Genomic DNA, 56,003 nt, shown 5'->3' on the forward strand with positions numbered 1-56,003 from the left:
CGTGAGCAACGACCAGGATGCGGTGCGGGCGTTACTGGCTTCATACCGGGAAATCGAGCTCGCGTTGTCCAGCGGCGGTACGGAGATCGAGGCGAGGACCGCGCGGGAGTGGCTGGCCAGAGGCGATCCCAGCGCACGTGTCGCGGCACGTAGGGATGCGGTGGTCGCTCGTGGTCGCGCGCAGTACGAAGGGCAGTCCTTGCCGGAAAAGTAGCTCTGGTATTCCAAAAAGGACTTGACATCTACGTCATATATGGCAGGCTGAGCTCGTCGATCCGGAAGCGCCTTCCTGGTGCCGGATTCATTCGATCGTTCCGCGCAGCTCAGGGTGAGCGCCAGATAGCTAGTCGCGTCCTGTTGTCGCTTTCCGTAGAAAGGGTCGCAGCATGAAGAGGTGGGTAGCTACATCGCTTCTTGGGGTGATCGTGTTCGCTGGTACCGCCTGCACGCCACCGGAGTCGCCGAGTGAGCCACCCGCCGAACTGGCTCGCAATCCCGAGTTGCGTGGCGATCCGGTGGTTGTCGGGGTGCAGAGCCCGCACGACGGCCCCGCCGCCTATCCACAATCGACCTATGGAGCCGAAGCCGCCGCGTGGTACATCAACCACGAACTAGGCGGAATCGACGGTAGGCCGGTCGAGATGGATATCTGTCGTGGCGATGGCAGCCCAGAGACCGCGATCAACTGCGCAAACGAGTTTGTCCGAGCCGACGTTCCCGTGGTGTTCGACGCCTACGACGGGGAAAGTGTCGGGCCGATGGTACCGGTGATGCGGTCGGCTGGCATCCCGATCGTCGGGTTGCTTGCGGGTCAGGGGGTAGCAGAGGCCAATCCGCTGCCCACCTCCTTCTATTTCTCCGGTCCACTTGAGACAAGCGCGCTGGGCATGGTTACCGTGCTGGACAGGTTGAACCTGCGGGATTCGGCGTTGGCCGTAGACGACAAGCCGGCCTCACATTCTTATGTGGATGATCTGGTACGTCCGATGGGGCAGGAACTCAATGTCCGTGTGAATCCGGTGTACACCGACGTCACGGATATGAACTTCACCGAAATGGCCGCGCTCGAGTTGGTCAACGACCCTGATGTCGCGGGGATCATCTCGCTGCCGGAAGACGGCTGTACTGGGCTGGTGCAGGCGATCCGGCAACAGGGTTACGACAACGCGATCTTCGCCGGATCCTGCTCGCAGTTCATCGACGAGCTGGATGCCGAAGACGCACAGGGTGCGATTATCCAGCCGCGCTTGTGGATTCCGGAATCCAAGAAGCACGCTCCGCCGGAGGTACGGCAGGAACTCGAGGACTTCGAGAAGGCGATGAGCACCGTCGGCTATGGGGATGAGCTGTCCGCGCGGTCATTGTACTCGTTCGCCGGCCTGGTGAACCTGGCGAGGATTCTCGGTTCGGTCGAGCAGGACATCAGCGGCACGACCGTCGCAACCGCGATGCGTGGGCTACGAGATTTCGACACGTTCGCCGGACCCGAGGTGACCTGCGACGGCAGACAGTGGCCGGGTCGGCCAGGCGCGTGCAGCCATCAGGCGATCTTTTTCGAGGTGCAGGAGGACGGCAGCGTCAAGCCGATCGACGATGCCGGTTTCATCGAGCTTGACCCGAATGTCACGGCGAGTCGCTGATGCGATCCGCTGAGGTGGGATGTGGCGCGTGACAACATTCATCCAGTTTGCCGTGCTGGGGCTCGGCCTTGGCGCTGTCTACGTTGGTCTGGCTACCGGTCTGCTACTTGTGCACAGGGCTACCGGCATCATCAATTTCGCGCAGGGCGCGATGGGCATGTGGGGTGCCTATGTGTTCGCCCAACTACAGGTCGACGGGACACTGGTGTTCCCCGTAGGGCAGCTGTATCTGCCAGAACCGCCGGGAGTGGTGCTGTCGCTATTCATCGCGCTGCTGATGGGGCTACTGCTCGGCATCCTGGCGCACTATCTGGTCTTCCGGCCGGTGCGACATGCGCCGGTGCTGGCGCAGGTCGTCGTGTCCATCGGCCTGATGGTCGCCATCCAGGCGCTGGTAGTGATCCGGTTCGGCCCGAACAACATCGCCGTGGACGAGGTGGTGCCAAGGGTGGACATCGCACTTGTCGGTGTGGCGGTATCCGGTCGCGAGCTGGTGATGGCCGTGCTCATGGTGGGACTTGCCGCGCTCGTGTGGGTATACCTGCAGTTCACCAGGGCCGGGTCGGCGACTAGGGCGGCGGCGGAGAACGAACGCGGCGCCGCCCTGATGGGATTCTCGCCGGACCGGCTGGCTGGTTTCGCCATCATGCTTTCCACTGTCATAAGCACGGCAGCGGTCATTCTGGGTAGCTCGATCACGGGGCTGAATCCGGAGAACTACACGCTGATCGTGGTACCGGCGCTCGCGGTGCTGTTGCTGGCGAGGCTCGAATCAATCGCACTGGTGTGCGTTGGTGGGCTCGCCCTCGGTGTGCTGCAGTCCGAGCTGAATCTGGTTTCTACCAGTGAGTGGTGGCCAACCTGGGCAAAGTCGGGTCTTGACCAGGTCGTGCCGTTCCTGATCGTGATGGTCATCCTGTTCGCGTTCGGTAAGCGGTTGCCGTCGAGAGGAAGCCTGCAAACCGTGCGGTTGCCGGATGTCACGCTACCTCGCATACGTCTGCTACCGGCGGTACTTCTGATTGGCGGCGCGGCGCTGGCGGTGAGCCTCACTAGCGGCCAGATCCGGTTTGGGATCACCAGCTCGATGATCATGATGCTCCTTGCTCTGTCCTATGTGGTCATTACTGGCTACCTCGGTCAGATATCGCTGGCGCAGTTGGCTTTCGCGGGCGCAGCCGGATTCACGCTGTCGAAGATCGCTACGGCATGGGGGCTGCCCTTCCCACTTGCCGTTCTCCTGTCGTCGGTAGTGGCCATCCTGCTCGGCATGCTGGTCGCGCTGCCGGCTTTTCGTATTCGTGGAGCCCAGCTCGCCATCACGACGATGGCGGCGGCGCTGGCCATAGAACGCTTCGTGTTCGGAAACTACAGCCTCACCCCACCAGAGGGAAATCCGATCGCCGAGCCGATGATCGGCGGTGTGAACTTCGCGGTGCGCGAGGGTAGGGACCTCGCCAGGCTGGAATTCTCCGTACTGGTGCTCGTCGTCGCGGCACTGGCCGTACTGTTGTTCATCCGCCTTGCCTCCGGCGATACCGGACGAGCTTTCCTCGCGGTCCGCTCGAACGAGCGCGCCGCGGCGTCCGCGGGTATCAACGTGCGGATGACGAAACTCATCGGGTTCGGGCTGTCCGCGTTCATCGCGGGACTGGCCGGCTGTCTGATCGGTTACAGCCACGGGCAGCTGTCCGCGGAGTCCTTTGAGGTGTTCGTCGGGTTGCAGATCCTCGCGGTTGCCTATGTTGGCGGTATTACCTCCTTCGGCGGAGCGCTCGTTGCCGGACTGATCGCGCCGCTCGGCATCCTCTATGTCGTCCTGCACCAGCTTTTCGAGATGGGCAACTACTACGCCCTGATCACCGGAATCGGCTTGATGATCACCGCGATCCTGCATCCGTCGGGGATCGCAGGGGAGGTGCACCGCGCTATCGCGGCGCTGCGCCGAAAGCAGCGGGGTGGCCCGGCTGGTGCGGGAACGGCGGACGCGGCGGCGGAACCGGGTGATGACCCCAGTCGGAAGGATCCGAGTCATGCCAGTTGAGGCCGAGGCGGGATTGCACGCCAGTGATATCACCGTGTCCTACGGTGGCGTCCTGGCAAACGACCGCGTCACGCTGGACGTGACACCCGGTCAGGTGGTCGGGCTGATCGGTCCAAACGGCGCGGGTAAGACAACGTTCGTGGACGCGGTCACCGGCTTCACCGCCGCCGAAGGGCAGGTGTGGTTGGCTGGGACGCGTCTCGATGAGTTGGCGCCTCACCACCGACGTGCGGCTGGGCTGTCCCGGACCTGGCAATCCGGTGAGCTCTTCAGCAACCTCACGGTCGCCGAGAACATCATGGTCGCCGCCCGGCCAGGCGGCCTGCGCCGGGTCTGGCACGACATCTTCGGTCGGCGGGACCGCGCTTCGGATCTCGTGGCCAACGTGTTGCGGACCGTCGGACTGGCGGATGCCGAGGAGACGATCGCCCGCGATCTGACGCTCGGCCAACAGAAGTTGGTGGGTGTCGCGCGCGCGATGGCAGGCCGGTGTGGATTGCTGTTATTGGACGAACCAGCTGCCGGATTGGACAGCGCGGAAAGCGCGGCGTTCGCCGAGCGGTTACGTGCGATTGCCGCCGACGGGCCCGGTGTCTTGTTGATCGACCATGACATGTCGCTGGTGCTCGGCGTATGCGACCGGGTGTACGTGATGGAGTTCGGAAAGGTCATCTTCGCTGGGACACCCGCGCAGGCACGACGCGATCCGGCCGTCGTGGCGGCATACCTGGGAGTGCCGATGGAGGCCAGCCATGACTGAGGAGTTGTTACGTGCCGAGCGGACGACGGTGGGTTACCACGGTGTGCCCGCGTTGCGGGACTTCTCGTTGTCCTTGTCCGCTGGCGAGATGCTCACCCTGCTCGGGCCGAACGGCGCCGGCAAGACCAGCGCGCTGCTGTCCCTGGTAGGACTACTGCCGCTGATGGACGGCCAGGTAACCGCGCTCGGCAAGCCGGTAGGCAAGCGGTTCCCGCCATACGCGCTTGCCAGGGCAGGGGTGTCGCTGGTTCCCGACGATCGTGGACTGTTCCCCGGGCTGACCGTGCGGGAGCATCTGCGGCTGGCGCGCCGGCGGCCGAGCAAGGCGCGGGAAGAGGCGGTTTTCGAGCGATTCGCGGCGCTGCGATCGCTGCGAAACCGACAGGTTGGTTTGCTTTCCGGCGGCGAGCAGCAGATGCTCGCGATCGCCAAAGCGCTGCTCGCCGAACCGAAAGTGCTCATGGTCGACGAGATGAGTCTCGGGCTGGCGCCGAAGGTGGTGCAGGAGATGTTGCCCGCGATTCGCGCCATGGCAAGGGATGAGCAGATCGGCGTACTACTGGTGGAACAGCATGTCGAACTCGCGCTGTCGGTGGCTGATCGGGGAATCATCCTCAATCATGGTCGAACGGTCCTCGCCGGACCGGCAGCCACTTTGCTTGACCGCCGGTCCGAGGTGGAGTCGGCCTATTTCAGCTCGGCTGAGTCCGTGGAGCCGCACGGTCGATAGCCGCCAACCCCGCTCTGCTCAGTGTCCTGGCGCGTTCGCCGCGCTGACCGTGCCGGTGGATCGACGGACGAACAGCGAGGTGAGTACGGCTAGTAGGCCGATGCATCCCGCGACAATGAACGCGAGGTGCAGGCCATCCGCGTCCGGACCAGGACCCGTCGTGCTACTGCCGAGGGACGCGACGGTGACGAACACGGCGGTTCCGAACGCGCCGGCGACCTGCTGCAGGGTGGCCAGCACCGCGCTGCCGTGCGAATGGAGATGGTCGGACAGTGAACCAAGCGCCAGCGTCATGAGTGGCGTCATCATCAACGCGAGCCCGGTCATCAGCACCATGTGGTAGGCGACAACGGTCCCCATCGAGGAATCCGGGCTCAGCGTGGTGAACAGCCACAGCCCGCCTGCCATCGCCGCCGCGCCGGGTATCACCAGCGGGCGCGGTCCGACCCGGTCGAACAGTGCACCGACCGGCCGGCCGAGTAAGCCGAGCAGGAGACCGCCCGGCAACACGGCGAGCCCGCTTTCGAAGGTGCTCCGGTCCAACACCGTCTGGAGGTACAGCGGCAGCAGGATCGAGGCGACCCCGAGCAGGCACATGAACAGCAGGCTGACCAGCAGCAGCGCCACGGTGAAGTTGTGGCTCGTGAACACCTTCAGATTCAGCAGCGGTCGATCCTCGCGCTCCAGCCGGATCTGTCGCCAGGCGAAAACCGCCAGCGCGGCGAGACCGACGACGATCGGTAGCCACGGTGGCACGAGGTGTTCGCCCGCGCCGGATTCGCCGATCGAGGCCAAACCATAGAGCACCCCACCGAAACCGATAGCGGAGAGCAACACGGAGAGCACATCCAGTGGCACCGAACGGGTTTCGCTGTCCAGCCGCAACCAGCGCGCGCCGATGACGAACGCGATGATCGCCAACGGCAGTACGATCCAGAACATCCAGCGCCAGCCGAGCGAGGAGAGCACCGCGCCGCCGATGGTCGGGCCAAGGGCGGGTGCCACCGCGATGACAATCGAGATCGTGCCCATGGTGGCGCCACGCCGTTCCGCGGGCACCAGACGCATGATCGAGGTCATCAGCAGCGGGACCATCACCGCGGTACCGCAGGCCTGCACGATCCGACCGCTGAGCAGCACGGGAAAACCGGGCGCGAGCGCGGAGAGCAGGGTGCCCGCGCTGAACAAGCCCAGCGAGGCCAGGTAAATCTGCCGATGGGAGAACCGTTCGAGCAGGAACCCGGTAATCGGGATGACCACGGCCATGGTGAGCAGGAACCCACTGGTCAACCATTGGGCCGTGGTGGCGGATACCTGAAGGTCGACGGTCAGGTCGCGGAGCGCGACGCTCAGGATCGTCTCGTTGAGGATCATGACGAAGGCGGAAGCAACCAGTACGCCAATAAGTAGTCCGGCTTTCGGGTGGCCCGTACTCCGATCTGTTCCCGCTTCCTGGACGCGGGACGTGTCGACCATGGTTACCTTTCGGAGGAATTCGATCTGCTACGGATTTCGATCTGCTTGGGCCGCGCGGCATGGGAAGCCCACGATCCAGATTGACACAAAGTGAACGTTTCTCGCGACGGAATTACTCCCGAGGTGATCGGGGTGACACCGAGCCAGCTCGTCAGTTGATCCACTGTAGACAGTCAATGTGTTCTGGATAACAATCAAACGTATCGACGTATGTTAGATTGTTCGCATGCGGGACGATCACTGCGACTTGTTGTGCATTGACTTCGACCATGCCGAAGGGCTGCGTGCCGAGCTGCCCTCGGACGAGGTGCTTGCTGGTCGGGTGGCCAGGTTGCGGGCACTGTCGGATACGACTCGACTGCGCATCGGCTACGCCCTTGGTGCGGGCGGCGAACTGTGTGTCTGCGACCTGGCGTGGATCGTGGGTTCCTCCCAGGGGCTGGTCTCGCATCACCTGCGCCAGCTGCGTTCGGCCGGCCTTGTCGAATCACGCCGAGACGGCAAACTCGTCATGTACCGGCTCAGCGCCGCCGGCGGGCACCTGTTGCGCGTCGTGTCAGTGGGCGCGGCGGAGACCGACCCAGTATGAGGACCGACCCAGTATGAGCCCGAGATGAGCGCCGACTGCTGTGCTGACGAGGCTGCCGACGAGCCGCGCCGGTTGTGGCGGACACCGGGTCTGATCCTGGCCGTTGCTGCTGGGTTACTGCTCGGTGCGGGATTGCTCGCCGGCTGGTTCGGTGCCGTACTCGCCGAGTCGCCGTTACTGGGACTGGCCACGGTCGCCGGCGGTCTGGCCTTCGTCCCCGGCGCCCTTCGGGCACTGTGGCACCGCCAGCTTGGTGTCGGCACGCTGATGACCATAGCGCTGGTTGGCGCACTGCTGCTGGGTCAGCTGACCGAGGCGGCGATGCTGGCCTTCCTGTTCTCCATCAGCGAAGCACTGGAAAAGTACTCGCTCGCGCGGACCAGGCGTGGGCTGCGCTCCTTGCTGGCGCTGGTGCCCGAACGAGCGCGGGTAGTACGGGACGGTCGAGATGTCGTGATCCCGCCGAGCGAGCTGCGGGTCGGCGACCAGCTGCTGGTCCGCGCCGGCGAACGAGTTGCCAGCGACGGCGTGGTGCGCGCCGGTCGGTCCAGCGTGGACACCGCGGCGATCACCGGCGAGTCCATGCCGGTCGAGGTCGGCAAGGGCGATGACGTGTTCGCCGGATCGATCAACGCGCACGGCGTGCTGACCATCGAGGTGACCACGACGGTCGCGGACAATTCGCTGGCGAAGATCGTGCGCGTCGTGCGGGACGCCCAGCGGCGCAAGGGGAACCGGCAACGGCTCGCCGATCGGCTCGCTCGTCCGCTCGTGCCCGCGATCATGGTGCTCGCCGCGCTGGTTGCCGGGCTTGGTGCCGCGTTGGGCGATCCAGCTACCTGGGCCGAACGCGCACTGGTCGTCCTGGTCGCCGCGGCGCCCTGCGCACTGGCGATCTCGGTGCCGGTCACGGTCATCGCGGCGGTCGGCGCGGCCTCCCGGATCGGCTTGCTGGTCAAGGGCGGAGCGGCGTTGGAAACCCTGGGCGCGGTGCGAACCGTAGCGCTGGACAAGACCGGCACGCTGACCAGCAACAACCCGACGGTCACCGAGGTCGTGCCGGCGGAAGGTGTCTGCGCCGAGCGGGTGCTCGCGGTGGCGGCCGCGCTCGAGGCGCGTAGCGAACATCCGTTGGCCAGCGCGATACTCGCGTCGACCACCGAGCCAGTCGCCGCGGACGAGGTGACCAGCGTGCCGGGGGCCGGGCTGTGCGGCACGGTAGCGGGCACACCCGCGCGGCTCGGGAAACCGGGCTGGATCGACACCGATCTCTTCGCGGCGGAGGTGTCCCGCCTGCAGGACGCGGGTGCCACGGTTGCCGGCGTGGAACACGACGGCGTCGTACTCGGTGTGCTTGGTATTCGGGACAATCTTCGTCCAGAGGCAGCCGAAACGGTGCGGGCGCTGCACGGCGCGGGGCTGCGACTCGCGATGCTAACCGGGGACAACCAGCGCACCGCCAAGGCGCTGGCCAGGCAAACTGGTATCGACGACGTCCACGCCGGACTCTTGCCCGCGGACAAGGCGGCGATCGTGGAGCGCCTTGCCGGGCCAACCGCGATGGTGGGTGACGGCGTCAACGACGCGCCGGCACTGGCCACCGCCGATGTCGGGATCGCCGTTGGCGCGATGGGGACCGATGTGGCGATCGAAACGGCGGATGTCGCGCTGTTGGGTACCGATCTACGGCACCTGCCGCAAGCGCTGTGGCACGCGCGCCGCGCACGCGCGATCATGCTGCAGAACATCGCCCTGTCCGCGGCCATTGTGCTGACCCTGGTACCGCTCGCCGCCGTGGGCATACTCGGGCTGGCCACCGTGGTGCTCATCCACGAACTCGCGGAGGTCCTGGTGATCGCCAATGGCCTGCGCGCAGGCCGGCTGCGCCCGCTGGTTCGTCGTGCGCGAATCGCCAATGGTGCGGTGCCGCGGTGACAAAATTGAGTCGCACTACCCACTCCTGTCCATCTAGCGTGCGCCCATGCTTGACCACGGACAGATACAGGAGTTCGTCGAACGCGGCTTCGTCGTGATTCCTCAAGCAGTATCGGCGGATCTGGTGAGCAGGGCTTCGGTCCAGATCGACGATCTGATCGCAGAGCACCCACCCGGCGAAGCCGTGTGTGGCCCACATTTCTACTTTCCCGACTCGACCGCGGTCCCCGAGTTGCTCGCATTGATGACACAGACCGGGGCATGGTCGTTGATGGAGTCGTTGACCGGCGAAGGTAGCTTGGAAATACCGGCGCAAGTCCAGGTGGCGCTGAACATTCCACCATTTTCGCACCGGCCGGGTGGACACCACATCGATGGCTTCCCGCCCGAGCCCGACGGTCGGCCAGGAACGTTCACGATGCTGGCCGGTGTCTTGATGTCTGACCAGCTCGCTGACGACGCTGGCAACTTGTGGGTATGGCCGGGCACCCATACCACCCACGCCGAGTATTTCCGCGAACATGGACCCGACGCCTTCTTCCGAGCGGGAGGCTATCCGCCAATCCAACTTCCTGAGGCAGAACAGATCCGTGGCAAGGCCGGAGACCTCGTGCTCGCGCACTACTTGCTGGGACACAACATTGGTGGCAACACCGCCGCGGGTACGCGCCGCGCCGCGTACTTCAGAATGAAGTGCTCAGGCCACGACGCACACTGGCGTGAGTTTTTGCAGGACCTCTGGTTCGACTACCCGCCCGTCAGGACGCTGCTGTCCACATGACGGCGCGTCAGCTAGCGAGGATCGTCGGCTGACTCGGTCGGCTCGGTGCCAGATAACTCCGTAGTCAGTGGGGTCCACGCATCGCCGAGCTCATGCATCCGTTTCAGTTCAGCGAAACCGGCGAACCAGCCGGCTTCGTGCTGGGCGGCGCTGTCGCGCTCTTCATCGGTGTAGCCGCTCTGCACGAACGTCAGGTACGTCTTGCCTTCGGCGCCGGCCAACTCCCAGTGCACCACCGCGCCCTCGTCGTCCCGATAGGACAGTCGGGAGCCCGGTTCGAACGCGAAGATCTTCCCGTCGACGCCTACCGTCATTCGGCCGCCGATACGCGGCTCGACCTCGGCTTCCCAACCGAACCAGCGGGCGATCCGCGCGGGGTCGATCAGCGAGGCGAACACCTCCGCCGGGGTGGCATTGACAGCGAACTGGGCACGGATCTCTGGAGAGCGTCGTGGACCGAAATCCGCCCGCGGGGTGAGTTCCCGACCTTCGGCGTATTCGGCCAGGTTCGCCAGCGCCAGCCCCCAGAACGTGTGCATGGCGTGCCGCCCGTCCCGCCGCCCGCGTGGTGCCATCAGCTCGGCCAGGGTTGGCAGGTTGTCCTGGCGCAGGGTGAGGATGGTGTGGCCGTCGTCGGCAGCGCGGAGCCGGAGGTCGACGTTCGTTGACTGGCCGTCCAGCTCCCAGCTGAAGCTCAGCCGGCTGTCCCGTTCGACTGCCCGGAGCCACTGTCGTGGCTGATCTCCCTGTGGGGTGTATCGCCCCCAGAAGCCGAACCTGTCGTGTTCGACCGCCACGTCCACGTCGGCGGCGAACCAGGCGCGCAATTCGTCGGCTGTGGTCAGCGCGCGATACACCGCACTGGGCGGCGCGGCCAGCCGTGCCTGAATCGCCAGTACGTCACTCATGATCATGCTCCTTCGGATAGCAGGCCACGGCCAGCCGGAAGCGGTCGCCAGTGGCGCCACCGTGCCTGCGGAACAGGTCCTGCAGCGTGCCGCGCAGGTCGTCCAGGAACTCCTGGCGATTGCCGGCGGGTAAGTGGATCTCCCCGGATATCCCCAGGGTCGGGAGCTCGTCCGCTCGCTGGTCCAGCTCGACCAGGTCGCTCTGCACGTCCTCGAGCAGGTTGAGTAGGTAACCGAGGCTCAGCTCGTCCCGCGCCTTGCGGACTCCGATGGTGCCGACCAGCCGCGGCGACAACCAGTAGGACTGAGCGCTCGCCTGGTAGATGCCCTCGTGGATACCGCGCACTTTGCGTTCGGATACCTGCGTGACCAGCTCGGCCGCCAGCAGCTTCTTGACGTGGTAGTACACCCGCTGGGGAGTTTGGTCCAGTGCCGCGCCGATCTCCGTGCAGGAGCGGGGCTGGGCCAGCTGGCGCAATACCTCGACCCGTTGCGGCTTGAACAGGGCCTCGGCCTGCTCGAAGCGGTCAATGTACAAGAGTTCTTTCATGGCGAATCAAGTTTTTATGTAAAACACCTCTTTGTCAATAAGTCCAGCGCGGATACCCGGCGCGGGTGGTGTCGACGAAACTGGGGACAATGACAGTTGCCACCGGGGATAATCGGTTCCACGACCATCGAGCTATGGGAGAACGTCGTGCCGCCCGGGGCGCGGCAGTGATCAGGTGACACCGAAGGAGATCCGTTGAGTACGCAAGTCGAGACACGGGAGTTTCAGGCCGAGGCTCGTCAGTTGCTGCAGCTGATGGTGCACTCGATCTACTCCGACAAGGACGTGTTCCTTCGTGAGTTGATCTCGAACGCCTCGGACGCGCTGGACAAGCTGCGGTTGGAGTCGTTCGCGGACAAGGATCTCGACGTCGACCTGAGCGACCTGCACATCGAGCTGGTCGCCGACCCGCAAGAGCGCACGCTGACGATCCGGGACAACGGCATCGGCATGTCCAGGGATGAGGTGGTCAACCTCATCGGCACGATCGCCAAGTCGGGCACCGCCGAGCTGCTCGGCAAACTGCGCGAGGCCAAGGAGTCGACCGACGCGGCAGGCGTTCAGGAACTGATCGGTCAGTTCGGCATCGGCTTCTACTCGGCGTTCATGGTTGCTGACACGGTGACGGTGTTGACCCGCAAGGCTGGCGAGACCACGGCCACCCGCTGGGAGTCCTCCGGTGAGGGCAGCTACACGATCGCCACCGAGGACACCGCGCCGCAGGGCACGGCGGTAACGCTGCACCTCAAGCCCGCTGACGCCGAGGACCGGCTGTTCGACTACACCCAGGTGTCCACGATCCGCGGCATCGTGCAGCGCTACTCCGACTTCATCAGCCACCCGATCCGGATGGAGGTGGAGCGGACGAAGGATGAGGAAACCGTCCGCGAGGTGGAGACACTGAACTCGATGAAGGCGCTCTGGGCCCGCCCGCGTGGCGAGGTCAGCGACGCCGAGTACCACGAGTTCTACAAGCACATCAGCCATGACTGGGCCGATCCGCTCGAGACGATCCGGCTCAGTGCCGAGGGCACCTTCGAGTACCAGGCGTTGTTGTTCATCCCGTCCCGCGCGCCGTTCGACCTGTTCACCAGGGACGCGAAGCACGGTGTGCAGCTCTACGTCAAGCGCGTGTTCATCATGGAGGACTGCGCTTCGCTGATGCCGGAGTACCTGCGGTTCGTCAAGGGTGTGGTGGACGCGCAGGACCTCTCGCTGAACGTGTCGCGGGAGATCCTGCAGCAGGACAGGCAGATCCAGCTGATGCAGCGCCGGCTGGCAAAGAAGGTGCTCGCCACCGTGAAGTCCTGGTTGGACAGTGATGCCGAGGCCGACGCGGAGAAATACCGATCGTTCTGGAGCGAGTTCGGCACGGCTGTCAAGGAAGGGCTGGTCACCGACGCGGACAACCGGGACGCGATTCTCGGCATCGCTTCCTTTGAGTCCACGAAGGCCGAGGGCCAGACCACGCTGCGCGACTACCTCGAGCGGATGCCCGATGACCAGGAGCACATCTACTACCTCACCGGCCGTTCCCGCGCCGTTGCGGAGAACTCTCCGCATATGGAGGCGTTCCGGGACAAGGGCTGGGAGGTACTGATCCTGACCGATCCGGTCGACGAGATGTGGGTCGATGCGGCAGGCGAGTTCGACGGCAAGAAGTTCCAGTCCATCGCCAAGGGCGAGGTCAACGTCGACAAGGACGCGGACAAGGACCTCGAGCAGCAGCGCGAGGAGGAATTCAGCGGTCTGCTCGGTTGGCTCGGCGAACAGCTCGCCGAGCAGGTGAAGCAGGTTCGGTTGTCCGCGCGGCTGACCACCTCGCCGGCCTGCATCGTCGGCGACGAGCATGATCTGACGCCACAACTGATCCGGATGTACCAAGCGATGGGCCAGCCGTTGCCGGACATCAAGCGCATTCTTGAGGTCAATCCGGACCACGCTCTGGTCAAGGCACTGCGGGAAGCGCACAGCGAGCGGCCGGACGACCCGAAGCTTGCCGAGGCCGCGGAGCTGCTTTACGGCACCACGGTGCTCGCCGAGGGTGGGGAACTGGCCGACCCGCCTCGATTCGCCCGGCTGCTCGCCGACCGGCTGGCCAGCGGGCTCTGACGAGCCAGCGGCGGACTGGTCTTCGTGCCGGTCCGCCGCGTCCCGCTGCCATCCGGCACACTGTGCCGAATGGCCGATGAAGTGGGTTCCGCCCCACAGTACGACGAGTTCGCCGACGAATTTCTCGACCACGCGCGCGATGGCTTCTACAACGCGCACTACGACCGGCCAGCCTGTCTGGAACTCCTCGGTTCGGTCAGCGGCCGAACCGTCCTCGACGCGGCATGCGGGCCCGGCCTGTACGCCGGGGAGTTGGTGGACAGGGGAGCGAAGGTAGTCGGCCTGGACAACAGCCCGCGAATGGTCGAACTGGCGCGCGACAGTGTGCCGGCGGCGGAGTTTCGCGTGCACGATCTCGCCGATCCGCTCGACTGGTTGCCGGATGATTCGGTCGACCTGGTGCTTTTCGCGCTCGCGCTGGAGTATCTGGATGACCGGGTGAGCGTGCTGCGGGAGTTGCGGCGGGTGCTGCGCCCGGACGGCGCCCTCGTACTGTCCCGGATGCATCCCACCGGCGAATGGTTGCGCCATGGCGGCAACTACTTCGAGCCACGGGTGGTCGAGGAGGTGTGGAGCATGGGCTGGCGAGTCCGGCAATGGCTCGCGCCGCTCGAGCAGACCTGTGCCGAGCTGTCCGCGGCCGGCTTCTTGCTCGAGCGCCTGCGCGAGCCGCGCCCCCGGCCGGAATCGGCCGAGTTGTACCCCGAAGCATACGCGCGGCTGACTCAGGAACCCGCCGGATTTCTCGCCATTCGGGCTATTCCGGACCCGCGCGACTGAGCCCGCTGGCACTCCACGGTTCCGGTGCTCAACCGAACTTCCGGACAGCGAGGTCTCGGTTCTCGACGTGCGTCAGTGGATACTCGAGGCAGCCAGGGCGCGGTAGCACACGACGAAGGAGTCGAGGCGGGATGAACGAGGACGCGAGCACGATCGCGGGGAATTCGGGAGCCGAGTACCGAGCCACGGACGCGTGTGCGGCCTGGTTGCTCTGCGATCGGCATGCCGGGCAGGACGTGGCCTTTCGGGTCGTGGATGCCGATCTCGCGACGCGCGAGGTGACCTTCGCCGAGCTCGCGCGGCGCTCTCGACAGGTCGCCTACGCACTGTCCGAAATGGGTATCCGTGCCGGGGACGCGGTAGGCGTGTTGATGGGCAAATCCGCGGATCTACCCGCGGTGCTGCTGGGGATCTGGCGACTTGGCGCCGTGCATGTGCCGCTGTTCACCGCCTTCGCGCGCCCAGCGATCGAGGTTCGGCTGGTCGGCAGTGGCGCAGCGGTGGTGATCGCCGATGCCGACCAGACGTCGAAGCTGTTGCCGGCCGACACCGGGGCGGCGGCCGACTGGCAGGTGATCCAGGTAGGCGGCGAACGACCGGAGGCCCCCGGGTGCACCCTGTTCGCGGACCTGCTTGCCGCCGCGCCAGCCGACAGCCAAGCCGAGCCGGTCAGCGTCGGCGCGGACGGGCTACTGCTGTTGCTGTTCACCAGTGGCACGACGGGGGCGCCGAAACCGGTTCCGGTGCCGATACGTGCGCTCGCCTCGATCGAGCGATACCTGCTCGATGCCGTTGACCTGCGCCCCGAGGACGTTTTCTGGAACGCGGCCGATCCAGGGTGGGCGTACGGTTTGTACTACGCCCTGCTCGGCCCGCTCGCGCTCGGCCGCACCAGCATTCTGCTGCACGCGGGGTTCTCGGTGGAGCTGACCTGGCGTGTGCTGGATGCGTTCGGGGTCACCAACTTCGCCGCGGCCCCGACGATCTATCGGGCGTTGCGTGCCGAACCAGCGGCGGATGAACGGTCGTTGCCGCTGCGCCGTGCCTCGTCCGCGGGGGAGCCGCTGACCCCGGAAGTGGTGAGTTGGGCCAGGGACAGGCTGGGTATCGAGGTGCGCGATCACTACGGGCAGACGGAGCTGGGCATGGTGGTCGGCAATGCTTGGCGGGCCGAGCTGCGCGAACCTGTGGTACCCGGCTCGATGGGGTATCCATTGCCTGGCTGGTCGTGTGCGGTGCTCGCGGACGACGCCGACGAGGTCCTGCCCCCTGGCCAGGTTGGTCGACTGGCGATCGACACCAGCCAGAGCCCGCTGTTGTGGTTCCCGGGTTACCAGGGTCAGCCAGACCGCACGGCCGAACGCTTCACCGCGGACAAGCGGTGGTACCTCACCGGTGATACGGCGGCACAGGATGCCGACGGCCGGCTGTACTTCTCCTCGCGCGACGATGACGTGATCATCATGGCCGGCTACCGCATCGGACCGTTCGAAGTGGAGAGCGTGCTGGCCCGCCACGAACTGGTGGCTGAGGCGGCGGTCGTAGGCGCACCGGATGAACTGCGCGGTGAGGTTCTGGTCGCCTACGTCGTACTGCGCGCTGGCGCGCAGGCTTCGTCCGAGCTCGAACAGGAGCTACAGCAGCTGGTCAAACGCGAGTACGCGGCGCATGCCTATCCGCGAACGGTGCACATGGTCGACGAGCTGCCGAAGACGCCGAGCGGCAAGATTCAGCGGTTCAAACTCCGCGATCGGGCGGGAACTGGTTAGCGTGTGCTAGTGATCAGCGCGGGTGTTGATGGTGGTGCCGTGCACCGTCCAGTCGGCGACCCGGTTGCTGATCGTCAGGCCAAGGCCGGGGCGGTTCGGTATGCGCATCCGGCCATCGCGCAGATCGAGCCGTTCCTCGAACAGCGGCTCCAGCCATTCGAAGTGTTCCACCCAAGTCGTGCCCGAGTAGGCGGCGGCGAGGTGTAGATGGATCTCCATCGCGAAATGCGGTGCAAGCGACAGATTGTGGTGCTCGGCAAGCGTCATGATACGTAAGAATGGGGTGATGCCACCGACTCTCGGCGCATCCGGCTGGAGGACGTCAGCCGAGCCGAGCCGGATCAGCTCCCAGTGTTCGGCGACGCTGGTCAGCATCTCGCCGGTCGCGATTGGCGTGTCGAACCGCTCGGTGAGCGTGGCATGCCCCCGCGCGTCGTAGGCGTCGAGCGGTTCCTCGATCCAGGTCAGATCGAATCGCTCCAGGTCTCGGCATATTCGCCGGGCGCGTGCCCGGTCCCACTGCTGGTTCGCGTCGACCATCAGCGCGACCTGGTCGCCGAGATGCGCGCGGACCGTCTCCACGCGATCCAGATCCGCCGTGGCGGCTGGCTGGCCGACCTTGATCTTGATCCCGCCGATACCGCGCCCGAGGGTGGCGTCGATATTGTCCAGAACTTCGGGTAGCGGTGTGGACAGGAAACCACCGGAGGTGTTGTAGCAGGGGACACCATCCCGATGCGCGCCGAGCAGTTTGGCGAGTGGCAGATCGGCACGGCGTGCCTTCAGGTCCCACAATGCGATGTCCAGCGCGGCGATTGCCTGGGTGGCCAGGCCACTGCGGCCGACCGAAGCGCCGGCCCAGACCAGCTTCGTCCACAAGCGGGCGATATCGTTCGCGTCCTGCCCAATCAGTTCGGGCGCGATCTCCGCGGCGTGCGCGTAGAGGCCATCGCCACCCGCGCGTTTCGAGTAGCTGAACCCGAGTCCGCGCTGCCCGCCCTCGGTGGCGATCTCCGCGAGGAGAATCGCGAGGCGAGTCAGCGGGCGCTGGCGACCGGTCAGAACCTTCGCGTCACTGATCGGCGCGCGCAACGGAAGATGGATGAGGGACAGTCGAACGGAGCTGATCGGATCCGTGCCATCACTGGTCACCTGGATTCTCCTTCATGGTGGAGCCGGGCAGGTGTAGCGTTCCGTCCACCCTGCGGACGATGTCCTGCTCCTCGTCCCGTAGCTCGTTCGGTAGCGCCCACCGTGGCGCGTCCTGCCAGGCGAAAGGCCGTAGGAAGCGGCGGATCGCGGTCGGCCCGACCGAGGTATGCAGTGAGTTGCTGGACGGCCACCGGCCGCCGTGATGCTGTGCCCAGGTAACCGCGACCCCGGTGGGAAACCCGTTGAAGATCAGCCGGCCAGCGGTGTCTCGCAAGGCGTCCAGTACCTCGGCTGGCAGCCCCGGCTCCGGTATCCCGGTGTGGATCGTCGCGGTCAGCGAGGGAGCCAGGCGCGCGAGTGCGGAGGTGAGTTCCGCGGTATCCCGATAGCGTGCCACGACGAGCAATGGACCAAAGCACTCTTCGGTGAGCTCGTCGGTGAGTTGCCCGATTTCCACCCCGAGCAGCATTGGCTGAACGGCGAACCCGGTACCTTCGGGCGCCAATCCCTCGGCGAGCACCCGGGTGCCAGGCATGTTCCGCAGCCGCGCTGATCCGTCCACAAACGACGACCGGATGTTCTCGTTGAGGAGCACTGGTGCCTCGGCTGGGGTAACCGAGCCGCGCAGATCCTCCACGAGCTGGTCGCCTGCCGGGGTCGCGGGCAGGAAGGCGATTCCGGGCTTGGTGCAGAACTGGCCACCACCGAGCAAATAGGACCCCGCGAGCCCCGCGGCTATCTCCGCGGGTCGCTGCTCAGCTGCGTGCTCGGTGACCACCAGGGGATTCACGCCGCTCAGCTCGCCGTAGAACGGGATGGAATCCGGGCGCGTGTTCAGCGCGGCGAGTAGCGCTCTGCCGGTGGCGACCGATCCGGTGAAGCCGACCGCGGTGATATCCGGATGGCTGACCAGGTGGATACCTGCCGATCGGCCGTACACCACGCTGATGGTGCCTTCCAGCGCGCCCACCGAAGCCGCGGCCGCGCGCAGTGTGTTCGCGCAGAGCTCCGAGGTACGCGGATGCGATTCGTGCACCTTGGCGATCACTGGACAGCCCGCGGCGAGCGCGGATGCGGTATCGCCACCGGGAACCGAGAACGCGAGCGGGAAGTTGCTCGCCCCGAAGACCGCGACCGGACCAAGGGGAAGCAGCATTCGCCGAAGGTCAGGGCGCGGTCCCATCGGGGTATCGCCGGCATGGTCGATGGTCGCCTCGAGGTAGGCGCCGTCCGCGAGTACCTCGGCGAACAGTCGCAGCTGGTAGCAGGTGCGGGTGAGCTCGCCGTTGAGACGGGCCTCGCCGAGCGCGGTCTCCTCATCCGCGATCGACACGATATCGGCGCGGCTGGTTTCCAATCCTGCCGCCATCGCCTCGAGCAGTTCAGCGCGCCATGCCCTACCACCTCGCTCGAGATCGACGGCCGCTGTCCTGGCTAGCCGGACGATCGCGTCGACCTCGGTTGGCGATGTGTTCCGTTGGCCGGTGTGCACTGCTGTCCCGGTGCGCGGGTTGGTGCTCAGCACCTCGGTCACCAGTTGCTCCTTCCGTGGTTGTGCCGGGTTCGCTTCGTCGCCATCAGACCGGCGTGGTTTCGTTGGTGGGCTGGTGTTTCGCGCGTTTCGCACGCAGTGCTTTCAGGATCGTGAACACGATGAGGCCGACTGTCGCGGCAAGCAGCGTGGCCGCGATCGGCTCGCCGAGGAATCCGGTGAGCTGGCCGTCAAAGGTGCGCATCGAGCGGCGGAACGCGGATTCGAGAATGCCGCCGAGGATGAACGCGAGCACCAGTGGTGCCGGCTCGAACCCGGTTTTCTTCATCAGATAGCCCGCGACGCCGAGCGCGATCATCAGGAACATGTCGAACACGCTCATCCGGACCGTGTACACCCCGACAAGGGTGATGATGAGCGCGACCGGTGCGAGGACGCCGACCGGGATGCGCACGATGCGTACGAACAGGCCGATCAGCGGCAGACACATCAGTACCAGCAGGATGTTGCCCAGGTACATGGAATTCACCACGCCCCAGAACAGATCCGGTCGGTCCTCGACGAGCAGCGGCCCCGGTGTGATGCCCTGCAGCAGCAGCGCTCCAAAGATCACCGCCATCGACGCGTTGGCGGGAATTCCCAGTGATAGCAACGGAATCATTGACGAGGACGCGGCTGCGTTCGAAGCCGTCTCGGGGCCGGCGACGCCTTGGATGGCGCCCTTGCCGAACAGTCTCGGCTTGCGCGAGACGCGTTTTTCCACCGCGTAGGACACCATCGAGGACATCACCGCGCCCCCGCCGGGAAGCACGCCAAGGACGAATCCGACCACGGATCCGCGAGACATCGCACCCCGGGACTGGCGCAGGTCGGCCCTGCTTGGGTAGACGCGGCCGACGTCGGGAATCTTGGCGCGCGCGTTGCGCACCGATTCCATGTTGTACAGGATCTCGCCGACACCGAAGAGTCCCATCGCGACGATCACGAACGGGATGCCATCGAAGAGCTGGTCCGAACCGAAGTTCAGCCGGCCGGTGCCGATCAACGGGTCCTGGCCGATACTCGCGAGCAGCAGACCGAGCGCCGCGGCCACCACGCTCTTGACCGCTGAACCGGAGCCCAGGGTCGCGACCATCAGAATGCCGAGCAGCGCCAACGCGGTGAACTCCGGTGGGCCGAAGTCGAGCGCGAAACCTGCTACTACCGGTGCGATGAAGGTCAGCGCGATGATGGCCACGGTGCCACCGATGAACGACGAGATCGCGGCGATGCCGAGGGCGGTCCCCGCCCGACCGTCGCGGGCCATCGCGTACCCATCCAGCGCGGTCACCGCGCTGGAGGCTTCGCCCGGCAACCGCAGTAGTACCGCGGTGATCGTCCCGCCGTACAGCGCGCCGTAGAAGATCCCGGCGAGCATGATGATCGCCGCGGTCTCGTCGAAGTTGTAGGTGATCGGCAGCAGAATCGCGATGGAGGCCGCCGGCCCGAGTCCGGGTAGCACACCGACGAACATGCCGAGCGTGACGCCAATGAGGCAGAACAACAGGTTCATCGGCTGCAGCGCCACGCCGAAGCCTTCGAGCACGGGAGTGAGAAAGTCCATGACAGGCCCCGTTCAGAAAGCCACGATATGGGGTAGTTGAACGCCGAGCGCGGAAATGAACAGCACATAGATGACCGCGCAGGAGCCAACGGAGACGGTGATCGAGGTCAACCACGGCTGTCGACCGAGCCCTCTGATCCAGAGCAGCAGCAGTGCGATGGTCGGCACCTCGAAGCCGATGCGTTCGAAGAGCAGCGCGTAGCCGATCAGCGAGCCGACCGCGACGACCACGATCAGCGATTCGCGAGTGAAACGCTGCTCATCGCCCTGCTGCCGGGATTGCAGCAGCAGGACGGCCGCGAAGGCGATGATCACCACGCTGACCGCAAGCGGCCACAGGCCGGGGCCAGGTTCGGCGAGGTTACCCACGCCGAGTCGCGCGGACAGGGCCGCGGCCACGCCGCCGATGAGCAGCACCACCAGCGCGGCGACCACGTTCTGCCGGCGTGCGTACCGAGCGGACACCTCGATTACTGGGACGTCGTCATCCTTGTTATCCCGGGTTTCTGGCGCGCTCACGACTGTCCACCAAGGTCAACGCCGAGCTCGCGGCTCAGGGTGGCATAGCGTTGCCTGCTCTCGCTCAGCTGGCTTTCCACTTCGGCCGATTCCGCATTCCACTGCCGAATGTAGTTGTTCTCGAGGATCGTCTCGTACTCGTTGTCCACTGTGGCCTTGTCCGCGGCCGCGCCGAGCCGGTCGACCAGTTTGTCGGGCAGTCCGGCCGGTGCCGCGAGGAACCGGCGCTGGTCGACGACGACGTCGTATCCGGATTCCACGGCCGTGGGAGTGTCGGGCAGTGCGTCCAGGCGTTCATCCGAGAACACGATGATCGGGCGCAGCCCACCGGCCTCGATCTGCGGCATCACCTCGGCGGGGTGCAGTGCGGCGACATCGACCTGTCCACCGAGCACCGCCGTCATGGTCGGACCGCCGCCGTCGAAGGGAATATCGGCCGCCGGCACGTCGGTGAAGCCGAAGAGCAGAGCCTGCGCAAGCTGACCGCCGGTACCCGCTCCCGCGGTGCCGTAGTTGAGCCGATCCTGGCCGAGGAGGTCGTCCAGGTCCCGGTGCGGGGAGCCAGCGGGGACGACGAGCACGTAGTCCTCGATCGTCAGACCCTTGATAAACGTCATATCGGAAAGCTCGATCGGTTCCGGGTCGTCAACCACGAGCGGACCGATGGAGAACAGCGATTGCGGCATGACCGCTACGCGGTGCCCGTCGGGTTCGCTACGGAACACCGAGTTGCCGGCCACCTTGCCGTTGGCGCCGGGTTTGTTCACCACGATGGTCGTGCCGTCGAGGTGTTCTTCGGTGCTGCGTGCCAGTGCCCGTGTCACCAGGTCGGAACTGCCGCCCGGTTCGGTCGGTACGGTGAACTCGACCGGTCGGTTGGGAAACTCGCCGGTCCCGGTGCCATTGCTGCCGCCGTAAACCGTGCAGCCGGTTGCGAGCAAGGCCGTGCAGGCCAGTGCGGTTCCGGTGAGTCTGCCGAGTCGCGCCGGCCGTCGAAGATGATGAGAAATCAACATTGATCCTCCACTGTGGAACCTTGCGGTCACCAGCGCGGTAACGGCGGCTGGGTCCATTCCGGTTCGGCGATACGCATCGCGGCTACGTCATCCCGGTCCCGGGCGTCCATGCGTTGCCAGCGTTCGTGCAGAGTGGCCAGCGCGTCGCGGTCCAGCTCGACGCCGAGGCCAGGGGAGTCGGATACGTCGACCGCGCCGTTTCGGAAGACGTGCGGTTCAGTGATCACATCCTCGGTCTGCCACGGCCGATGGGTATCGCAGGCGTAACGCAGCTCCGGAACGACACTGGCGACGTGCGTCATGGCGGCGAGGCTGATCCCGAGATGGGTGTTCGAATGCATGGAAAGGGCGACGCCGTAGGTCCGGCAGTGCGCGGCGAGTTCCCTGGTCGCGGTCAGCCCGCCCCAGTAGTGATGATCGGAGAGTACGACCTGGACGGCATCGGCGGCGAACGCCGCGGGGATTTCCTCGAACGAGGTGACCACCATATTGGTGGCGAGCAGTGCTCCGGTTCGGTGGCGCACCTCGGCCATACCGGTGACCCCTGGGGTGGGATCCTCCAGGTACTCGAGGGTGCCGTCCAGGTCGTTCGCGACTCGGACGGACGTCGCTACCGTCCAGCCACCATTGGGATCGAGGCGTAGCAGTTGACCGGGAAATGCCCGCGCGAGCGCCTTGATCGCGGCAATCTCCTCGTCAGGCGGGAAGACACCGCCCTTGAGTTTGAAGGAACCGAATCCGTAGTCCGTCGCGAACCGCTTCGCCTGCGCCACCACCCCTTCCGGGTCGAGGGCGGCGCCCCAGTCATCCACCGGAGCCGCGTCGACCGGATGGTTCGCCCAGCGATAGAACAGATAACCGCTGTACTCGACGGCGTCCCGCACCTTGCCGCCAAGCAGCGCGTGCACCGGCAGGCCAAGCGTGGTGCCCAGCGCGTCCAGGCTGGCGATCTCGAACGCCGACACTACGCTGCGCACGAGTTTCGTCTTGGTGCGGCGCCCGCGCAGCCCGGCGGGGTCGAACTCGGCGGCTGCGTCGTCAGCGAGTCCGGCAGCCGAATAGGCCAGGTCGGTGAGCCCGTTCAGCGCGGTTACGGGTTGACCGACGACTGACTCAGCCAATGTCGTGGCCAGGGTGAGGTATTCGGTATCCCCGTAGGTTTCGCCGACGCCGATCGCGCCTTCGTCGGTTTCCACTTCGACGATACAGCGTGGCGTGTAGGGCTGGTGCACGCCGAGCACATTGAGCAACGGCGGATCGCCGATCAGAATAGGTGTGGCGGATGCCCGCACGATTCGTGGTATGGGACGAGCCATGAATGCTTCCTCTGTGCTGGTGGGTCAGGGAGCTCTCAGGAGACGAGTTTTACACCGGCGTCCACAATCGACTGAAGTGCCGAGGTGTGATCCGGGGGTGGGTCGGCGAGTGGGGCGCGCACCGAACCGACCTGGTGTCCGCGCAGCCGGGCGGCGGCCTTGACCAGGGAGACCGCGTAGCCGGTGCCCTTGTCCCTGAGCTCGACCAGGGGGAGATAGAACTCTCGGAGTAGGGTCTCCACACGCGCCGACTCGCCTGCGCGCAGCGCGTTGAAGAAGGCATGCGAGATTTCCGGGGCAAAGGCGTGTACCGCCGACGAATAAGCCGATACCCCGATGGCGCGATACTGGCGGGCCTGCATTTCCGCGGTCGCCACGCCGTTGAAGAACAGCCATTCGCGCGGCGCCGCCAGTTTCAGCCGTTGCAGCTGGTCCAGGTCGCCGTGCCCGTCCTTGATCCCGATCACGGTGGGAATATCCGCGAGCGCCGAGATCGCCTCCGCGCTCAGGCGCAACTGGCCTCGCTGGTAGACGATCAGTGGTAGCTCGGAAGCCGCGGCGACCCGCCTAATGTGTTCGACGACGCCGTGCTGTGGCGCGTCGATGAGGTACGGCGGCATCAACAGTGCGGCATCGGCGCCGGCGTCGCTGGCGATCGTGGCGAAGCGCGCGGCCTGCGCCCAGCCGTAGCCGACGCCGACGACGACGGGCACCGCGCCGGCGGTCTCCGCAACGGCTGCCGCGACCAGCCCCGCGTACTCGTCCTCGGCAAGCGAGAAGTATTCGCCCGTGCCACAGCAGGGAAAGACCGCGCCCGGCCCAGCAGCCACCTGATCGCGGATGTGCTTGCGAAAGGCGACCAGGTCGACGGCACCGTTTTCGTCGAACGGGGTCAGCGGGAAGGAGAGCACGGCGGACGACATCCCGGCACGCAACCGGGTCGCCGTGTCACCGGCCTTCGTCTGAGCGGATTCTGTCCACGAGTGCGGGTATGTGTCTTCATATGTAGACGCTCGCTCCATGTGTAGCAGCATGGCTTGCCGGTTGATAGCCTGTCAACAGTTCGGCAGGGATCGGTGCGAGCGGCACTCGGCAGCGGGTGTGACCATGAACGGGGTGCGATGACAACGCCAGGTGCGTCCGATGGTGACCGGCAGGCAACCGGGGTTCGCGGCGTCAAGTCGGCTGCCCGGACCGTTGAGCTGCTCGAGTTACTTGCCTCCAGGCAGAACCGGCCGGCCAGACTCAGGGAACTGAGTGAGGCCCTTGGCGCGCCCCGGAGCAGTGTTTACGCGTTGATCAGGACGTTGGCCAGCCTCGGTTGGGTACGGACCGACCCAAGCGGCACGCAGTACAGCATTGGTATCCGCGCGCTGCTCGCCGGTACCACCTATTTGGACACCGATCCGTATCTGCGCATCGTTCAGCCGCATATCAACGATCTGAGCACGTCACTAGACGAGACGATCCACTTCGGACGAATCGATCGATGCGACATCGTATACCTCGCAACCAAGGAATCCAGTCAGTACCTGCGCCCGTTCAGCAGGGTGGGGCGTCGGCTGCCGGCCTTCAGTACGTCGATGGGTAAATCGCTGCTCGCGGAGCGGTTGGACACCGACGTGTTCGCGCACGTGCCCGCTGAGCTCACGGCGCTCACCCCGCGCACGATCACCGAGCGGGACGCGCTCGTCGATGACCTCGAACTGGCTGCCGAGCGCGGTTACGCCATCGACAACGAGGAGAACTATCTCGGGGTGCGTTGCTTCGGCTTCGCGTTGCGCTATACAAGTCCGGCTACCGACGCGATCAGCTGTTCGGTGCCGGTCGACCGGCTCAGTGACGAGCGGGTAGCGGAGATCATCGCCGCGATGGAACGAACCAGGCTGGCAATCGAGCGAATGGCCCCGGTTGATCTTGCCGGGGCATCCGAGCAGGGCGGCGCGGGCTGACGTGGATCCTGCTTCGGCCGCGCTCCTCGTGGGCGCGGGGCTCGCGGCTGGTCTCGCCGGCTCGATGGCGGGTCTCGCGTCACTGTTCAGCTACCCGGCTCTGCTTGCCGTTGGTCTGCCGCCGATCACCGCGAACGTGACGAACACCGTGGCGCTGTTCTCCACTACGGTGGGTGCCGCTGTTGGGTCCCGGCGGGAGTTGAAGGCACAGGGACGTCGACTGCTGCGGCTCTTGCCGCTCGCCGGCGTTGGTGGCGCAGGTGGTGCAGCACTCTTGCTGAACACGCCGGCGCAGACCTTCGAGCTGATTGTGCCGTGGTTGATCGCCCTCGGCTCAGTGCTGTTGCTTGCCAACGGGCCGATCCGGCGGGCCGCGGACCGACGAGCGGTCTATCGTGGACCGCCTTCGGCGCTGCCGCTGGCCGTCGCGGTGTTCCTTGTCGGGATTTATGGCGGCTACTTCGGCGCCGGGGCCGGCGTGCTGATGCTGGCTGTGCTTTCGGTATCCGCCACGGAACCGCTCGCGGTGACGAATGCGGTGAAGAACATGGCGACCGGCGCGGCCAACCTCACGGCCGCCGTGGCGTACTGCTTTCTCGTTCCGATGCACTGGGCAGCCGTCGGGTTTCTGGCCGCGGGCAGTGTGGTGGGTTCCTGGCTCGGCCCTACCATCGTCCGGCGGCTGCCGGAGCGCCCTCTGCGGGTGACGATCGCGCTGGCGGGTCTGGGCCTTGCCGTGCATCTGCTGATCGGTGCCTTGCGCGGCTAGGGCCATCATTGCCGACGTGGCTTGGCGCGCAGGTGGGCCCGCTCGCCCTGGTTGCCGAACAACACCAGGAATTCGACTGGTTCGGTATCCGCGGTACCGAACCAGTGTGGCGTCCGGGTATCGAATTCCGCGGCCTCGCCCGGCGTGAGTATCAGGTCGTGTTCGCCGAGGATGAGGCGCAACCGGCCATTGAGGACGTAGAGCCATTCGTAGCCTTCGTGGCTTTGCGGCTCGGAGCTACGAGATTGGTCATCGGGGCGGAGAATGAGCTTGTAGGCCTGGATGCCACCCGCGCGGCGGGTGAGCGGCAGCATCGTCATCCCGTTCCGGTTAACCGGGCGAAGGTGAATGCGCGGATCGCCAGTTGGCGGTGCGTCGACGAGTTCGTCGAGCGTGACGCCATATGCCTTGGCTAGCGGCAGCAGCAGTTCGAGTGTCGGCCGACGGTCACCGGATTCGAGCCGAGAAAGCGTACTCGGCGAGATTCCGGTAGTAGCGGACAGCTCGGCCAAGGTGAATTCGCGCTGCCGGCGTAGTGCGCGCAGCCGGGGGCCGACCGTGTCGAGCACCTGATGCAGATCGTCGAACATACGACCATTTTGCCCTATCAGCAACACCTCTTGCCAGCATCGAATAGCGCCCGTGACCGTTCGGTGAACCGCAAGCTCCTTAAAGAATGTGGTTTCGGCGATACCACACGGGTGCCAGGATCGCGCCGAGGATGGCGAATCCCATCGCGATCGCGATGAGCCATCCGAAGCCGACGAGACCGGCAACACCCAGTCCGGCCGAGCTCGCCACGGCTACATAGATGCCCTCGATCGACATCGGGATGGTGTAGTCGGTTGAAGCTGACGACTTCCGCGCACGGTCCATGGACACCGTGGATATCCAGGTGAGTTTGGCGCCGTAGGCGATGGCAACGCAGGTCAGGATGATCGTCGTCATAAGCGGTGGACCATGCCCGGCCGCAAGCGGGAGTAGCCCGGCGACCGAGGCGGTCCCCAGTAGCCCGGCAACCAGACCGGACCGGCGTCGGCCGTATCGGCTGATCGCCAGCCCGGTCACAATGACCGCCCCGAGCTGAACCACGGTGGTGATGGACTGGGTCACCGCGATCTGACTCACGTCCCAACCCGCGCCGAGTAGCATCGCCGGCTGGGGCGCGGTAGCCAACCACTCGCTCATCGCGAACAGCGGGATCACCACCAGGGTCCATATCGCAGCCCGTGGTTGCCGGAAGTAGCCGGCGATCGCCCGCCACGGCGCCGCCCGCCGCGCGCCCGTTGCCTGCTCGGCAGGAGGTTCGGCGATTCGGGCGAGCACCGTGAGCGGGAGCAGGAAGACTGCGGCGAGCGCGAGTACCGTGCCCGTCCAGCCAATCTGCGCGTAGCCAAGCAGCGCGCCGCCCGACCCGATGAGCATCGACGCGCTACCCGAACCGACGATAATCCCGTTGCCAATACCACGGTCGGATTCCCTGAGCAGGCGCACCGCGAAACCGTTCAGGGCCGTGTCATGTAGTACCGAGACAACCAGGACCAGACCGAGCAGCACCAGAAGCACGGGCAAGTCGCCGATCGGATCCAGTGTCGTGAGTCCGAGGAGCAAACCGACGAGTGCCAACTGGGTGAGCAACAGCCAACCTCGGTAATGGCCGAGCCGACGTGGTCCGTATCGATCGACTACCGGTGCGACGAGAAATCGTCCGAAGTAGATGCCACCGAGTAGGTTGATCAAGGCCACGGTCTGCAGCGAAGCTCCACCATCCAACAGGATGGTGCCAAGTGTCAGGAAAAAGAACGAGTATCCGATGTTGGCGACCAGATACAGCGAACCGATGACAAGTAGCCGCTGAACACGACTGGCCAACCATGGTTGGTGATCGATTTCTCGCGTCGGACTGGTGATGGTCGTCTCCGATCAGTTGTCTGATCAGTTGTCTACTGTGGTCATGATGCGCCAGCCCCTGGCCTGCTCGTACTGGTCGTACAGTTTGGCGAACAGGCCACCGGATTCCCGCAGTGTCGTGGGGTCGCCAACCTCCACAACGTGTCCCTCGTCCAGCGTGACTACCTGATCGGCCGCCCGCAGCGTGCTCGGTTTATGCGCGATGATCAGTACGGTGCGGTCGGGTGCGCTGGCCAGCTCCGCGATCGCATCGCTGACCGCGCGCTCGTTTTCCGGATCGAGCGCGGATGCCGCCTCGTCAATGAGGACGATCCGCGATCGCTTCAGGAACGCCCGTGCGATGGAAACCCGCTGTCGCTCACCGCCGGAAAGTCGGGAGCCGGCCTCGCCGACCCTGGTCGCCCAGCCGGCCGGCAGCCGGTTGAGCACCTCGTCCAGCCGGGCCGCCCTGGCCGCCTCCTCGAGTTCGGTCCGGCTGGCATCCGGGCGCGCGATCCGCAAGTTTTCCTCGATGGTGTCGTCGAACAGGTACACGTCCTGGAAGACGATCGCGATGTCGTTCAGCAACACGGTCGGATCGAAATCGCGGACGTCCGTGCCGCCAATTCGCACGCTGCCCGAATCGACATCGAAGAACCGCGCGATCAACCGGGTCACGGTGGTCTTGCCCGAACCGGACGGCCCGACCAGTGCCGTAGTGCTGCCCGCCGGGAAATTGGCGGTGACGTCGGTCAACGCCCGCGCCGAGCCGCCGTACGAGAAGGTGACCCCGGACAACGCGATATCGATACCGGAGAGCTCGCGGACCGGTCGCGGGCTGGTTGGCAGCGGTTCGGTGTTCAGTACCGCGCGCACCCTGCCGACCCCGTTGTCCATGGCACGCAGCGCACCGATCAGTTCGATCAGGTTGCCGAGCGGTTCGAGGAACCGGACCGCGAGCACCAACAGCGCGACCAGGTCCGCGATCGGCAGTTCACCGCCGATGAGTAGCAGCATGCCGGCGATCAGGATGGCTGCGAACCCGCCCATCACCACCGCGGTGTAGGTCAGATCGGGCAGCATCGACTTGCGCAGCCCGCGCCGATAGGTTTCCCGGTGCTCGTCAAGGGCCGCACGCATACGGGTGGTTCCGGTGCTGCCCTGCCCTGCCGCGCGCAGCACGGGTTGGGCCTGACCAAGCTCGATCGCCCTGCCAGCGATATGTGTGGCCGCTTCCTCCAACTCCTCGTCCGCTATCGAGACGATCCGGCCGGCCCGACGTAGGGCGAGGAAGGCGATCGGCATGATGGTGAGGAAGAGCAGCGCCATCCGCCAGTCGACCGCGAAGGTGACGCCAATGATGGTCGTCGGTACCAGGGTGGCCGTGATCGCCGGTCCGCCAATGGTGACGGCCAGATGCGCGATGGCTCCCGCGTCCGCGGTCACCGCGCGGGCCAACCGTGCCTTCCGTTCCTGGGTGAACCAGCCGAGTGGCAGCGCGGCGACGTGATTCATCAGCCGGTGCCGTAGCTTCGCGGTGAATTCCATGTTGGCCGTGAAGGCGATCGGTGTGGAGATCACCGCGAGTACGCCGTAGACCAGCAGGCCAATACCGGCCAGCAGGAACCATGGTGTGGCGGCGGCGAAATCCGGCTCGGGCCGCAGTAGCGCGCGCAGGATCGGGATGAGCGTGCCCAGCAACAGTCCTTGCAGGATGGCCAGGCTCGCTTGGAGCGCGCCGATCCGGAGCATCAGCCCGAGCTGGGGGACCAAGCCGTAGAGTCGCAGGATCACGCCGACCTCCCGTGCAGTTGCGCTTCCCACATGCGCGCGTAGCGGCCGTTGCGGGCGAGTAGTTGTTCGTGGCTACCGCGTTCGGCCAGCTGCCCGTCGTCGAGGACGAGGATCTGGTCGGCCGCGGAGATGGTGTGCAGCCGGTGCGCGATCACGATCACCGTCTTGCCGACGGCCAGTTCCGCCAAGGCGGCCTGTACCGCGGTTTCGCCGTCCGGGTCCAGGGATGCGGTGGCCTCGTCGAGGATGACCACCGGCGCGCCGGAAAGGATTGCCCTGGCGATGGTCAGCCGCTGGCGTTCACCACCGGAAAGCCCGCCACCGTCGCCGAGCACGGTGTCGTAACCATCCGGCAGCCGGGTGATCACCTCGTGAATCCGCGCTGCTCGCGCCGCCGCCTGTACCTCTTCGTCGGTGGCCAGTGGTCGGCCGATCCGGATGTTTTCCCGAACGGTGTCCCTGAGCAGCATGACGTCCTGGAACACCAGCGACATGGATGACAGCAGCTCGGTTGTCGGGATATCGCGGATATCGGTGCCACCAATCCGGATCGCGCCATCGGTGACGTCGTAGAACCGGGGCAGCAGGCTGGCGATCGTGGATTTGCCGGCGCCCGAGGGGCCGACCAGTGCGGTTATCGTGCCGGGCGCTAACGTCGCGGTGACATCGGCGACCGCGTTGGTGACGCCGTCATAGGAGAAGGTCACCCGATCCAGCTCGATCTGATGTCCCTGTGGTGATGCCGGCCGGACGGGCTCGGGGAGTGGCGGACGAGAAAGCAACTCGTCCACGTTGCCCGCGGCCACCCGGCCCTTACGCACTCCAAGCGACCCCTGGATGGCGGGATCGATCGATGTCGGCAGGCCAACTCCGACGACGAGGAACGGGATCAGCTCGGCCATCGCCAAGTGTCCATTGTGGACAAATATTAGTCCGGCGATGGTGACCACGCCGAGCACCGTGACCTCGGCCGAGCACAACCGGGAGAGCGCGGTGCTGTAGCGGGTTTCCGCTGCCCATGCGCCGAGTGCCGCGGTGTGCTGGCGTACCGCCGTATTGAATCGTTCGAGAATCCGGCCGCCAGTGCCGAAGGCTTTGACCACCGCGATGCCGTCCGCGTACTCGATGCTTGCCGCGCTGATGCGCTCCTCGGCCGTGAGTAGCCGGTTCATATGCGTGCTCATCGACCGCATCGCGATGCGGTACGCGACGACCATGACCAGTAGTACGCCAGCCGTGACCAGCGCCATTCGCCAGTCAACGAACAGGAGATAACCGAGGCCCACCGTGATCGCGGTGGCCGCGCCGACGAGCTCGCCAAGCGCGTGCGCGATGATCAGATGCATATCTTCGAGGTCAGTGGTCATCCGCTTTTTCACCGCGCCCGAGCCGCTGGCGCGGAACCAGCCAAGTGGCAGTGAGCCGAGCTGGCGGATCATGCGTACCCGCAGATCGTGCAGGGTTCGCGCGTCCGCGTAGTGGCCAAGTCGAGACGAGGCGAACACCAGCACGAGCCGTAACCCGGCGCCGATCATCCCGATCCAGGTCCACGTCCACAAGGTGGCCGAGACACTGGCAAGCTCGGTCGAGGCCAGTGCGACCCGCGCGATCTCCGCGACCGCGATGTAGGGCGCGAACCCCGCGGCGGAGCCGAGCGTGGAAAGGATCGCGCACCCGACCAGATGCCTGCGGATCGGACGGAACAGCCGGGCAAGGGCGTCCGTCGCAACGTGTCGCGGGGGCAGCTCGGCATCGTGTGGAGCTTGCGGTGGCGGATCCAGAGCGGACTCCGCCGGGTTCTCTATCGCAGTTGTCATCGACTTCCTTGCTGTCCAGGGCAGCGCCCAATGTTGAGGTTAGGTTGCCCTTAGCTTGCATAGTAAAGTCGACTTCATGTCAACTACCGCGACGAACGAGCAGACCGTGCAGATCGGTGACGCCGCCGCCTTGTATGGCCTGGCACCGTCGACCTTGCGCTGGTGGGAGCGGCAAGGCGTGCTGAACTTGCCGGCGCGGCAGGGCAACCGGCGAAGCTATACCGAGAGTGATCTTCGCCGTATCGGCGTTGCCTACCTGTGCTGCGTGACCGGAAAGATGCCGCTGGAAGCCGCGGCCGTGGTCGCCGCTGGGGAGTCCGATGTGGCGACCTGGCAGCAGACGGTGCGGGAGCAGATCGCCCGGCTGGAGAGCGAGATGGCGCAGCTCCGGATTGCCGCCGATTATCTCGGACACCTGTTGGACTGCGTCGACGACGATATGGTGCGGTGCCCGTACCTGGATGCCGAACTCGCCGAACACACGCCGAGAGGACGGGTGGCGAACGCGGATTTCGTCGCCGCCGCCCGCGCCGCCAGACCTGCCGACTAGCGCGCTCCGCGACGATCGAACCGCGTTCGGGCGTGACCGCGTTCTTTAAGGTGAGCGAGTCTGTCGTGGTCGCCGGCGTCCTGAGATCGCAATCTTTAGGGATCTTGCGGGTGGGCGGGTCAGGTATCGCGGAGCATTTGCTCGAAGCTGGGCACATCCTGGAACGGGTCGGTCGGGTGCGCGCCGACTCGTTGGGTGATCCGGTCGGCGAACTCGCCGCCGGCTCGCTGGATCCGTTTCGGCAAGGGGTTCACCTGGTCACCGTTGCCCGACCAGTCGTCCGTCGCGGCGAACACCGAGGTCGGCACGACATCAGCGTGCAGGTAGGTGAACAGCGGGCGCATCGCGTACTCGAGGGCGAGCGAATGCCTGGGTGTGCCGCCCGTCGCGCCAAGCAGTACGGGAACTCCGTTCAGCGAATCCTGTTCCAGAATGTCCACGAAGGACTTGAACAGTCCGGAATAACTCGTGGTGAACAGCGGCGACACCGCGATCAAACCGTCCGCGCCAGTGATTTCCGCCAACGTCTCGCGGAGCTGACCGGCGGGGAACCCGGTCAGCATCGCGTTGACGATGTCATGCGCGATATCGCGCAGTTCGAATGTTTCCACCGAACTGGACAGTTCGCGGGCGGCGAGTTCGGCCGTGGTGGCCGCGCTCAACCGATCGGCGAGCAGCCTCGTCGACGACGGTCGTCCGAGACCGGCCGAAACCACCGCGATCCTGCGTTCCGTCATCGTCTTCCCTTCGGGCCAGTGCTCATGCGCCGGTGGGCTGGGTGCTCGCCGGCTGGTTGGCCATCGCCACTCGATCAACATGGCTCGGAGGGTCCGCCGGCACATGCGCGGGACGCTTGTCCGCCATTTCCTTGCGCAGCACGGGGACAACCTCCTCGGCAAGGATGTCGATCTGTTCAAGAACCGTCTTCAGTGGAAGTCCGGCGTGGTCGACGAGGAACAGCTGCCGCTGGTAATCGCCAACATGGTCACGCATACCCGCGTAGCGCTCAATGACCTGTTGCGGACTGCCCACCGTCAGCGGGGTGGTGGCGGTGAACTCCTCCATCGTCGGACCATGCCCGTACACCGGCGCGTTGTCGAAGTAGGGGCGGAACTCGTTCCAGGCATCCTGCGAGTTCTTGCGCATGAAAGTCTGCCCGCCGAGCCCCACGATGGCCTGGTCCGCGGCACCGTGCCCGTGCTGCGCGTAGCGTTGCCGGTAGAAGTTGACCATCTGCTTGGTGTGCGACATCGGCCAGAAGATGTTGTTGTGAAAGAAGCCGTCGCCGTAGTACGCGGCCTGCTCAGCGACTTCCGGGCTGCGGATCGAGCCGTGCCAGACGAACGGCGGTACGCCATCGAGCGGTCGGGGAGTCGAGGTGAATCCCTGCAACGGCGTGCGGAACTTACCCTCCCAATCGACGACCTCTTCCTCCCAGAGCCTGCGGAGTAGCGCGTAGTTCTCGATGGCCAGCGGGATTCCCTGCCGGATGTCCTTGCCGAACCACGGATACACCGGGCCGGTGTTGCCCCTGCCGAGCATCAGGTCCATCCGGCCATCGGAGATCACCTGCAGCATCGCGTAGTCCTCGGCGATCTTCACCGGGTCATTCGTCGTGATCAGGGTGGTCGAGGTGGACAGGATGATGTTCTTGGTGGCCGCGGCTAGGTAGCCGAGCACCGTGGTCGGCGAGGATGCCACGAAGGGCGGGTTGTGATGCTCGCCGGTGGCGAATACGTCCAGGCCCGCTTCGTCCGCGTGTTGGGCGATGGTCAGCATCGACCGGACCCGTTGGGTGTCATCGGGCGTCTCGCCCGTGGTCGGATCGGTCGTGACGTCACTTACCGAGAAGATCCCGAACTGCATCGCGTACCTCCCTTTCGCCGTCGCATGCCGGCTCGTCCGGCTATCTCTTCGTTGAAAGAATCTTCCATGGAAGATTATTCCCGAGCTAGCGCGAAAGTGCTCCCGCAGCATTTTATAACGCTGTCTGTTTACTGGATCGTGTCTGACGTCGGTCACGTTTTTGCAAGACAACGAGTCCTATCGTGGGCGAATGATGCCAAGCGAAGTCGATGTCGTCGTTGTCGGCTCGGGTGGTGCAGGGCTCACGGCCGCATTGTCCGCCGCGGTGGCCGGCGCCGAGGTAGCTCTGTTCGAGGCCGCGCCGCGCTGGGGCGGGGCGACCGCCATTTCCGGCGGGCAGGTCTGGGTACCGAACAACCACCGGATGTCCGAGTTCGGCGTGCCGGAAAGCCATACCGACGCCCTCACCTACTGCACCACGCACAGCCCGGATCGGGAACCCGAGTTGATCGAGGCGTTCCTGCAGGCGGCCCCCCGGATGGCGCGGTTCCTCGAGGAGCACGCGCCGCTGCGCTGGTCGGCCTGCGGGATTCCGGATTCGTTCGCCGAACATCCCGGCGGCCGATCAAGCGGCCGGCACCTCGAAGTGCTGCCGGTCGAGCTGGCCGAGCTCGGTTCGGCGGATGACCTCGTCTGGCCAGCGCCCTACCCGATGGTGCTGACGAACGCGGAGATCGGCGAGCTGGATCTGACGGGTGGTGCGCGGCTGCCGATGGATCTCATCGAGCGTCGAACTAGCGCCGGCGAGACCACGATGGGTCTCGGATTGGTTGTCGGGCTCATGCGCGGCTGTACGGAGGCGGGTGTCGCGCTTCATCGGCAATGCCGCGTGCAGGAGCTGCATCGTGACGCTGACCGCGTACGTGGCGTGACCGTCGCCGATGCTTCGGGGCAGCGGCACCGGGTCAGCGCCCGGCGGGCCGTGCTGCTCGCCAACGGGGGATACGAATGGGACGGTGAACTGGCCGCTCGGCTGCACGGTGGCGTGGCGCCGCTAGCGGTGTCCCCGCCGGTCAATCGCGGCGATGCGCTTCGGTTGGCCGCCACCGCGGGAGCAGCTCTTGCCAGGACGTCAGAGGGTTGGTTCTGGCCGGTGTTTCAGGTGCCGGGCGAGACGTGGTCCGATGGCAGTCCGCGCGCACGACTCGTACTCGCCGAACGTGGCCGGCCCCATACGATCTGGGTGAACCGGGCTGGCCAGCGCTTCGTCAACGAGTCCAGCCACAACTGCGCGCTCGCGTTCTCCGATGTGGATTCCGGCACCCTGTTGCCGGCCAACTTGCCGGCATGGGTGATCGGCGATGCGCGATTCAGGGAACGTTCGCCCGTGGCCGGAGTCGCACCGGCGGAGCCGGCGCCGGACTGGCTTGTCGAGGCGGACAGTCTGGCGGAGCTCGCCCAGCGCGCCGGAATCGACGAAACCGGCCTGCTGGCAACCGTCGAGCGATTCAACCAACTCGCCGGCACGGGTGTGGATACTGACTTTGGTCGCGGTGCGGGGCCCTACGACCACGGGATTGGTGACCCCAGCGCGCCGCACCCGAACCTCGGCTCGATCGAACGGCCACCGTTCTTCGCGGCGCCGATCCGGCGTGGCACGGTCGGTACCAAAGGTGGTCCGCTTACCGACGTGCGGGGACAAGTGGTGGCCTGGGACGGGACACCGATCGCCGGTTTGTACGCGGCCGGCAACGCGGCCGCGAGTGTGCTCGGCCCCGGCATCATCGCACCAGGGCTCACCCTTGGCCTAGCGCTGACGTGGGGGTGGCTCGCCGGCCGCGCCGCGGCCGGCGCACCGCCTACTCCGGCCAGTTAACCGTGCTGTTCGCACCACTGACCACAATGGCTACTCGTTCGTCGGCTTCGGGTTGGTAAGCCCCGGAGAGCACCGCGGCCACACCTACCGACGCGGCCGGTTCGGCGATCACCCGCACGGTCTCCCACAGCAGGGTGCGGGCCCGCTGGATGTCCGCATCCTCGACGAGCACCACATCGTGCACAAAGGACCGTGCGATATCGAAGGGCAGCTCGCCGATTCGCTTGGGTGCGAGCGCGTCCGCGGCGATGCCGCCGGTGGGCGCGTCCGTGGGTGCACCCTGCGCCAAGGCGGCGGTCAAGGTCGGTGCCGCAGAGGGTTCCACGCCGATTACCCTGACTGATCCAGCGAAGTACGCGGCGATCCCGCCAATCAGGCCACTCCCGCCGACCGGTACCAGTACGGTATCCACTTCGGAGGTCTGCTCGGCGAGCTCGAGCCCAAGGGTGCCCGCCCCGAGCAGTGTTTCCGGTTGATCGAACGCCGGTATGTCCAGCGCGCCGGTGTCCGCGATATGCCGCCGCGCCGCCTCGAGCGCATCGGCGTAGCGGTCACCGCCCACCACCAGCTTGGCGCCGAACCTCTCGATCCGCTCGATCTTCGCTGGTGCGGAGATCGTCGGGACGAAGATGGTCGCCGCGACACCGAGTTGTTGTGCGGCATAGGCGACAGCCGCCCCATGGTTTCCGCCGGACGCCGCGACCACGCCAGCGCGCGGGATCTCGCGGAGCAGCAGGTTGGCGAAGGCACCCCTGGTCTTGAACGACCCAGCCCGCTGCAGTTGTTCGAGTTTGAGCGTCAGCGTCGCAGCCGAACCAGGCGTACCGGGCGTACCCAGGTCGCCGGGGCCAAGCCGCAGGATCGGGGTGCGGCGCAGGTACGGCTTCAGCGTCGGGTAGGCGCGCTGGATCTCCGACGAGCTGATCACACCGACGCGCCGGTACGCAGCCGGGCGATCACTTCGATCTCGACCGGAGTGCCAAGTGGCAGCGCGGCAACGCCAACGGCGGACCGGGCGTGTTCGCCCGCCGCGCCGAGCACGGCCGTCAGCAGGTCCGAGGCGCCGTTCGCCACCTGTGGTTGCTGGGTGAAATCCGGGGTGCTCGCGACGAAGACGGTCACCTTGAGCAGCTGTTCCACCTCATCCAACGAGCCCGCGGCCGCGTCCAGTTGCGCGAGAATGCTCAGTGCGCAGACCCTGGCCGCTTCCTGGCCGGTGGCCACATCGATCTCGGCGCCAAGGCGCCCGGTCGCGATGAGCTGCCCATCCTGGACCGCGATCTGGCCCGAGGAGTAGACGAGCTGGCCGTCGCGGCTGTACGGCGCGAAGCTCGGGGGCGTGGCTGGCGGCTCCGGCAGGCTCAAGCCCAGTTCGGCGAGCCGACTAGCGCAGTTGTTGGTCGCGGTCATTGGTCCTCCGTGTCAATATGGTGCGGATAGCCGGGCTCGGTGCGCTCATGTGCTCACCAGTGGCCACCGAGTAGGGCTTTCGCCTGGTTGATTCGTTCTTCGTCACGCCGGTAGAACACCCACTGCTTGATCTTCGTGCCGTGGATCAGACCGGCGCGGCTGAGTATCTTCAGATGCTCGCCGCAGGTCGGCTGACTGATGCCGAGTTTTTCCGCGATGAGCAGTGAGCACACGCCGTCGGTTACCAGATCGCCGTCCTGTTGTGGTGGGAAATGCGCGGCCGGATCGCGCAGCCACGTCAGGATCGCCAGCCGTTTCTCGTTGGCCAGCGCCCGCAACAGTCCAGCGTCAAGCATTAAGCCATTATGCTAATTAGCTAAGTCTCTGTCCAGTCCGGGTTTGGGTACACCGTACAGACCCGCACACTGGTGTTCGGCCAGCAGCAATTGGCCGCCGTTAGCGGCGCTTACGAGGAGTCCTCCCGCATCCTGCTGGACGGACAACCGGCTACCCGGGATGATCCCGGTTGCCCGCAGGTTCGCGAGCAGTCCCGAGTCGGTCTGGGCTCGCTCGCTGATCAGGTCCAACCACACGGTTTGGTGATCGGTCGCGGCCAGTTCCGGCAACGGCCGGCACGGCTGGCCCGAAGGCGCCACGGGGCCAGCGCCCAACTCGGCGGTTCCGGGGATTGGATTGCCATAGGGGCCACGTCGCGGCTGGTGGCACAGCTCGAATATCCGCCGTTCCACCCGATCCGAGACCACATGTTCCCAGCGGCACGCCTCGTCATGCAGCTCGACCCAGGCGAGACCGATGACGTCGGCCAGCAGGACTTCGATGATGCGGTGTTTACGCAACACGCCGACCGCGTGCCGGCGGCCGGCCGTGGTCAGCTCGACGTAGCCGGCCTCGCTGGTTACCACCAGCCCGTTGCGTTCCAGTCGTGCCACGGTCTGTGTCACCGTGGGCGGGCGCTGCCCCAGACGTTCGACGAACCGAGCGCGACGTGCCTGGATGCCGTCCTCTTCGAACTCGAGGATGACCTTGAGATACATCTCCGTCGTATTGATCAGGCCGTCGGTCGTCACTGAGCCATAGTGGATCCTCAAGTCGACTAGAGGTCAACTTACTGTGTCCTTAATGGACGATATGGCACGCCTGGCCGGCGTCGGGCTGCTCATCCTGGCCAATCAGCTACTTGGTTGAGCCGGGCACTACTATGCTGCCTCGTAGTAGGGCACTCGCGTGCCGACACGAACTCGAGGATGGGACGTGATGCACGGTCTCGGCGAACTTGAGGGCAAGGTGATGGACGTGCTGTGGTCCGCTGCCGAACCGATGCGCGTGCGGGATGTGTTGGACGCGCTGACCTCGGCTCGCCCGCTCGCGTACACCACCGTGCTGACCGTGCTGGACAATCTGCACGGCAAGGGCTGGGTGCGTCGCTCGCGGGCTGGTCGTGCCTACGTCTATACCGCCGTGGAGTCTCGCGCCGAAGCCGGGGCACGGGTGCTGCGGGATGTGCTGGACGCCAGCGGCGACGCGGAGCGAGTGCTCCTGCACTTTGCGCGGTCGGCTTCACCGGATGAATCCGCGATCCTGCGCCGGGCGCTACGCCAGGATGGTTCGAAATGACCGTCGCACTTGGCCTACTGCTGGCAACACTGCTGGTCGGCGCGTTCGGGCCGGTATACCTGCGCGCCACGGTCACCCCACGGGTGCGGCCGGGATTCGCGCTTGCCGCCTGGGTCAGCACGCTCCTGCTGCTCGTGGTGTCTGGTCTTGGCGCGGCGATCGCGCTCGCGTTGCCCCGGGGTACCGGGCTGGACGGCCTGTTCGGCATGGCGACCAGCTGCATCAACATCGTTCGCCCAGGCGGTGAGGTGATCTGGGCGCACGTCGCGCGCCTTGGTGGGGCGGCACTGCTGTTCGGGCTGACCGCATGGGTCGGGCTGGTGTGGGTGTGGCTGGCGCTGCGCCACCGGCGCTGGCGGCGCGCGCACCTGCGGCTGCTGCACACGGTCTGCCAGCGAGACAACGCCATCTGGTGGCTGGCCGACGATCTACCAGTCGCCTACAGCGTGGGCGGTCGACCGGGCCAGGTGATCGCCACCGCCGGATTGACCAGGTTGCCGCCGGACGAACGTGCCGCCATTCTCGCGCATGAGTATGCCCATTTGCGTGGCCGACACCATCTGCTGGTGCTCGCCGCGCGGGCGATGGCCGTCGCATTGCCGTTCGTGCCGTTCTGTCGTCAGGCGCCAGCGGCGATCAGCGTGCTCGTCGAGCTCGCCGCGGACGCGGTCGCGGCGCGTGAACACGGTGCCGCTCCGGTGCGTTCCGGGCTACTCGCGGTGAGTGCGCGCGGGGCCCCACGGAGCGCCCTGGCGATGTCCCGCGACGCCGTCGATGCCCGACTGCGCTGGCTCGACGGTCGGCAGGGTGGGCTTGGTCGGCTACCGGCGAAGTTCGACCACGCCCTGGCCACCGTGCTGAGCTGTGCGCCGATCGCGGTGGCGCTTGGCGCCGCGATCAGCGTCGTACTGGCCTACTGTCTCGCGATCGGGGCTGGCTGACACCGCGCTCGACGGCCCGCTCAGTCATCCGCGCTGGCCCGTTCCTGCTCGCGCTCCCGCCGGAGCGCCTTACGGGAGCGGGACAGGCGCAGGAGGGCGAAAGCCAGCGCGACCAGCACGGCAACCAGGATCACCTGCGCGTTGGATACCGTGTCCGTCAGGGTTCGCAACCAGCTCTGCAGCGCGTACTGGGTGTCCACGCCGGACAGCCCGCCAAGGTTTGCGGTGCCTTCGGTCAGTAGGAACAGCAGGCCGATGCCGATGAACAGGGCGCCGGAGATCAGGCTGGTGCTGTGCGTGCGCAGTGGCCCGATGCGCAGCTCGCGGCCGCGCAGCCAGCGCCGGTCGCGAAGTTCGAAGCGATCCCAGACCAGGGCGAGCAGGAACAGTGGGACCACCATGCCCAACGCGTAGACGGCCAGCAGTACGCCGCCATAGACCGGTTCGCCACCGGCCGCGGACACCGTCAGCACGCCGCCGAGCAGTGGACCAGTGCAGGCACCCGCGAGACCGTACACGGCGCCGAGCGCGAACACCGACAGATGCGAGGAGATGCGGATCCGCGCGGTCAGCCGACCGGCCGCGCCGATACCGAAACCCTTGCCGAACAGCGTCGCCACACCGAGCGCGACGAGCAGCAAGCCGGCGACGAAGGTCGTCGTGCCACGATGCTGGGTGATCAGCGAGCCGAGTGCCGCCGCCCCGATGCCGAGCGGAACAAGTACCGCGCACAGTCCGAGCAGGAACACCCCTGTTCGGGAAACGAGCGCGCCAACCCTATCGAACGCGTAGGCGAAAAAGGACGGCAGCAACAGCGCCGAACACGGGCTGATCAGGGACAGCAGGCCACCGAGGAACGCGCCGAGAAGCCCGATCTCGGTCATTTGCCGGCCTGCTCCGCCGCCGCGTCGATCACCGAGGTGAACTCGTCGATGGGCTGCGCGCCCAGTACTGGTTGGCCGTTGATGACGAACGCCGGTGTGCTTGTCACGCCGATGGAGGTGGCTTCACTCGAGTCCTTACGCACCGCCGCGTCGTACCGGTCACCGGTCAGTTCCTGGCGAAACCGCTCGATATCGTCGACCCCCGCCTGCTTCGCGTACCGCACCAGCGTCGACTCGGTCAGGTCCGCATGCCCCCGATCAGGCGCGTGCTGGAAAACCGTACGGTTGAACTCCCAGAACTTCCCCTGCGCCGCGGCCGCTCTGCCGGCCTTGGCCGCGCTGATCGACTGCTCGCCGAAGATCGGCATATCCCGCCACTCGATGCGCAGCACGCCGGATTTGACGTACTGGTCAACCAGCTTGGGCTCGGTGTCGGTGCTGAACTTCGCGCAGTACGGGCAGCGATAGTCGGAATACGCGACCATCGTCACCGGAGCGTCGGTCGCGCCAAGCGACAGTGGATCGTTCGGCTCCCGGCGTGGGAGCTCGTCGAGTGGACCGTAGCTTTGCTGCGCGTTCGGGTTGACCTCTTCGGGAGTGCTCGCTGGCGGCCCGCCTTCGGCGGACTCGCCGTCTGGCTGCAAGGTCAGGTAGATCACCAGTCCCACGGCCGCGATCGCGAGTACCACCGCGACAATTGCTTGCCGCCGAATCGCGCTGGCCCTGGTAGTTGCCATGGTGCTCCTCTCCAAACCGACCCCGTTGGTCTACTAAGCAAGATAGTAGTTTCTCTGGGTTCGGCGCCCGCGCGGGGGTTCGCTGGCGGCATCATGCGAGGTGAGGACTTCGATAGACGCCAGTCACTATCTGGCCGGTTGGCGCGGTGGATGAGCGACAATGGCGACACTATGCGGACAATCTTGGTCATTGGCATCGGCGCTGGCGATCCGGAACACGTGACGATGCAGGCGGTTACCGCGCTGAACCAGGTCGACGTGTTCTTCGAAGTGGACAAGGGCGAGATCAAACGCGAGCTGATCGAGCTGCGTGCGGAGATCCTGCGACGCTACGTCGCCGAGCCGAACTATCGGGTGGTGCGGTGTACGGACCCGGAACGTGCACGTGGCGCCGAGGACTATGTGGCGGCCGTGGATGACTGGCGGCGCCGGCGGGCCGATGTATGCGCGGAGGCCATCCAGGCAGAACTCGACGAGGACGGCACCGGTGCCTTCCTCGTCTGGGGTGATCCGGCGCTGTACGACAGCACGCTCGCGGTACTCACCGATATCCAGGCGCGGGGCATGGTGGACTTCGACTACCGGGTGATTCCCGGGATCAGCAGTCTGGCCGCGCTCACCGCCCAGCATCGGATTCCGTTCAATCAGGTTGGTCGGCCGGTGCAGATCACCACTGGCCGCCGGCTCGCCGAAGGCTGGCCGGACGGCGTGGATGACGTCGCGGTGATGCTCGACGCCCGCGAGGCGTTTCAGCACTACACCGACGAGGAGCTGGACATCTACTGGGGCGCCTATATCGGCGCGCCGGACGAGATCCTGATCTCCGGCAAACTCAGCGAGGTAGGGCCGCGCATCGCGGCCGAGCGGGACCGGGCACGGCAGCGCAAGGGGTGGATTATGGACAGCTACCTGTTGCGGCGAAACCGCGATCCGGAATCCTGACCGCGAGGTGCTGTCGATGGCCGCTTCGCGGGTACTGTTACTTGGCGGGACGGGGGAAGCGCGCGAGCTTGCCGCCGCGCTCGCGGCTGATCCCGACTTTCATGTCGTGTCCTCATTGGCCGGACGAAGCGCGGCGCCGGTACTACCCGATGGTGAGGTACGCATCGGCGGTTTCGCCGGCGCGAGTGGTCTTGCTGAATGGCTCCGGGAACATGCCATTGACGTGCTCGTGGATGCCACTCACCCGTTCGCGACGAGGATGTCGGCCGCGGCCGACCGGGCGGCCCGCGCGGCGGGTATCCCGCTACTTTTCCTGCGACGTCCCGGTTGGCGCGCCCAGCACGGTGACGACTGGCATCTTGTGTCGACAATGGACGAAGCGGCAGCCGCGCTGCCAGGTTTCGGTCGAAGAGTTTTCCTGTCCATCGGGCGGCAGGAGGTGTCCGCCTTCGCGGGGCTGCGTGACCATGAGTTCGTCGCGCGCTGCCTCGAACCGCCGGACGAGCCGAGGCCGTCTCGGCTCACCGTGCTGCTCGAGCGGGGCCCTTTCTCGCGCGCGGATGAGCTGTCCCTGCTGCGGGAGCACCGCATCCAGGTGCTGGTCACCAAGAACAGCGGGGGAACGGCGACCTCGGCGAAGCTGCATGCCTGCCGGGAGCTCGGCATGCCGGTACTGATGGTGCGCCGGCCGCCCGCGCCGGAGGGTGTCCCGCGCGCGCGGACCGTGCGGCAAGCGCTCGACTGGCTGCGCGACCAGCCACCGCGAGATCCCTAAAGATTGCGGCTACTCGGGTGCTGGTCGCGGAGGAGGTCGTCGATCGCCGCGCGCGAAGGAGCCGTCGCGGGACCGTGTTCGCGCACCGCCAGCGACGCTGCCGCATTCGCACGCAGTGCGGCAGTGTGGATATCGATGCCCCGGAGCAGGTCGGCGGCCAGTACCCCGGTGTGCGCGTCGCCGGCGCCGTTGGTGTCCACCGCATCCACGGGAAAACCCGGGACCGCGTGGACCTCGCCGCCGGCGCCGAGCAGACAGCCTTTCGCTCCGTCCCGGACGACAACGGAAGCCCCTGGCGCGAGCCGATCGACCAACGCCGCGGTCGCCTCGGTGGTGTCCCCACGCTCGGACAGCTCGTGGGCTTCCGTCGCGTTACAACTCAGGATGTGCACCAGCGGCAGAACTTCCCCGAGACCGGGCGCTCGCGCGCCCAGTGGCCCGGGATCGAGCAGCACCCGAGGCCCAGCGAGGCCAGGTAGCCAGTCAAGCAGGGCGGACCGGTTCGCCTCGTGCAACAAGCTGTATCCCGAGACGTACACGATGTCCGCGGCGCCTGGGGACACGGCGTCGAGCCGGTCCCTTCGTAGGGTTCCCTCCGCTCCCGGGCTGGTCACGAACGTCCGCTCGCCCGTATCGTCCACAAGCGCTACACAGAAACCGGTATCCGACGCGTCTGTAGGTGGATGCGCGAGCAGGATTCCCGCCTCGTGCAAGGCTTCGCGAACCCGGTCACCGAAGTAACCGGTGCCGTGCTCGCCGGCGTAGTGCACCACGGCGCCGCTGCGCCGTGCGGCGACCATGACGTTGAACCCGCCGCCAACGACCAGCGTGGACCCCGCGGCGAGCACATCCGAGCCGGCGGCGGGTATCGCCGGTACCCGCATCACCAGATCGATGATGGCTTGTCCAGTGTGGACCAACTTGCTCATCGGCTGCCGCCTCGCCGTGCGCCGCCCAGCGCGGCGTACCCGCCCGCGGCGATGGCAAAGGTGATCACCCAGCCGAGGCCGTTGACGCCGAGCCAGGTGTCCGCGAACGGTCCGGTGAACCAGACGTCCGAATCCACTCCGGCGGTGGTGAACAGGTAGCCGGCGAGGATGGCGACCGCCCAGCAGGTCAGCGCTCGCGGTTCGATCCCGCCCCGGTACCAGTACGAGCTGGTGCGCCGCATATCCATCAATCCCACCGGGTCGTAGCTCCGCCTGCCCAACATATCCACCAGGAACACCCCGACCCATGCGGTGATCGGAATCGCAAGCAGGCTGATGAACGCGATGAATGGCGCGTAGAAGTTGTCCGCGATGAGCATGAAGTAGATCGCGCCAAGAAAGGTGATCACGACGTCGACCACCACCGCGTAGACCCGCTTGACCCGCAGGCCCAAGGTCAGCGTGGTCAGCCCGGCTGAGTACACCGAAAGGTGGTTCGACAGCAGCAGCCCGCCGAACGCGGCGACCAGGTACGGCACCGCCATCCAGCTGGGCAGCATATCGCGGATCGCGGCGACCGGATCGCCAGCTTCGGCGAGGGTTGAGTCGCCGGCGGAAAGCAGGCTGCCCAAGGAAATCAGTAGCACCAATGGGATACCCGCGCCGGCGGCGGCCGAGGCGATCAGCGAGCCGGCGCCTACCTTGGCGCCCTGGTAGCGGGACATGTCGGCGGCTGCGTTCGCCCAACCGATCCCGGTGCCGGCCGCGATAATCCCGACGCCCGCGATCATCGCGCCGATCGGGGCAGGGGAGGCGGCACTGACGGCCGCCCAGTCAATGGTGGCTACCAGGTTGATCGCGACCACGATGTTCAGCGCGCCGAAAATCCAGGTGGACCATTTCTGCACCACCAGCAACACCCGGTGGCCGAGCCCGGAGACGATCACCGTGAGCAGCACGAAGACCGCGATACAGCCAATCGTCAGCGCGGGGTTGGCGGTAGCGGCCGACTGGGTGCCAAACAGGATGGCGCACAAGGAAAGCAGCGTGAACGCGGCCGTCGTGGTGTTCACCGTCTCCCAGCCGAGCCGGGAGAGCAGCGAGATCGCGGTCGGACCGGCGTTGCCGCGAACGCCGAACACCGCCCTGGACAGCGTGAGCCCCGGTGCCCCGCCACGTTTACCCGCGATGGAGAGCACGCCGACGATGGCGAACGAGCCAACCGCGCCGAGCGCGGCGACGATCACCGCCTGCCAGACGGTGAGGCCCTGGAAGGCGACGAGCGTTGCACCGAGCGGCAACCCCAGAATGGAGATATTGGCCGCGAACCACACCCAGAAGAGCTCCATCGGGCGCCCGTGCCGCTCGCCGGCGGGGACTGGTTCGATCCCTCGGGTCTCCAGGGCGCCGGCTGAACTGGCCGCGCTGTCGAGTGCTTGCGTGGATTCGGTGGATTCCGTTGACATACCGGGGTTCCTCAGTTCTCGCGGAGGGCGAGCAGCCCGTCGACGAAGGGAGCAAGGTCTAGCTCGTTCACCGTGCGCACGTGCTCGACCATTTCCGCGGGCAAGGCGGCAAGACCGTGCTGGGCACCAAGAATCGCGCCACAGATCGCCGCCACGGTGTCGGTGTCGCCGCCAACGGTGGCCGCGATGCTGAGCGCGGCGTGCGGATCGGCTCCACGGGCCGCGACCAGCGCGAACGCTGCGATCACAGATTCCTGCGCCGCCACCGAGGTACCGATGACCTCGGGCAAGGCATCGTGCAACCGCTCGGTGTCCATCCCGCGAACGAAGCCGCGAACCCAGTGAAGCCGCGCGGCGATATCCCCACCGGCATGCCACCTGCCGCGCAGCGCGCCAGTAGCAGCCGCGGCTTCGGCCGCATCCAGTGTCTGGCTCGGATCCGCACCCGCGATGCCGGCCGAGACGGCCGCGGCGACAGCGGCAGCCGAGGCGATGCCGAGGTTCGTGTTGTGCGTGACCTGGCAGGCCCGTGCGACCGCATCCACCAGCCCGTCGTGTGGCGCGTTGGCGATCGCGACCGGGGTGATCCGCATGGCCGCGCCATTCGTCGTGCCCAGCGCGCCGGCGAGGTCCGGGGGAGTGCCCGATTCGAGTAGCTCGATCGCCCGCTTGGTGGACGGGCCGAGCAGATCAGCCGAACCGCGGCGGATCATGTCCGCCTCCCAGTCCGTCAGCGCCCTGGCGAAGGTCGCCGGGTCCAGCTCGCCGTTTCCTTCGATGAGCAGCCTGGCTACCAGCACGGCTTGCTCGGTGTCATCCGTGATCGACCCCGCGGCCATTCCAGGGGCGATCGGCTGTTCCGGGATCGCGTCAACGAGTCCGGTGATCGGCCCGTAGCACCGGAGGATCCGCTCGCGGGACATCGACTGCGTTGGCATACCAAGCGCATCGCCAAGGGCCAGCCCGTAGAACGCGCCGAGTGCGTGTTCCCGCCGCGCGCTCATCGGTCACCGTAGGTCAGGTGGAAGGTGAACCTGCTGGGATCCAGCCAGCTCACCACATGCTCGACCAGGCCACCGCGCGGATCAAGGCAGTCCCGCACGGCGCGCAGGAATGGCGTGTCCGGTGCGCGCTCCAGCAGCTCGGCGTTCCTTTCGTCCAGCGGCGCGCCGCTGATCCACTGCTCACCGCCGCTGGAGTACAGACCGGCTGAAGCAAGCGTGGCGGTGAGCGAGTCCTCGCGTAACCCCTGCTCGGGAAGCTCGGCGAAGGCGGGGATATCCGGGATATAGGACAGTTCCAGCGATACTGGGCCGGCCTGCGGGTCACGGCGCAACCGGCGGATCAACATGAAGGACTGGATCTCGAAGCGCTCCGTCAGTTCCTGGTCGCGTACCCGGTCGATCCCGAGCAGCTCGGTGGTGATCTCGAAGCCGGAGTCGGCAAGCGCGGTCGCCCACCCAGAGTGCTGGTCGAGCGGCACTCCGTCGAAGGTGACGAACGAGCCGACCCCGCTTTGCGTGGCGATCAACTCGTGTCGCTGTAGCTCGGCGAGCGCGCTGCGCACCGTCCCCCGGCTCACCTGGTAGCGCTGCGCCAGCTCGTTCTCGCCGGGCAGCCGCTCACCGGTGGCCAGCCGGCCGGATCGGATCTGCTTCGCGAGCTCGCTCACCAGGCGATTGCGCTTGCTGAAGCCTGCCTGTTCAATCATGTACATACATGTACAGGAGCCGGTGCGTTATGTCCAGATCCGCCCGTAACACGCCGTCGCCGTGGGCCGGAAAACCGGTGGAACAGGCCCGACGCGCGGCATTACCGTGTTGCCGAATCTGGTCACCTAGTCAGGGCGTGCCGTTGTACATCCGGTGAGACATCCGAGCGCTGAATTCTCGCGCGTCGCGCTTCGGCGCCCGCGCGCTTTCCGTCGTGGACTTCTCACCGAAACAGGTGTACTGATATGCCCATTTACTGGGTGGCCACGCCTACCCGCCTGCCGCTCGTTATCCGCCGTTGCCACGCCTGCGCCGCCAAGCGCTTCCGGGCAACCGGCCGGTTCCGGGTCAACGCGAACCACAAACTCATCGATGCCTGGCTGCTCATCCGCTGTACCGGCTGCGCGGAAACCGCCAAGCTCGCCGTACTCGAACGAATTCCGGTGCGCACGATCCGGCCAGGACTGCTGTGCCGGCTACAGGACGACGACCCCGTCCTGGCCGCCGAGCTGCTTCAGGACCCTGGCCTGTGCCGCCGCCAACGCATCGCCCTCGACTGGGACAACGCCTGGCGCCTGGCCATCGACGAGTCGGATCACCCCGCGCACGCGGATAAGGATGGGGAGCGGATCGAGGTTTCGGTCCATTTCGCGGCGCGTATCCCGGTTCGGCCGGTGCGACTGATCGCGCAGGGCCGCGGTCTGTCGCGAGCTGAGGTTCGGCGACTGATCGACGTGCGGAAGCTGGTCTCGGAGGTCCGGCTGGACAGCAAGCGCTCCAGCGACTTCACCTTCATGCTCGAGCATTGATCCGCGCGCCGGTTCGGGATCCACAATGGATCGAACGTTGGAACGCGGGTGAATCGGGCGTCGCGCGGTGATGTGTCGCATCCCATGACGGCGGAGAGGGGTGGAATTCCGTGTTAGGCTCCGGGCGCCAGTTGAACCACGCCATGCGGCGAGGTCAGGGAATCCGGTGCGAATCCGGAACTGACGCGCAGCGGTAACGGTGACGGGCGGGACACAGCCACTGGAGTGCGCTCTGGGAAGGCGTCCCGGCCGGATGAGCCGAAGTCCGAAGACCTGCTGGCGCCCGCCCTCCGGGCGATCCGGGTGCGGGTGAATCGTACGGCTGGGCTCCGCGCATGAGCCCTCGACGCAAGGGAATGCCGTGTCGAATATCCGAGTGGCGCGTCTCGCGACCGTATTCATCGCCAGTGCGCTGGTGTTGGCTGGCTGTCACGGCGATACGGGTAATGCGCCTGCCGAGGCGGCCGCCGGTTATCCCCGGGCGGTGGACAACTGCGGTACCCGAGTCAGCGTGCCGGCGCCACCGCGGCGCGCGGTCGCGCTCAACCAGGGCAGTGCGGAGATCATGCTTGCCTTGGGGCTCGGTGATCGCATGGTGGGTACCGCGACCTGGACGGACCCGGTGCTACCCAGTTTGGCCGAAGACAACGCACGGGTTCCGCGACTCGCCGAGAATATGCCGTCATTCGAGAGCGTGCTTGAGGTCGAACCGGATTTCGTCGCCGCCTCCTTTGTGTCCACCTTGGGCAAGGGTGGGGTAGCGACACGGGAGCAGTTCGCCGAACTCGGGGTGCCGAACTACGTGGCGCCAGCGGACTGCCAGAAGGACAACAGCGGTGGCGGCGACGGATCCCGCGACGATCCATTGACCATGGACACCATCTACACCGAGATCCGCGATCTGGCGCGGATCTTCGACGTCCAGCAGCGTGGCGAGCGGTTGATCACGGAGCTTCGGGAACGAATGCGCAAGGCCGCCGAGAACACTGACACCTCGCGTGTCACGGTGCTCTACTGGTTCGCCAACTCCGATGCGCCGTATCTCGCCGGTTGCTGCGGCGCGCCGGGCATCATGACGCGCGCTCTGGACGCCAGGAATGTTTTTGCCGACACCCATGAAGAGTGGCCGCAGATCAACTGGGAGGCGATCGCCGATCGCGATCCGGATGTGCTGGTGCTCGGCGATCTCACCAGGCGCTCGGAAACCGCCGAGACGGCCGAGCAGAAGATCGCGCATCTGGAGTCGCATCCGGTTGCGAGCCAGCTTGCCGCCGTGCGGCAGAAACGATACGTGCGACTCAGCGGTCAGGCGATGAACCCGACGATGCGGACCGTGGATGGCACCGAGAAGCTCGCGGAAGCGCTGCGCGAGTTCGGGTTGACCGGTTGATCGGGCAACGATCGGAATCCGGCCGGGCGGTCGGCACCTACTGTCTCGCCGGCGTCGGTATCCTCGCGGTGTCCATTTCGGTCGTCGTCGCGATCGGACCCGCGCGGGTCGGTGTGACGGATGCTTGGTCCGTGGTGCTGTCCCGGCTCGGCCTCGCCGAGGTGGAGCTCAGCCCGCTGCGCGCCGGTATCGTATGGGACCTGCGGTTGCCGAGGGCGTTGCTCGCGGCGATCTGCGGCGCGGGGCTCGCGGTCTGTGGCGCGGTGATGCAGGCGCTGCTGCGCAATCCGCTCGCCGATCCGTTCGTGCTTGGCGTGTCCTCCGGCGCCTCCACCGGGGCCGTGGCGGTGGTAGTACTCGGCGTGGGTGGTGGTGCCCTGTCGATCTCCTCCGGGGCGTTTGTCGGCGCGGTGGTGTCCTTCGCGCTCGTCCTGCTGCTCAGTCAGACTCTCGGCGGTACAACCGAGCGGGTGGTGCTTTCCGGGGTGGCCGCGATGCAGCTGTTCTCGTCGCTCACCTCGTTCATCGTGCTGACCTCCGGTGACGCGGAGACCACCCGAGGGGTGCTCTTCTGGTTGCTCGGCTCGCTGAGCAGTGCCGCGTGGTCCGAAGTCGCGCTCTGTGCGCTGGTCCTCGCTGGTGTGCTGGCGGTGTGCCTGGGTTACGCACGGACGCTGGACGCATTCGCCTTCGGTGCCGAGGCCGCGGCCACCCTTGGTGTCGCGGTCGCCAGAACCAGAGTGGTGCTGCTGTGTGCCACCGCCCTGCTCACCGCCGCACTGGTGAGTGCGGCCGGTGCCATCGGGTTCGTCGGTCTGGTCTTGCCACACGCCGCGCGGGCGCTCGTTGGTGCGAACCACGGTCGGCTGCTGCCGGTGACGGCGGTGGTCGGGGCCGTGTTCCTGGTGTGGATCGACACGCTCGCGCGCACCGTACTCGAGCCCCAGGAGGTACCGGTCGGCGTAGTCACCTCGCTGATCGGCGTGCCGGCGTTCGTGGTCGTGCTCTACCGCACGAGGCGCGCGACATGAGCGGCGGCCAGGCGGGACTGTCCGCGGACCGGGTCAGCCGCACGGCGGGCGGCAGGCTCATTCTGGACACGGTCAGTGTGACGCCGGCGGCCGGTTCCACGGTTGGTGTGCTCGGGCCGAACGGTTCGGGAAAATCCACCTTGCTGCGGCTGCTCGCGGGCGTGCTGGCACCGACGAGCGGGCTGGTCACGCTCGATGACCAACCCCTGCCCGAGTGGGGGCGGCGCAGGTTGGCCAAGCGGGTCGCGGTCGTGCAGCAGCAGGCCGATACCCAAGTCGAGCTCAGCGTGCGCGATGTCGTCTCGCTCGGGCGAATCCCGCACCGCGGTCCGTGGTCGCCGATATCGGCCGAGGACCACGCGGTGGTAGCCGCCGCGCTGGTGGACACCGGATTGGCGGACAAGGCCGACCGAGCGTGGCAGACGCTCTCCGGTGGCGAGCGGCAACGGGCGCAGATTGCCCGCGCGCTTGTCCAGCAGCCACGCGAGTTGCTACTGGACGAGCCGACCAATCATCTGGACATCCAGTACCAACTGGATTTGCTGACGCTGATCTCCCGCTTGCCGTTGACCACCATCGTCGCGTTACATGACCTGAACCTGGCCGCGATGTACTGCGACCAGCTCGTCGTGCTCAATCGAGGCAGCGTGGTAGCCGTCGGAACACCACGCGCGGTGCTCACCGTGGAACTACTTGCCGAGGTTTACGGGGTTCGCGCGGAGATCGAGCACCCTGAGACAGATGGCCCGCCCCATGTCCGCTTTCTCGGCGTACTTGGCCAGTAGCGCGGATCAGTGCGAACGTTCGTCGATCACCCTGCGCAGCTTGCCCACGGAGCGCTCGAGCGTATCCGGCGCGACGATGCGCACGCCGACGGTCACGCCGAGAGTGTCCTTCACCTTTCCCGCGATCTCCGCTGCCGCGCTCGTTGTGCCAGCAGGGGTTTCCGGTTCCATCGCCTCGATCAGCACCTCCAGTTGATCGACGCGGTCCCGTTCGAAGAGCCGGAGCTGGAAGTGCGGCGACAGCCCTTCGGTGCCGAGCACGATCTCCTCGAAGTGGATGGGAAAGACGTTGACGCCACGCAGGATGATCATGTCGTCGGAACGGCCAGTGAGCCGGTCCATCCTGCGGTAGCCGGGGCGGGCGGTACCCGGTCGCAGCGTCGTCAGATCACGGGTGCGGTAGCGGATCACCGGTTGCCCGCGTTTGGTCAGCGTGGTGAGCACCAACTCGCCGGTTGATCCGTCCGGCAGTGGCGTCTGCTCGAGTGGGTCGATGACCTCGGGGTAGAAGTGATCCTCCCAGATATGCAGGCCGTCCTTGGTCTCCACGCATTCCTGGGCCACGCCAGGCCCCATTACCTCGGAGAGGCCATAGATGTTCACCGCGTGCAGGTTCATCCGGCTCTCCAGTTCCGCGCGTAACTGCTCGGTCCACGGTTCGGCACCCAGAATGCCGATACGCAACGAACTCTCCGTCGCGTCGATCCCTTGCCGGTCGAACTCGTCGAGCAGGGTCAGCAGGTACGTCGGCGTACCCATGATCACCTCGGGCTGAAAGTCGGTGATCAGCCGTACCTGGCGGGCGGTCATCCCGCCGGAGACCGGGATGGTCGCGCAGCCGAGCTTCTCCGCGCCGTAATGCGCGCCGAGGCCGCCGGTGAACAGGCCGTACCCGTAGCAGATATGCACTTTGTGCCCAGGGCGCCCGCCCGCGGCGAAGATCGACCGCGCCATGACCGTCGCCCAGCTGTCGATGTCCTCGGCCGTATAACCGGTCACCGTCGCGTTGCCGGTGGTGCCGCTCGACGCGTGAATCCGGCGAACCTCGCGCATGGGCACGGCGAGCATGCCAAACGGGTAGTTGTCCCGCAGGTCCTGTTTCGTGGTGTACGGGAACTTGGCCAGGTCGGCGAGCTCGCGTAGCTCATCGGGATGTACCCCGGCTTGCTCGAACCGACGCCGGTATGCCGGAACATTCTGGTAGGCATACCGGACAGTCCATTGCAGACGTTCAAGTTGGACGGCACGAAGCTCGTCCACACTCATGCGTTCCGCGGGACTGAGCTCCTCGTGCCTGGGTGCCGGGCCCAGTCCTCGGGTGGCTGCTGGCACCCCATTGTGCCTCGCGCTCATCGGATCAGGTTCCTCATTCCTGGTTCGGGGCTTGCCCGATCGTGCGGCTGCGACCACGGAACTCCGCGAGCACGACCTGGCCGGTGTCCGTTTCCCGACAGACCGTCACGTCATAGATGCCGCTGCGGCCGTACCGGACTCGTTCCTCCGCGATCGCGATCAGGTGATCGCCGAGGTTGCCGCTGGCGACGAAGGTAATCTCGGCTCCGGCGGCGACGGTCACTGGTCCATGACTGTTACACGCGCAGGCGAAGGCGGTATCAGCCAGCAAGAACAGGTAGCCGCCGTGCATGATGTCGTGGCCGTTCACCATCTGCTCGGTGACCCGCATCCGTGCGGTCGCGTTTCCGAGACCGACCTCGGTCAACTCGATACCGAGCGCGCGCGAAGCCGAATCGTTGGCGAACATCGCCGTCGCGGCGGTGCCGACTTCGGAACCAGACTGCGCCACGCGGTGTCACCACCTTGTCAACCAACCGAATGGACGGTTATTTAACTGCTTTATAGAAGTATTCACCCGCCGGCTTGTCAACGCGAGGTTCGGCGTTGGCAGGTGACCGTGTCTCGCGCTAGCATAATTCCTGAACGTTCGGTTGGTAAATAGGCCGCCGACCCGAGCGCGGGACAGGAAGGTGCTCGGCCGATGACCGCAACGGAGCTGGCCACCACGGAGCTGCAGCGCCATTTCGAGCGCACCATCGAGCACGACCAGCGCATCGAACCGCGCGACTGGATGCCCGAGGGCTACCGCAAGACGATGATCCGGCAGATTTCGCAGCACGCGCACTCGGAGATCATCGGCATGCAGCCGGAAGGTCACTGGATCACCCGTGCCCCCTCATTGCGGCGCAAGGCGATCCTGCTCGCCAAAGTGCAGGACGAGGCCGGCCACGGGCTGTACCTGTACTCGGCCGCGGAAACGCTCGGCGCCGAGCGCACGGACCTCACCGACCGGCTGATCAGCGGCGCGCAGAAGTACTCGTCGATCTTCAACTACCCCGCCCTGACCTTCGCCGACGTCGGGGTGATCGGCTGGCTGGTGGACGGCGCGGCGATCTGCAACCAGGTGCCGCTGTGCCGCAGCTCCTACGGTCCCTACGCGCGGGCGATGATCCGGATCTGCAAGGAGGAATCCTTCCACCAGCGGCAAGGTTTCGAACTGTTGCTGACGATGATGCGGGGAACCAGCGCGCAGCGAGACATGGTGCAGGAGGCGACCAATCGATGGTGGTGGCCGGCACTGATGATGTTCGGACCACCCGATGCGGATTCGCCGAATACCGCGCAGTCCATGGCGTGGAAGGTGAAACGACACACCAACGACGAGCTGCGGCAGCGCTTCGTCGATATGTCGGTGCCGCAGGCGGACGCGCTCGGCGTCACGCTGCCTGATCCCTGGCTGGCCTGGAATGCGGAACGCGGGCACTACGACTTCGGCGAGCTGGACTGGGCCGAGTTCAAACAGGTGCTCGCGGGTAATGGGCCGTGCAACGCCGATCGCATCGCGCATCGCCGTGCCGCGCGGGACAACGGCGCATGGGTGCGCGAAGCCGCCGCCGCGTACGCGGCCAAACACGCGGAAGGGCAGGGGAGATGACCCAGGATAGTCAGGGTGAATCGCCGGTTCGTGCCGGCTGGCCGCTCTACGAGGTATTCGTGCGCGGTAAGCGCGGACTCAACCATGTGCACGTGGGTTCGCTGCATGCGGCCGACGACCAGATGGCCGTGCGGCATGCCCGCGATCTGTACACCCGGCGCAACGAGGGCGTGAGTATCTGGGTGGTACGCGCCGCGCATATCGTCGCGACCAGTCCGGACGAGCGCGATCCGTTCTTCGCGCCGAGCGGCGACAAGGTGTACCGGCATCCCACCTTCTACGCGATCCCCGACGGTGTGCCGCATATGTGAAAGGCGGTGGAATGTCTACCCATAGGGCAAGCAGTACAACCAACGCCGGCAACGCCTACCAAGCGCTTGCCGAGGCGCACGACGACGCGCGGTGGGCGTTCGGCACCGGGTTCGACGATCCATTGTCTGGTGTGGACACTACGCTGCCGGATGACGTGCCGGGCGGCAAGCTCGCCGAGTACTGCCTGATGCTCGGGGACGACGCGCTGATTGCGGCGCATCGGCTGCAAGAGTGGTGCACCAACGCGCCGGAACTCGAAGATGAGGTCGCGATCGCGAATATCAGCCTCGACCTGCTCGGCCAGGCAAGGCTGCTGCTCGCTCGCGCCGGGCGGGCGGACGGTACCGGTAGGAGCGAAGACCACTACGCCTACTTCCGGGACGAGCACGAGTTCCGGAACGTTCGACTGGTGGAGCGCCCGCATACGGATTTCGCCGATCTGGCTGCATTCCTGCTGCTGTTCGGTTCCTGGCGACTGGCGCTGCTCGGGCGATTGACCGGCGCGCGGGATCCGGTGCTCGCCGCGATTGCCGGCAAGGCGGTCAAGGAACTGAGCTATCACCGGGAGTACGCGGCTGGCTGGGTGGTCCGCCTTGGCGATGGTACGGAGCTGTCGAGGCGGCGGATGATCGCGGCGCTGGATCGCTGGTGGCCGTTCGTGGACGAGTTGTTCCACGGGCATCCGGCGGAAATCCAGCTAGCCACGCTCGGTGTCGCGGTGGATCCCGCGTACCTGCGCGGTGAGTTCGACACGGTACTGGCCAGCGTGCTTTCGGCGGGCCGGCTGAGCGTGCCGGATGGCGCCCCGGTAGCCGGAGTCGCCGGGCGTACCGGACGCCACGGCCTGCACACCGAAGCGCTCGGCGGCATACTCACCGAGCTGCAGGGCTTGGCCCGCGCGCATCCGGAGGCGACCTGGTGAGCGCCGAAGACCACGGTCCCGCCTACGCCGTCGCCGCGACGGTGACCGACCCCGAGCTACCCGTACTGACCTTGGCCGAGTTGGGCATCCTGCGCGAGGTGCGTGACGTGGACGACGCGGTCGTCGTCTCGATCACACCGACCTACAGCGGATGCCCGGCGATGGCGCAGATGCGAGCCGACCTGACGGATGCCTTGCGTGCCGCTGGTTACGCGACGGTCGAGGTACGTACGGTCCTGCACCCGCCATGGACCACCGATTGGATCAGCGAGACCGGCCGGCGCAAACTCGCGGCCGCCGGTATCGCGCCACCTGGGCCTGCCCGGACCGAAGCGGTGGTGCTGCCACTGGCCGCGCCGCCAAGCAGGGTGCGCTGTCCGCGCTGCGGATGCCCGGACACCGTGGAGATCTCGCGATTCAGCGGTACCGCATGCAAGGCGCTGCGCCGCTGTCCGAACTGTGTCGAACCGTTCGAACACCTCAAGGAGATATGACGTTGAGCGCCAGGGTTCGCGCCGATTTTCACCAGCTTGCCGTGGCCGGCGTCGATCGGCTGTGCGCGGATGCGGTCGCGGTCCGGTTCGCCGTCCCCGCCGGACTCGCGGATGCCTACGCGTTTCGGGCCGGCCAGTCGCTGACGCTACGGCGTCGCTGGGCGAGCGGTGAGCAGCGCCGAACGTATTCCATCTGCGCCCCGGAAGGGGCCGAACCACGGATCGGCGTGCGGGAGATTCCCGGTGGCCTGTT

General features: G+C 66.2%; 56 protein-coding genes and 1 riboswitch (2 of these 57 running past the window's edge). Of the genes, 28 read left to right on the top strand and 28 right to left on the bottom strand.

Annotated elements, in window-relative coordinates; genetic code table 11:
• The 5 genes from EV191_RS18140 to EV191_RS18160 all read left to right on the top strand — a co-directional run.
• Positions 1-214, top strand: the final stretch of a protein-coding gene (locus tag EV191_RS18140) for an enoyl-CoA hydratase (RefSeq protein ID WP_132878288.1). The gene continues 587 nt to the left of window position 1, outside the view; only the last 214 of its 801 coding nucleotides appear in the window; the start codon falls outside the window, past its left edge; it ends in the stop codon at positions 212-214.
• Positions 215-386: 172 nt separating this feature from the next.
• Positions 387-1,640 (top strand): ABC transporter substrate-binding protein, encoded by a 1,254-nt coding sequence (locus tag EV191_RS18145; protein ID WP_132878289.1) that lies wholly within the window; start codon positions 387-389, stop codon positions 1,638-1,640.
• 28 nt (positions 1,641-1,668) lie between these two features.
• The gene (locus EV191_RS18150) at positions 1,669-3,684 is read left to right on the top strand and encodes an ABC transporter permease (RefSeq protein WP_132878290.1); all 2,016 of its coding nucleotides are present in this window, start codon (positions 1,669-1,671) and stop codon (positions 3,682-3,684) included.
• Positions 3,674-4,444 carry an ABC transporter ATP-binding protein gene (locus EV191_RS18155; RefSeq protein WP_132878291.1) on the top strand — a complete coding sequence of 257 codons (771 nt, stop codon included), beginning with the start codon at positions 3,674-3,676 and terminating at the stop codon, positions 4,442-4,444. The genes EV191_RS18150 and EV191_RS18155 overlap by 11 nt, the downstream gene beginning before the upstream one ends.
• Positions 4,437-5,174, top strand: a complete 738-nt coding sequence (locus EV191_RS18160) for an ABC transporter ATP-binding protein (protein ID WP_132878292.1) — start codon at positions 4,437-4,439, stop codon at positions 5,172-5,174. Before EV191_RS18155 ends, EV191_RS18160 begins: the two co-directional genes overlap by 8 nt.
• A gap of 18 nt (positions 5,175-5,192) precedes the next feature.
• Here the strand turns inward: EV191_RS18160 and EV191_RS18165 are convergent, their stop codons facing one another.
• Positions 5,193-6,650 (bottom strand): DHA2 family efflux MFS transporter permease subunit, encoded by a 1,458-nt coding sequence (locus EV191_RS18165; protein WP_132878293.1) that lies wholly within the window; start codon positions 6,648-6,650, stop codon positions 5,193-5,195.
• Between the two features lie 226 nt (positions 6,651-6,876).
• Here EV191_RS18165 and EV191_RS18170 point away from each other — a divergent pair, with 226 nt between their 5' ends.
• The 3 genes from EV191_RS18170 to EV191_RS18180 are packed head-to-tail and all read left to right on the top strand — an operon-like array spanning position 6,877 to position 9,955.
• A complete protein-coding gene (locus EV191_RS18170) occupies positions 6,877-7,239 on the top strand; it encodes an ArsR/SmtB family transcription factor (protein ID WP_132878294.1) in 363 nt (120 codons plus the stop codon).
• 24 nt (positions 7,240-7,263) lie between these two features.
• The gene (locus EV191_RS18175; protein ID WP_132878295.1) at positions 7,264-9,174 is read left to right on the top strand and encodes a heavy metal translocating P-type ATPase; all 1,911 of its coding nucleotides are present in this window, start codon (positions 7,264-7,266) and stop codon (positions 9,172-9,174) included.
• Between the two features lie 46 nt (positions 9,175-9,220).
• A complete protein-coding gene (locus EV191_RS18180; RefSeq protein ID WP_132878296.1) occupies positions 9,221-9,955 on the top strand; it encodes a phytanoyl-CoA dioxygenase family protein in 735 nt (244 codons plus the stop codon).
• Between the two features lie 11 nt (positions 9,956-9,966).
• On the opposite strand, the gene EV191_RS18185 is transcribed toward EV191_RS18180, so the two are convergent.
• Together EV191_RS18185 and EV191_RS18190 are read right to left on the bottom strand one after the other, a co-directional pair.
• Positions 9,967-10,863 carry an SRPBCC family protein gene (locus EV191_RS18185; protein ID WP_132878297.1) on the bottom strand — a complete coding sequence of 299 codons (897 nt, stop codon included), beginning with the start codon at positions 10,861-10,863 and terminating at the stop codon, positions 9,967-9,969.
• The gene (locus EV191_RS18190; protein WP_132878298.1) at positions 10,856-11,413 is read right to left on the bottom strand and encodes a winged helix-turn-helix domain-containing protein; all 558 of its coding nucleotides are present in this window, start codon (positions 11,411-11,413) and stop codon (positions 10,856-10,858) included. The genes EV191_RS18185 and EV191_RS18190 overlap by 8 nt, the downstream gene beginning before the upstream one ends.
• A 195-nt stretch (positions 11,414-11,608) precedes the next feature.
• On the opposite strand from EV191_RS18190, the gene htpG reads away from it, so the two are divergent.
• The 3 genes from htpG to EV191_RS18205 all read left to right on the top strand — a co-directional run bounded on the left by htpG (position 11,609) and on the right by EV191_RS18205 (position 16,074).
• Complete coding sequence (htpG, locus tag EV191_RS18195) at positions 11,609-13,525, top strand: molecular chaperone HtpG (protein WP_132878299.1); 1,917 nt, start codon at positions 11,609-11,611, stop codon at positions 13,523-13,525.
• Positions 13,526-13,594: 69 nt separating this feature from the next.
• A complete protein-coding gene (locus EV191_RS18200) occupies positions 13,595-14,305 on the top strand; it encodes a class I SAM-dependent methyltransferase (protein WP_132878300.1) in 711 nt (236 codons plus the stop codon).
• 131 nt (positions 14,306-14,436) lie between these two features.
• Complete coding sequence (locus EV191_RS18205) at positions 14,437-16,074, top strand: AMP-binding protein (RefSeq protein WP_132878301.1); 1,638 nt, start codon at positions 14,437-14,439, stop codon at positions 16,072-16,074.
• A 6-nt stretch (positions 16,075-16,080) separates the two neighbouring features.
• Here EV191_RS18205 and EV191_RS18210 read toward each other — a convergent pair whose 3' ends face one another.
• From EV191_RS18210 to EV191_RS18240, 7 genes are read right to left on the bottom strand one after another with little or no spacing between them, the layout of a single operon-like run.
• A complete protein-coding gene (locus EV191_RS18210; protein ID WP_132878302.1) occupies positions 16,081-17,226 on the bottom strand; it encodes an L-talarate/galactarate dehydratase in 1,146 nt (381 codons plus the stop codon).
• Positions 17,216-18,760, bottom strand: a complete 1,545-nt coding sequence (locus tag EV191_RS18215; RefSeq protein WP_132878303.1) for an aldehyde dehydrogenase (NADP(+)) — start codon at positions 18,758-18,760, stop codon at positions 17,216-17,218. Before EV191_RS18215 ends, EV191_RS18210 begins: the two co-directional genes overlap by 11 nt.
• Positions 18,761-18,803: 43 nt before the next feature.
• Positions 18,804-20,321 (bottom strand): tripartite tricarboxylate transporter permease, encoded by a 1,518-nt coding sequence (locus EV191_RS18220; RefSeq protein WP_132878304.1) that lies wholly within the window; start codon positions 20,319-20,321, stop codon positions 18,804-18,806.
• Between the two features lie 12 nt (positions 20,322-20,333).
• Entirely contained in the window at positions 20,334-20,840 is a 507-nt protein-coding gene (locus EV191_RS18225) for a tripartite tricarboxylate transporter TctB family protein (RefSeq protein ID WP_132878305.1), read from the bottom strand.
• On the bottom strand, positions 20,837-21,856 hold the full coding sequence (locus EV191_RS18230) for a tripartite tricarboxylate transporter substrate binding protein (RefSeq protein WP_165913001.1): 1,020 nt from the start codon (positions 21,854-21,856) through the stop codon (positions 20,837-20,839). Before EV191_RS18230 ends, EV191_RS18225 begins: the two co-directional genes overlap by 4 nt.
• Before the next feature lie 26 nt (positions 21,857-21,882).
• Positions 21,883-23,172, bottom strand: a complete 1,290-nt coding sequence (locus EV191_RS18235; protein ID WP_132878307.1) for an enolase C-terminal domain-like protein — start codon at positions 23,170-23,172, stop codon at positions 21,883-21,885.
• A 35-nt stretch (positions 23,173-23,207) separates the two neighbouring features.
• Positions 23,208-24,107 carry a 5-dehydro-4-deoxyglucarate dehydratase gene (locus tag EV191_RS18240; RefSeq protein WP_279388444.1) on the bottom strand — a complete coding sequence of 300 codons (900 nt, stop codon included), beginning with the start codon at positions 24,105-24,107 and terminating at the stop codon, positions 23,208-23,210.
• 186 nt (positions 24,108-24,293) lie between these two features.
• On the opposite strand from EV191_RS18240, the gene EV191_RS18245 reads away from it, so the two are divergent.
• Both EV191_RS18245 and EV191_RS18250 read left to right on the top strand, forming a co-directional pair.
• Positions 24,294-25,124 (top strand): IclR family transcriptional regulator, encoded by an 831-nt coding sequence (locus tag EV191_RS18245; protein WP_132878309.1) that lies wholly within the window; start codon positions 24,294-24,296, stop codon positions 25,122-25,124.
• A 1-nt stretch (position 25,125) separates the two neighbouring features.
• Positions 25,126-25,893 (top strand): sulfite exporter TauE/SafE family protein, encoded by a 768-nt coding sequence (locus tag EV191_RS18250; RefSeq protein WP_132878310.1) that lies wholly within the window; start codon positions 25,126-25,128, stop codon positions 25,891-25,893.
• A gap of 5 nt (positions 25,894-25,898) precedes the next feature.
• Here EV191_RS18250 and EV191_RS18255 read toward each other — a convergent pair whose 3' ends face one another.
• The 4 genes from EV191_RS18255 to EV191_RS18270 form a co-directional block, all read right to left on the bottom strand.
• Entirely contained in the window at positions 25,899-26,483 is a 585-nt protein-coding gene (locus EV191_RS18255; RefSeq protein WP_132878311.1) for a helix-turn-helix domain-containing protein, read from the bottom strand.
• Between the two features lie 79 nt (positions 26,484-26,562).
• Positions 26,563-27,765 (bottom strand): MFS transporter, encoded by a 1,203-nt coding sequence (locus EV191_RS18260; protein ID WP_243659045.1) that lies wholly within the window; start codon positions 27,763-27,765, stop codon positions 26,563-26,565.
• A gap of 63 nt (positions 27,766-27,828) precedes the next feature.
• On the bottom strand, positions 27,829-29,577 hold the full coding sequence (locus EV191_RS18265; RefSeq protein ID WP_132878313.1) for an ABC transporter ATP-binding protein: 1,749 nt from the start codon (positions 29,575-29,577) through the stop codon (positions 27,829-27,831).
• Positions 29,574-31,394: an ABC transporter ATP-binding protein gene (locus EV191_RS18270; RefSeq protein WP_132878314.1), complete on the bottom strand. Its 1,821-nt coding sequence runs from the start codon at positions 31,392-31,394 to the stop codon at positions 29,574-29,576. Before EV191_RS18270 ends, EV191_RS18265 begins: the two co-directional genes overlap by 4 nt.
• Positions 31,395-31,470: 76 nt before the next feature.
• Between EV191_RS18270 and EV191_RS18275 the strand changes: the two genes are divergently transcribed.
• Positions 31,471-31,944 (top strand): MerR family transcriptional regulator, encoded by a 474-nt coding sequence (locus EV191_RS18275; protein ID WP_132878315.1) that lies wholly within the window; start codon positions 31,471-31,473, stop codon positions 31,942-31,944.
• 119 nt (positions 31,945-32,063) lie between these two features.
• Here the strand turns inward: EV191_RS18275 and EV191_RS18280 are convergent, their stop codons facing one another.
• The gene (locus EV191_RS18280; protein ID WP_132878316.1) at positions 32,064-32,681 is read right to left on the bottom strand and encodes an FMN reductase; all 618 of its coding nucleotides are present in this window, start codon (positions 32,679-32,681) and stop codon (positions 32,064-32,066) included.
• A gap of 22 nt (positions 32,682-32,703) precedes the next feature.
• Complete coding sequence (locus tag EV191_RS18285) at positions 32,704-33,810, bottom strand: LLM class flavin-dependent oxidoreductase (RefSeq protein WP_132878317.1); 1,107 nt, start codon at positions 33,808-33,810, stop codon at positions 32,704-32,706.
• Between the two features lie 190 nt (positions 33,811-34,000).
• Here EV191_RS18285 and EV191_RS18290 point away from each other — a divergent pair, with 190 nt between their 5' ends.
• Complete coding sequence (locus EV191_RS18290) at positions 34,001-35,626, top strand: FAD-dependent oxidoreductase (RefSeq protein WP_132878318.1); 1,626 nt, start codon at positions 34,001-34,003, stop codon at positions 35,624-35,626.
• Here the strand turns inward: EV191_RS18290 and EV191_RS18295 are convergent.
• The 4 genes from EV191_RS18295 to EV191_RS18310 are packed head-to-tail and all read right to left on the bottom strand — an operon-like array spanning position 35,610 to position 38,124.
• The gene (locus EV191_RS18295) at positions 35,610-36,554 is read right to left on the bottom strand and encodes a threonine/serine dehydratase (RefSeq protein WP_132878319.1); all 945 of its coding nucleotides are present in this window, start codon (positions 36,552-36,554) and stop codon (positions 35,610-35,612) included. The genes EV191_RS18290 and EV191_RS18295 overlap by 17 nt on opposite strands.
• Positions 36,551-37,036 carry a RidA family protein gene (locus EV191_RS18300; protein WP_132878320.1) on the bottom strand — a complete coding sequence of 162 codons (486 nt, stop codon included), beginning with the start codon at positions 37,034-37,036 and terminating at the stop codon, positions 36,551-36,553. Before EV191_RS18300 ends, EV191_RS18295 begins: the two co-directional genes overlap by 4 nt.
• A 53-nt stretch (positions 37,037-37,089) precedes the next feature.
• Positions 37,090-37,392 (bottom strand): ArsR/SmtB family transcription factor, encoded by a 303-nt coding sequence (locus EV191_RS18305; RefSeq protein ID WP_132878321.1) that lies wholly within the window; start codon positions 37,390-37,392, stop codon positions 37,090-37,092.
• 12 nt (positions 37,393-37,404) lie between these two features.
• Positions 37,405-38,124 (bottom strand): metal-dependent transcriptional regulator, encoded by a 720-nt coding sequence (locus EV191_RS18310; protein WP_243659046.1) that lies wholly within the window; start codon positions 38,122-38,124, stop codon positions 37,405-37,407.
• A 187-nt stretch (positions 38,125-38,311) separates the two neighbouring features.
• Here EV191_RS18310 and EV191_RS18315 point away from each other — a divergent pair, with 187 nt between their 5' ends.
• The gene (locus tag EV191_RS18315) at positions 38,312-38,671 is read left to right on the top strand and encodes a BlaI/MecI/CopY family transcriptional regulator (protein ID WP_132878471.1); all 360 of its coding nucleotides are present in this window, start codon (positions 38,312-38,314) and stop codon (positions 38,669-38,671) included.
• The gene (locus EV191_RS18320; RefSeq protein ID WP_132878322.1) at positions 38,668-39,612 is read left to right on the top strand and encodes a M56 family metallopeptidase; all 945 of its coding nucleotides are present in this window, start codon (positions 38,668-38,670) and stop codon (positions 39,610-39,612) included. The genes EV191_RS18315 and EV191_RS18320 overlap by 4 nt, the downstream gene beginning before the upstream one ends.
• A 20-nt stretch (positions 39,613-39,632) precedes the next feature.
• Here the strand turns inward: EV191_RS18320 and EV191_RS18325 are convergent, their stop codons facing one another.
• The gene (locus EV191_RS18325) at positions 39,633-40,496 is read right to left on the bottom strand and encodes a cytochrome c biogenesis CcdA family protein (protein ID WP_132878323.1); all 864 of its coding nucleotides are present in this window, start codon (positions 40,494-40,496) and stop codon (positions 39,633-39,635) included.
• Positions 40,493-41,233 (bottom strand): thioredoxin domain-containing protein, encoded by a 741-nt coding sequence (locus tag EV191_RS18330; RefSeq protein ID WP_132878324.1) that lies wholly within the window; start codon positions 41,231-41,233, stop codon positions 40,493-40,495. The genes EV191_RS18325 and EV191_RS18330 overlap by 4 nt, the downstream gene beginning before the upstream one ends.
• 171 nt (positions 41,234-41,404) lie before the next feature.
• Between EV191_RS18330 and cobF the strand changes: the two genes are divergently transcribed.
• Together cobF and EV191_RS18340 are read left to right on the top strand one after the other, a co-directional pair.
• On the top strand, positions 41,405-42,175 hold the full coding sequence (gene cobF / locus EV191_RS18335) for a precorrin-6A synthase (deacetylating) (protein WP_132878325.1): 771 nt from the start codon (positions 41,405-41,407) through the stop codon (positions 42,173-42,175).
• Between the two features lie 16 nt (positions 42,176-42,191).
• The gene (locus EV191_RS18340; RefSeq protein WP_132878326.1) at positions 42,192-42,950 is read left to right on the top strand and encodes a cobalt-precorrin-6A reductase; all 759 of its coding nucleotides are present in this window, start codon (positions 42,192-42,194) and stop codon (positions 42,948-42,950) included.
• Here EV191_RS18340 and EV191_RS18345 read toward each other — a convergent pair.
• The 4 genes from EV191_RS18345 to EV191_RS18360 are packed head-to-tail and all read right to left on the bottom strand — an operon-like array spanning position 42,947 to position 47,062.
• On the bottom strand, positions 42,947-43,879 hold the full coding sequence (locus EV191_RS18345; RefSeq protein ID WP_132878327.1) for a PfkB family carbohydrate kinase: 933 nt from the start codon (positions 43,877-43,879) through the stop codon (positions 42,947-42,949). The genes EV191_RS18340 and EV191_RS18345 overlap by 4 nt on opposite strands.
• Positions 43,876-45,345 carry a purine-cytosine permease family protein gene (locus tag EV191_RS18350; RefSeq protein WP_132878328.1) on the bottom strand — a complete coding sequence of 490 codons (1,470 nt, stop codon included), beginning with the start codon at positions 45,343-45,345 and terminating at the stop codon, positions 43,876-43,878. The genes EV191_RS18345 and EV191_RS18350 overlap by 4 nt, the downstream gene beginning before the upstream one ends.
• A gap of 11 nt (positions 45,346-45,356) precedes the next feature.
• Entirely contained in the window at positions 45,357-46,349 is a 993-nt protein-coding gene (locus EV191_RS18355) for an ADP-ribosylglycohydrolase family protein (protein ID WP_132878329.1), read from the bottom strand.
• The gene (locus EV191_RS18360; protein ID WP_132878330.1) at positions 46,346-47,062 is read right to left on the bottom strand and encodes a GntR family transcriptional regulator; all 717 of its coding nucleotides are present in this window, start codon (positions 47,060-47,062) and stop codon (positions 46,346-46,348) included. Before EV191_RS18360 ends, EV191_RS18355 begins: the two co-directional genes overlap by 4 nt.
• Before the next feature lie 240 nt (positions 47,063-47,302).
• Here EV191_RS18360 and EV191_RS18365 point away from each other — a divergent pair, with 240 nt between their 5' ends.
• The 4 genes from EV191_RS18365 (at position 47,303) to EV191_RS18380 (ending at position 51,072) form a co-directional block, all read left to right on the top strand.
• The gene (locus tag EV191_RS18365) at positions 47,303-47,866 is read left to right on the top strand and encodes a DUF1062 domain-containing protein (RefSeq protein WP_132878331.1); all 564 of its coding nucleotides are present in this window, start codon (positions 47,303-47,305) and stop codon (positions 47,864-47,866) included.
• Positions 47,867-47,977: 111 nt separating this feature from the next.
• A riboswitch (cobalamin riboswitch) is annotated at positions 47,978-48,161 on the top strand.
• A 66-nt stretch (positions 48,162-48,227) separates the two neighbouring features.
• Positions 48,228-49,256, top strand: a complete 1,029-nt coding sequence (locus tag EV191_RS18370) for an ABC transporter substrate-binding protein (protein WP_132878332.1) — start codon at positions 48,228-48,230, stop codon at positions 49,254-49,256.
• Positions 49,253-50,287 (top strand): FecCD family ABC transporter permease, encoded by a 1,035-nt coding sequence (locus EV191_RS18375; protein WP_132878333.1) that lies wholly within the window; start codon positions 49,253-49,255, stop codon positions 50,285-50,287. Before EV191_RS18370 ends, EV191_RS18375 begins: the two co-directional genes overlap by 4 nt.
• Complete coding sequence (locus tag EV191_RS18380; RefSeq protein ID WP_132878334.1) at positions 50,284-51,072, top strand: ABC transporter ATP-binding protein; 789 nt, start codon at positions 50,284-50,286, stop codon at positions 51,070-51,072. The genes EV191_RS18375 and EV191_RS18380 overlap by 4 nt, the downstream gene beginning before the upstream one ends.
• Before the next feature lie 6 nt (positions 51,073-51,078).
• On the opposite strand, the gene paaK is transcribed toward EV191_RS18380, so the two are convergent.
• Positions 51,079-52,425, bottom strand: a complete 1,347-nt coding sequence (gene paaK / locus EV191_RS18385) for a phenylacetate--CoA ligase PaaK (RefSeq protein WP_132878335.1) — start codon at positions 52,423-52,425, stop codon at positions 51,079-51,081.
• A 13-nt stretch (positions 52,426-52,438) separates the two neighbouring features.
• Entirely contained in the window at positions 52,439-52,834 is a 396-nt protein-coding gene (paaI, locus tag EV191_RS18390; RefSeq protein WP_132878472.1) for a hydroxyphenylacetyl-CoA thioesterase PaaI, read from the bottom strand.
• A 234-nt stretch (positions 52,835-53,068) separates the two neighbouring features.
• Here paaI and paaA point away from each other — a divergent pair, with 234 nt between their 5' ends.
• The 5 genes in view from paaA to paaE are tightly spaced (at most 11 nt apart) and all read left to right on the top strand, a layout consistent with a single transcriptional unit that may run on beyond the window.
• Entirely contained in the window at positions 53,069-54,022 is a 954-nt protein-coding gene (paaA, locus tag EV191_RS18395; RefSeq protein ID WP_132878336.1) for a 1,2-phenylacetyl-CoA epoxidase subunit PaaA, read from the top strand.
• On the top strand, positions 54,019-54,333 hold the full coding sequence (gene paaB / locus EV191_RS18400; RefSeq protein ID WP_132878337.1) for a 1,2-phenylacetyl-CoA epoxidase subunit PaaB: 315 nt from the start codon (positions 54,019-54,021) through the stop codon (positions 54,331-54,333). The genes paaA and paaB overlap by 4 nt, the downstream gene beginning before the upstream one ends.
• 11 nt (positions 54,334-54,344) lie before the next feature.
• Positions 54,345-55,256 (top strand): 1,2-phenylacetyl-CoA epoxidase subunit PaaC, encoded by a 912-nt coding sequence (gene paaC / locus EV191_RS18405; protein WP_132878338.1) that lies wholly within the window; start codon positions 54,345-54,347, stop codon positions 55,254-55,256.
• Positions 55,253-55,750, top strand: a complete 498-nt coding sequence (gene paaD / locus EV191_RS18410; protein WP_132878339.1) for a 1,2-phenylacetyl-CoA epoxidase subunit PaaD — start codon at positions 55,253-55,255, stop codon at positions 55,748-55,750. Before paaC ends, paaD begins: the two co-directional genes overlap by 4 nt.
• Positions 55,747-56,003, top strand: the 5' portion of a protein-coding gene (gene paaE / locus EV191_RS18415; protein ID WP_132878340.1) for a 1,2-phenylacetyl-CoA epoxidase subunit PaaE. The gene runs 820 nt beyond the window's last position; the window shows 257 of its 1,077 coding nt (coding positions 1-257); its start codon is at positions 55,747-55,749; the stop codon falls past the right edge of the window. Before paaD ends, paaE begins: the two co-directional genes overlap by 4 nt.

Origin of the sequence: Tamaricihabitans halophyticus (assembly GCF_004340875.1) — a bacterium.
Classification (GTDB): domain Bacteria; phylum Actinomycetota; class Actinomycetes; order Mycobacteriales; family Pseudonocardiaceae; genus Tamaricihabitans; species Tamaricihabitans halophyticus.

Bases quoted from the DNA above. Each gene is read 5' to 3' on its own strand.
- EV191_RS18145 (WP_132878289.1), top strand. From the start codon at position 387: ATGAAGAGGTGGGTAGCTACATCGCTTCTTGGGGTGATCGTGTTCGCT.
- EV191_RS18155 (WP_132878291.1), top strand. From the start codon at position 3,674: ATGCCAGTTGAGGCCGAGGCGGGATTGCACGCCAGTGATATCACCGTG.
- EV191_RS18160 (WP_132878292.1), top strand. From the start codon at position 4,437: ATGACTGAGGAGTTGTTACGTGCCGAGCGGACGACGGTGGGTTACCAC.
- EV191_RS18165 (WP_132878293.1), bottom strand. From the start codon at position 6,650: ATGGTCGACACGTCCCGCGTCCAGGAAGCGGGAACAGATCGGAGTACG.
- EV191_RS18170 (WP_132878294.1), top strand. From the start codon at position 6,877: ATGCGGGACGATCACTGCGACTTGTTGTGCATTGACTTCGACCATGCC.
- EV191_RS18175 (WP_132878295.1), top strand. From the start codon at position 7,264: ATGAGCGCCGACTGCTGTGCTGACGAGGCTGCCGACGAGCCGCGCCGG.
- EV191_RS18180 (WP_132878296.1), top strand. From the start codon at position 9,221: ATGCTTGACCACGGACAGATACAGGAGTTCGTCGAACGCGGCTTCGTC.
- EV191_RS18185 (WP_132878297.1), bottom strand. From the start codon at position 10,863: ATGAGTGACGTACTGGCGATTCAGGCACGGCTGGCCGCGCCGCCCAGT.
- EV191_RS18190 (WP_132878298.1), bottom strand. From the start codon at position 11,413: ATGAAAGAACTCTTGTACATTGACCGCTTCGAGCAGGCCGAGGCCCTG.
- EV191_RS18200 (WP_132878300.1), top strand. From the start codon at position 13,595: ATGGCCGATGAAGTGGGTTCCGCCCCACAGTACGACGAGTTCGCCGAC.
- EV191_RS18205 (WP_132878301.1), top strand. From the start codon at position 14,437: ATGAACGAGGACGCGAGCACGATCGCGGGGAATTCGGGAGCCGAGTAC.
- EV191_RS18220 (WP_132878304.1), bottom strand. From the start codon at position 20,321: ATGGACTTTCTCACTCCCGTGCTCGAAGGCTTCGGCGTGGCGCTGCAG.
- EV191_RS18230 (WP_165913001.1), bottom strand. From the start codon at position 21,856: ATGTTGATTTCTCATCATCTTCGACGGCCGGCGCGACTCGGCAGACTC.
- EV191_RS18235 (WP_132878307.1), bottom strand. From the start codon at position 23,172: ATGGCTCGTCCCATACCACGAATCGTGCGGGCATCCGCCACACCTATT.
- EV191_RS18245 (WP_132878309.1), top strand. From the start codon at position 24,294: ATGACAACGCCAGGTGCGTCCGATGGTGACCGGCAGGCAACCGGGGTT.
- EV191_RS18255 (WP_132878311.1), bottom strand. From the start codon at position 26,483: ATGTTCGACGATCTGCATCAGGTGCTCGACACGGTCGGCCCCCGGCTG.
- EV191_RS18270 (WP_132878314.1), bottom strand. From the start codon at position 31,394: ATGACAACTGCGATAGAGAACCCGGCGGAGTCCGCTCTGGATCCGCCA.
- EV191_RS18275 (WP_132878315.1), top strand. From the start codon at position 31,471: ATGTCAACTACCGCGACGAACGAGCAGACCGTGCAGATCGGTGACGCC.
- EV191_RS18280 (WP_132878316.1), bottom strand. From the start codon at position 32,681: ATGACGGAACGCAGGATCGCGGTGGTTTCGGCCGGTCTCGGACGACCG.
- EV191_RS18285 (WP_132878317.1), bottom strand. From the start codon at position 33,810: ATGCAGTTCGGGATCTTCTCGGTAAGTGACGTCACGACCGATCCGACC.
- EV191_RS18290 (WP_132878318.1), top strand. From the start codon at position 34,001: ATGATGCCAAGCGAAGTCGATGTCGTCGTTGTCGGCTCGGGTGGTGCA.
- EV191_RS18300 (WP_132878320.1), bottom strand. From the start codon at position 37,036: ATGACCGCGACCAACAACTGCGCTAGTCGGCTCGCCGAACTGGGCTTG.
- EV191_RS18305 (WP_132878321.1), bottom strand. From the start codon at position 37,392: ATGCTTGACGCTGGACTGTTGCGGGCGCTGGCCAACGAGAAACGGCTG.
- EV191_RS18315 (WP_132878471.1), top strand. From the start codon at position 38,312: ATGCACGGTCTCGGCGAACTTGAGGGCAAGGTGATGGACGTGCTGTGG.
- EV191_RS18320 (WP_132878322.1), top strand. From the start codon at position 38,668: ATGACCGTCGCACTTGGCCTACTGCTGGCAACACTGCTGGTCGGCGCG.
- EV191_RS18325 (WP_132878323.1), bottom strand. From the start codon at position 40,496: ATGACCGAGATCGGGCTTCTCGGCGCGTTCCTCGGTGGCCTGCTGTCC.
- EV191_RS18330 (WP_132878324.1), bottom strand. From the start codon at position 41,233: ATGGCAACTACCAGGGCCAGCGCGATTCGGCGGCAAGCAATTGTCGCG.
- cobF (WP_132878325.1), top strand. From the start codon at position 41,405: ATGCGGACAATCTTGGTCATTGGCATCGGCGCTGGCGATCCGGAACAC.
- EV191_RS18340 (WP_132878326.1), top strand. From the start codon at position 42,192: ATGGCCGCTTCGCGGGTACTGTTACTTGGCGGGACGGGGGAAGCGCGC.
- EV191_RS18345 (WP_132878327.1), bottom strand. From the start codon at position 43,879: ATGAGCAAGTTGGTCCACACTGGACAAGCCATCATCGATCTGGTGATG.
- EV191_RS18350 (WP_132878328.1), bottom strand. From the start codon at position 45,345: ATGTCAACGGAATCCACCGAATCCACGCAAGCACTCGACAGCGCGGCC.
- EV191_RS18355 (WP_132878329.1), bottom strand. From the start codon at position 46,349: ATGAGCGCGCGGCGGGAACACGCACTCGGCGCGTTCTACGGGCTGGCC.
- EV191_RS18360 (WP_132878330.1), bottom strand. From the start codon at position 47,062: ATGTACATGATTGAACAGGCAGGCTTCAGCAAGCGCAATCGCCTGGTG.
- EV191_RS18365 (WP_132878331.1), top strand. From the start codon at position 47,303: ATGCCCATTTACTGGGTGGCCACGCCTACCCGCCTGCCGCTCGTTATC.
- EV191_RS18380 (WP_132878334.1), top strand. From the start codon at position 50,284: ATGAGCGGCGGCCAGGCGGGACTGTCCGCGGACCGGGTCAGCCGCACG.
- paaK (WP_132878335.1), bottom strand. From the start codon at position 52,425: ATGAGCGCGAGGCACAATGGGGTGCCAGCAGCCACCCGAGGACTGGGC.
- paaI (WP_132878472.1), bottom strand. From the start codon at position 52,834: ATGTTCGCCAACGATTCGGCTTCGCGCGCGCTCGGTATCGAGTTGACC.
- paaA (WP_132878336.1), top strand. From the start codon at position 53,069: ATGACCGCAACGGAGCTGGCCACCACGGAGCTGCAGCGCCATTTCGAG.
- paaB (WP_132878337.1), top strand. From the start codon at position 54,019: ATGACCCAGGATAGTCAGGGTGAATCGCCGGTTCGTGCCGGCTGGCCG.
- paaC (WP_132878338.1), top strand. From the start codon at position 54,345: ATGTCTACCCATAGGGCAAGCAGTACAACCAACGCCGGCAACGCCTAC.